This window comes from Devosia sp. 63-57, assembly GCF_001899045.1.
GTDB classification, from domain to species: domain Bacteria; phylum Pseudomonadota; class Alphaproteobacteria; order Rhizobiales; family Devosiaceae; genus Devosia; species Devosia equisanguinis.
Map to the genome: position 1 here is coordinate 169439 of NZ_MKUY01000005.1, position 54635 is coordinate 224073.

At 64.1% G+C, this 54635-nt stretch carries 59 protein-coding genes (1 of these 59 cut by a window edge); 36 read left to right on the forward strand and 23 right to left on the reverse strand.

Annotated elements, in window-relative coordinates:
• Positions 1-31 precede the first annotated feature (31 nt).
• On the reverse strand, positions 32-985 hold the full coding sequence (gene argC / locus BGO80_RS09060; RefSeq protein ID WP_126148935.1) for an N-acetyl-gamma-glutamyl-phosphate reductase: 954 nt from the start codon (positions 983-985) through the stop codon (positions 32-34).
• 136 nt (positions 986-1121) lie between these two features.
• Here argC and deoD point away from each other — a divergent pair, with 136 nt between their 5' ends.
• Positions 1122-1835 (forward strand): purine-nucleoside phosphorylase, encoded by a 714-nt coding sequence (deoD, locus tag BGO80_RS09065; RefSeq protein WP_126148934.1) that lies wholly within the window; start codon positions 1122-1124, stop codon positions 1833-1835.
• Positions 1836-2198: a DUF1304 domain-containing protein gene (locus BGO80_RS09070; RefSeq protein WP_126148933.1), complete on the forward strand. Its 363-nt coding sequence runs from the start codon at positions 1836-1838 to the stop codon at positions 2196-2198. It abuts the gene before it with no gap.
• Between the two features lie 90 nt (positions 2199-2288).
• Here BGO80_RS09070 and BGO80_RS09075 read toward each other — a convergent pair whose 3' ends face one another.
• From BGO80_RS09075 to BGO80_RS09090, 4 genes are all read right to left on the reverse strand, one after another.
• A complete protein-coding gene (locus BGO80_RS09075; RefSeq protein WP_286721008.1) occupies positions 2289-3191 on the reverse strand; it encodes a hypothetical protein in 903 nt (300 codons plus the stop codon).
• Between the two features lie 17 nt (positions 3192-3208).
• The gene (locus BGO80_RS09080) at positions 3209-4108 is read right to left on the reverse strand and encodes a hypothetical protein (RefSeq protein WP_286721010.1); all 900 of its coding nucleotides are present in this window, start codon (positions 4106-4108) and stop codon (positions 3209-3211) included.
• A gap of 76 nt (positions 4109-4184) precedes the next feature.
• Entirely contained in the window at positions 4185-5501 is a 1317-nt protein-coding gene (locus BGO80_RS09085) for an NAD(P)H-dependent oxidoreductase (protein ID WP_286721011.1), read from the reverse strand.
• A 389-nt stretch (positions 5502-5890) separates the two neighbouring features.
• Positions 5891-6355 (reverse strand): Lrp/AsnC family transcriptional regulator, encoded by a 465-nt coding sequence (locus BGO80_RS09090; protein ID WP_286721013.1) that lies wholly within the window; start codon positions 6353-6355, stop codon positions 5891-5893.
• A gap of 128 nt (positions 6356-6483) precedes the next feature.
• Here BGO80_RS09090 and BGO80_RS09095 point away from each other — a divergent pair, with 128 nt between their 5' ends.
• Entirely contained in the window at positions 6484-7707 is a 1224-nt protein-coding gene (locus tag BGO80_RS09095; protein WP_286721015.1) for an argininosuccinate synthase, read from the forward strand.
• A 219-nt stretch (positions 7708-7926) separates the two neighbouring features.
• Here BGO80_RS09095 and BGO80_RS09100 read toward each other — a convergent pair whose 3' ends face one another.
• Positions 7927-8277 carry a DUF2794 domain-containing protein gene (locus BGO80_RS09100; RefSeq protein WP_286722994.1) on the reverse strand — a complete coding sequence of 117 codons (351 nt, stop codon included), beginning with the start codon at positions 8275-8277 and terminating at the stop codon, positions 7927-7929.
• A gap of 371 nt (positions 8278-8648) precedes the next feature.
• On the opposite strand from BGO80_RS09100, the gene BGO80_RS09105 reads away from it, so the two are divergent.
• From BGO80_RS09105 to typA, 6 genes are all read left to right on the forward strand, one after another.
• The gene (locus BGO80_RS09105) at positions 8649-9272 is read left to right on the forward strand and encodes a phosphotransferase-like protein (RefSeq protein WP_286721017.1); all 624 of its coding nucleotides are present in this window, start codon (positions 8649-8651) and stop codon (positions 9270-9272) included.
• 92 nt (positions 9273-9364) lie between these two features.
• The gene (locus BGO80_RS09110) at positions 9365-11491 is read left to right on the forward strand and encodes a sensor domain-containing protein (protein WP_286721019.1); all 2127 of its coding nucleotides are present in this window, start codon (positions 9365-9367) and stop codon (positions 11489-11491) included.
• Positions 11492-11497: 6 nt separating this feature from the next.
• The gene (locus BGO80_RS09115; RefSeq protein ID WP_286721020.1) at positions 11498-12133 is read left to right on the forward strand and encodes an RNA polymerase sigma factor; all 636 of its coding nucleotides are present in this window, start codon (positions 11498-11500) and stop codon (positions 12131-12133) included.
• On the forward strand, positions 12130-12513 hold the full coding sequence (locus BGO80_RS09120; RefSeq protein ID WP_286721021.1) for a VOC family protein: 384 nt from the start codon (positions 12130-12132) through the stop codon (positions 12511-12513). The genes BGO80_RS09115 and BGO80_RS09120 overlap by 4 nt, the downstream gene beginning before the upstream one ends.
• 92 nt (positions 12514-12605) lie before the next feature.
• Positions 12606-13955, forward strand: a complete 1350-nt coding sequence (locus BGO80_RS09125; RefSeq protein WP_286721023.1) for a metallophosphoesterase — start codon at positions 12606-12608, stop codon at positions 13953-13955.
• Between the two features lie 218 nt (positions 13956-14173).
• A complete protein-coding gene (gene typA / locus BGO80_RS09130; protein ID WP_126150961.1) occupies positions 14174-15988 on the forward strand; it encodes a translational GTPase TypA in 1815 nt (604 codons plus the stop codon).
• Positions 15989-16179: 191 nt separating this feature from the next.
• Here typA and BGO80_RS09135 read toward each other — a convergent pair whose 3' ends face one another.
• The 8 genes from BGO80_RS09135 to hemN form a co-directional block, all read right to left on the reverse strand.
• Complete coding sequence (locus tag BGO80_RS09135) at positions 16180-16539, reverse strand: VOC family protein (RefSeq protein ID WP_286721024.1); 360 nt, start codon at positions 16537-16539, stop codon at positions 16180-16182.
• 21 nt (positions 16540-16560) lie between these two features.
• Positions 16561-17118, reverse strand: coding sequence for a dihydrofolate reductase family protein (locus BGO80_RS09140; protein ID WP_286721026.1), 558 nt, complete (start codon positions 17116-17118; stop codon positions 16561-16563).
• Positions 17119-17416: 298 nt separating this feature from the next.
• On the reverse strand, positions 17417-19558 hold the full coding sequence (locus BGO80_RS09145; RefSeq protein WP_126150964.1) for a sodium-translocating pyrophosphatase: 2142 nt from the start codon (positions 19556-19558) through the stop codon (positions 17417-17419).
• Between the two features lie 187 nt (positions 19559-19745).
• The gene (locus BGO80_RS09150; protein ID WP_286721029.1) at positions 19746-20072 is read right to left on the reverse strand and encodes a DUF167 family protein; all 327 of its coding nucleotides are present in this window, start codon (positions 20070-20072) and stop codon (positions 19746-19748) included.
• The gene (locus BGO80_RS09155) at positions 20053-20355 is read right to left on the reverse strand and encodes a YggT family protein (protein WP_126150966.1); all 303 of its coding nucleotides are present in this window, start codon (positions 20353-20355) and stop codon (positions 20053-20055) included. The genes BGO80_RS09150 and BGO80_RS09155 overlap by 20 nt, the downstream gene beginning before the upstream one ends.
• A 516-nt stretch (positions 20356-20871) precedes the next feature.
• Positions 20872-21480, reverse strand: coding sequence for a DedA family protein (locus BGO80_RS09160; protein ID WP_286721030.1), 609 nt, complete (start codon positions 21478-21480; stop codon positions 20872-20874).
• Positions 21481-21565: 85 nt separating this feature from the next.
• Positions 21566-22459, reverse strand: coding sequence for a heme-dependent oxidative N-demethylase family protein (locus tag BGO80_RS09165; protein ID WP_286721032.1), 894 nt, complete (start codon positions 22457-22459; stop codon positions 21566-21568).
• A gap of 51 nt (positions 22460-22510) precedes the next feature.
• Positions 22511-23866, reverse strand: coding sequence for an oxygen-independent coproporphyrinogen III oxidase (gene hemN / locus BGO80_RS09170; protein WP_286721034.1), 1356 nt, complete (start codon positions 23864-23866; stop codon positions 22511-22513).
• Between the two features lie 201 nt (positions 23867-24067).
• On the opposite strand from hemN, the gene panB reads away from it, so the two are divergent.
• The 7 genes from panB (at position 24068) to BGO80_RS09205 (ending at position 30751) form a co-directional block, all read left to right on the forward strand.
• A complete protein-coding gene (gene panB, locus BGO80_RS09175) occupies positions 24068-24886 on the forward strand; it encodes a 3-methyl-2-oxobutanoate hydroxymethyltransferase (RefSeq protein ID WP_286721036.1) in 819 nt (272 codons plus the stop codon).
• Complete coding sequence (gene coaBC, locus BGO80_RS09180; RefSeq protein ID WP_286721038.1) at positions 24886-26094, forward strand: bifunctional phosphopantothenoylcysteine decarboxylase/phosphopantothenate--cysteine ligase CoaBC; 1209 nt, start codon at positions 24886-24888, stop codon at positions 26092-26094. The genes panB and coaBC overlap by 1 nt, the downstream gene beginning before the upstream one ends.
• Positions 26091-26942 (forward strand): pantoate--beta-alanine ligase, encoded by an 852-nt coding sequence (gene panC, locus BGO80_RS09185; protein WP_286721040.1) that lies wholly within the window; start codon positions 26091-26093, stop codon positions 26940-26942. Before coaBC ends, panC begins: the two co-directional genes overlap by 4 nt.
• 217 nt (positions 26943-27159) lie before the next feature.
• Positions 27160-27450, forward strand: a complete 291-nt coding sequence (locus BGO80_RS09190; RefSeq protein WP_126150973.1) for an STAS domain-containing protein — start codon at positions 27160-27162, stop codon at positions 27448-27450.
• Positions 27447-27812: a response regulator gene (locus BGO80_RS09195; protein WP_126150974.1), complete on the forward strand. Its 366-nt coding sequence runs from the start codon at positions 27447-27449 to the stop codon at positions 27810-27812. The genes BGO80_RS09190 and BGO80_RS09195 overlap by 4 nt, the downstream gene beginning before the upstream one ends.
• A 28-nt stretch (positions 27813-27840) precedes the next feature.
• Entirely contained in the window at positions 27841-30177 is a 2337-nt protein-coding gene (locus BGO80_RS09200) for a chemotaxis protein CheA (RefSeq protein ID WP_286721043.1), read from the forward strand.
• 73 nt (positions 30178-30250) lie between these two features.
• Positions 30251-30751, forward strand: coding sequence for a chemotaxis protein CheW (locus BGO80_RS09205; RefSeq protein ID WP_223214213.1), 501 nt, complete (start codon positions 30251-30253; stop codon positions 30749-30751).
• Positions 30752-30942: 191 nt separating this feature from the next.
• On the opposite strand, the gene BGO80_RS09210 is transcribed toward BGO80_RS09205, so the two are convergent.
• The 3 genes from BGO80_RS09210 to BGO80_RS09220 are packed head-to-tail and all read right to left on the reverse strand — an operon-like array spanning position 30943 to position 33771.
• Entirely contained in the window at positions 30943-32034 is a 1092-nt protein-coding gene (locus BGO80_RS09210) for an ATP-dependent DNA helicase (protein ID WP_286721045.1), read from the reverse strand.
• Positions 32034-32717 carry a fumarylacetoacetate hydrolase family protein gene (locus BGO80_RS09215; protein ID WP_286721046.1) on the reverse strand — a complete coding sequence of 228 codons (684 nt, stop codon included), beginning with the start codon at positions 32715-32717 and terminating at the stop codon, positions 32034-32036. Before BGO80_RS09215 ends, BGO80_RS09210 begins: the two co-directional genes overlap by 1 nt.
• Entirely contained in the window at positions 32710-33771 is a 1062-nt protein-coding gene (locus BGO80_RS09220) for an aldo/keto reductase (RefSeq protein WP_286721048.1), read from the reverse strand. The genes BGO80_RS09215 and BGO80_RS09220 overlap by 8 nt, the downstream gene beginning before the upstream one ends.
• A gap of 132 nt (positions 33772-33903) precedes the next feature.
• On the opposite strand from BGO80_RS09220, the gene BGO80_RS09225 reads away from it, so the two are divergent.
• From BGO80_RS09225 to BGO80_RS09250, 6 genes are all read left to right on the forward strand, one after another.
• Positions 33904-34590 (forward strand): AprI/Inh family metalloprotease inhibitor, encoded by a 687-nt coding sequence (locus tag BGO80_RS09225; protein ID WP_126149329.1) that lies wholly within the window; start codon positions 33904-33906, stop codon positions 34588-34590.
• 8 nt (positions 34591-34598) lie between these two features.
• A complete protein-coding gene (locus BGO80_RS09230; protein ID WP_286721051.1) occupies positions 34599-34964 on the forward strand; it encodes a GFA family protein in 366 nt (121 codons plus the stop codon).
• Positions 34965-34988: 24 nt separating this feature from the next.
• Positions 34989-35855: an EamA family transporter gene (locus BGO80_RS09235; protein ID WP_286721053.1), complete on the forward strand. Its 867-nt coding sequence runs from the start codon at positions 34989-34991 to the stop codon at positions 35853-35855.
• Between the two features lie 43 nt (positions 35856-35898).
• The gene (locus BGO80_RS09240; RefSeq protein WP_286721054.1) at positions 35899-36297 is read left to right on the forward strand and encodes a YciI family protein; all 399 of its coding nucleotides are present in this window, start codon (positions 35899-35901) and stop codon (positions 36295-36297) included.
• A gap of 81 nt (positions 36298-36378) precedes the next feature.
• Positions 36379-37026, forward strand: coding sequence for a LysE family translocator (locus BGO80_RS09245; protein ID WP_286721055.1), 648 nt, complete (start codon positions 36379-36381; stop codon positions 37024-37026).
• Positions 37026-37874, forward strand: coding sequence for a 23S rRNA (adenine(2030)-N(6))-methyltransferase RlmJ (locus BGO80_RS09250; protein WP_286721057.1), 849 nt, complete (start codon positions 37026-37028; stop codon positions 37872-37874). The genes BGO80_RS09245 and BGO80_RS09250 overlap by 1 nt, the downstream gene beginning before the upstream one ends.
• A gap of 16 nt (positions 37875-37890) precedes the next feature.
• Here BGO80_RS09250 and murB read toward each other — a convergent pair whose 3' ends face one another.
• A complete protein-coding gene (gene murB, locus BGO80_RS09255; protein ID WP_286721058.1) occupies positions 37891-38904 on the reverse strand; it encodes a UDP-N-acetylmuramate dehydrogenase in 1014 nt (337 codons plus the stop codon).
• Positions 38905-39172: 268 nt separating this feature from the next.
• On the reverse strand, positions 39173-39676 hold the full coding sequence (locus BGO80_RS09260; RefSeq protein WP_502686554.1) for a pseudoazurin: 504 nt from the start codon (positions 39674-39676) through the stop codon (positions 39173-39175).
• A gap of 215 nt (positions 39677-39891) precedes the next feature.
• On the opposite strand from BGO80_RS09260, the gene nirK reads away from it, so the two are divergent.
• The 4 genes from nirK (at position 39892) to BGO80_RS09280 (ending at position 44069) form a co-directional block, all read left to right on the forward strand.
• On the forward strand, positions 39892-41022 hold the full coding sequence (gene nirK / locus BGO80_RS09265) for a copper-containing nitrite reductase (RefSeq protein WP_286721060.1): 1131 nt from the start codon (positions 39892-39894) through the stop codon (positions 41020-41022).
• A 71-nt stretch (positions 41023-41093) separates the two neighbouring features.
• The gene (locus BGO80_RS09270; RefSeq protein ID WP_286721062.1) at positions 41094-41981 is read left to right on the forward strand and encodes an SUMF1/EgtB/PvdO family nonheme iron enzyme; all 888 of its coding nucleotides are present in this window, start codon (positions 41094-41096) and stop codon (positions 41979-41981) included.
• A gap of 148 nt (positions 41982-42129) precedes the next feature.
• A complete protein-coding gene (locus tag BGO80_RS09275) occupies positions 42130-42774 on the forward strand; it encodes a Crp/Fnr family transcriptional regulator (RefSeq protein ID WP_502686568.1) in 645 nt (214 codons plus the stop codon).
• Positions 42775-42866: 92 nt separating this feature from the next.
• Positions 42867-44069, forward strand: a complete 1203-nt coding sequence (locus BGO80_RS09280) for an NnrS family protein (protein WP_286721064.1) — start codon at positions 42867-42869, stop codon at positions 44067-44069.
• Positions 44070-44086: 17 nt separating this feature from the next.
• Here BGO80_RS09280 and BGO80_RS09285 read toward each other — a convergent pair whose 3' ends face one another.
• From BGO80_RS09285 to BGO80_RS09300, 4 genes are read right to left on the reverse strand one after another with little or no spacing between them, the layout of a single operon-like run.
• Positions 44087-44398 carry a metal-sulfur cluster assembly factor gene (locus BGO80_RS09285; RefSeq protein ID WP_286721066.1) on the reverse strand — a complete coding sequence of 104 codons (312 nt, stop codon included), beginning with the start codon at positions 44396-44398 and terminating at the stop codon, positions 44087-44089.
• Positions 44395-44901, reverse strand: a complete 507-nt coding sequence (locus BGO80_RS09290; protein WP_286721067.1) for a DUF2249 domain-containing protein — start codon at positions 44899-44901, stop codon at positions 44395-44397. Before BGO80_RS09290 ends, BGO80_RS09285 begins: the two co-directional genes overlap by 4 nt.
• Positions 44898-46244: a hypothetical protein gene (locus BGO80_RS09295; RefSeq protein ID WP_286721069.1), complete on the reverse strand. Its 1347-nt coding sequence runs from the start codon at positions 46242-46244 to the stop codon at positions 44898-44900. The genes BGO80_RS09290 and BGO80_RS09295 overlap by 4 nt, the downstream gene beginning before the upstream one ends.
• 20 nt (positions 46245-46264) lie before the next feature.
• Entirely contained in the window at positions 46265-46516 is a 252-nt protein-coding gene (locus BGO80_RS09300) for a DUF2249 domain-containing protein (protein WP_126149341.1), read from the reverse strand.
• Positions 46517-46769: 253 nt separating this feature from the next.
• Here BGO80_RS09300 and ccoN point away from each other — a divergent pair, with 253 nt between their 5' ends.
• The 10 genes from ccoN to BGO80_RS09350 form a co-directional block, all read left to right on the forward strand.
• On the forward strand, positions 46770-48413 hold the full coding sequence (ccoN, locus tag BGO80_RS09305) for a cytochrome-c oxidase, cbb3-type subunit I (RefSeq protein ID WP_126149342.1): 1644 nt from the start codon (positions 46770-46772) through the stop codon (positions 48411-48413).
• A 4-nt stretch (positions 48414-48417) separates the two neighbouring features.
• Positions 48418-49149, forward strand: coding sequence for a cytochrome-c oxidase, cbb3-type subunit II (gene ccoO / locus BGO80_RS09310; protein ID WP_286721072.1), 732 nt, complete (start codon positions 48418-48420; stop codon positions 49147-49149).
• Positions 49149-49322 (forward strand): cbb3-type cytochrome c oxidase subunit 3, encoded by a 174-nt coding sequence (locus BGO80_RS09315; RefSeq protein WP_286721073.1) that lies wholly within the window; start codon positions 49149-49151, stop codon positions 49320-49322. Before ccoO ends, BGO80_RS09315 begins: the two co-directional genes overlap by 1 nt.
• A complete protein-coding gene (ccoP, locus tag BGO80_RS09320) occupies positions 49313-50185 on the forward strand; it encodes a cytochrome-c oxidase, cbb3-type subunit III (RefSeq protein WP_286721075.1) in 873 nt (290 codons plus the stop codon). Before BGO80_RS09315 ends, ccoP begins: the two co-directional genes overlap by 10 nt.
• Complete coding sequence (locus BGO80_RS09325; protein WP_286721077.1) at positions 50182-50385, forward strand: hypothetical protein; 204 nt, start codon at positions 50182-50184, stop codon at positions 50383-50385. Before ccoP ends, BGO80_RS09325 begins: the two co-directional genes overlap by 4 nt.
• Before the next feature lie 203 nt (positions 50386-50588).
• Positions 50589-51383: a DUF2189 domain-containing protein gene (locus BGO80_RS09330; RefSeq protein WP_126149347.1), complete on the forward strand. Its 795-nt coding sequence runs from the start codon at positions 50589-50591 to the stop codon at positions 51381-51383.
• Positions 51384-51407: 24 nt separating this feature from the next.
• Positions 51408-53645, forward strand: a complete 2238-nt coding sequence (locus BGO80_RS09335) for a heavy metal translocating P-type ATPase (protein WP_286721079.1) — start codon at positions 51408-51410, stop codon at positions 53643-53645.
• A complete protein-coding gene (ccoS, locus tag BGO80_RS09340) occupies positions 53642-53806 on the forward strand; it encodes a cbb3-type cytochrome oxidase assembly protein CcoS (RefSeq protein ID WP_126149349.1) in 165 nt (54 codons plus the stop codon). Before BGO80_RS09335 ends, ccoS begins: the two co-directional genes overlap by 4 nt.
• A complete protein-coding gene (locus BGO80_RS09345) occupies positions 53803-54270 on the forward strand; it encodes a hemerythrin domain-containing protein (RefSeq protein WP_286721080.1) in 468 nt (155 codons plus the stop codon). The genes ccoS and BGO80_RS09345 overlap by 4 nt, the downstream gene beginning before the upstream one ends.
• Positions 54267-54635, forward strand: the 5' portion of a protein-coding gene (locus BGO80_RS09350; RefSeq protein ID WP_286721081.1) for an NnrU family protein. It continues 315 nt past the right edge of the window; the window shows 369 of its 684 coding nt (coding positions 1-369); the start codon lies at positions 54267-54269; its stop codon lies beyond the right edge, outside the window. Before BGO80_RS09345 ends, BGO80_RS09350 begins: the two co-directional genes overlap by 4 nt.

Sequence of the window (54635 nt, forward strand, 5' to 3'; positions counted from 1 at the left end):
CTGTTTCAGGGGGAGGCCGGGTGGGGGTGTTTCAACCCTCAAGGCTCTCGCGCGGGTCGACGCCGAGCATGATGTTGAGGTTCTGCACGGCGGCGCCAGAAGCGCCCTTGCCCAGATTGTCATAGACCGAGACGATAACCGCCTGGGCGGTCTCATCGTTGGCAAAGACGTGTAGGGTCATGACATTGGTGCCGTTATGGGTCTGAGGGTCGAGTGCGGCGGTCTTGGCGAGACCGGCCTCATAGGGCGCCACACGCACAAAGCCATCGGAGATGGCGGCGTAATAGTCGGCTAGCGCGGCGTGCAAATCCTTGCCGGTCGGAATTTCGGCGACCATGTCGAGATGCAGCGGCACCGAATTGGTCATCCCCTGCGCGAAATTGCCCACTACCGGCTCGAACAGCGGGGCGCGATTGAGGCCGGAATAGGCCTGCATCTCGGGCAGATGCTTGTGCTTGAAGCTGAGGCCATAGGGCATGAACTGGCTGGGCGTCGTGCCCGCGGCCTCATAGTCCTCGATCATCTGCCGTCCGCCGCCGGAATAGCCCGAAATGCCGTGATAGGAGACCGGGTAGTCGCCGGGCAGCAGCCGCGCCTCGATCAGCGGCCGCAGCGAGGCGATCAGCCCCTGCGGCCAGCAGCCGGGATTGGCGACGCGCCGCGCCTTGGCGATGGCCTCGGTCTGACCCGGCTCCATTTCCGCAAAGCCATAAGTCCAATCGGGATCGACGCGATAGGCCGTCGAGGCATCGATGACCTTGGTCGTATCGTTCTCGATCAGCGACACGCTCTGCTTGGCGGCATCGTCGGGCAGGCAGAGGATTGCCACATCGGCGGCGTTGAGCAGCCGCTTGCGCTCGTCGAGATCCTTGCGCTTGTCATGGGCAATGGAGATGACGTCGAGGTCGCGGCGACCGGCGAGACGCTCGCGGATCTGCAGACCCGTGGTTCCGGCTTCGCCATCGATGAAGATTTTCGCGACCATTATGCCTGTCTCCTTGTACAGCGCTGCGTAGATGGGGCCAGCGTGTCCCCGCGTCAAGCACTTCGCGCGCCCGCCATTGTCTTTGTCCGATCTGGATGGCAATGATTTGACCAAATGGACAAAAGGGAAGAATTCGATGACCACGCCGCACAATCATGCCAAGCCGGGTGACTATGCTGAAGCCGTGTTGCTGCCGGGTGACCCGCTTCGTGCCAAATGGATCGCCGAGAATTTTCTGACTGACGCCAGGCTGGTCAATTCTGTGCGCAATTGTCTGGGCTATACCGGGACCTGGAAAGGCAAGCCGGTTTCGGTGCAGGCCACCGGCATGGGCCAGCCCTCGCTCTCGATCTATGTACACGAGCTGATCAATGTCTATGGCCTCAAGACGCTGATCCGCGTTGGCACCTGTGGCGGTCTCAACACCAAGGTCAAGGTGCGCGACGTGGTGCTGGCGCAGGCCGCCTCGACCGATAGCGCCATCGTGCGCGACCGTTTCGGGCCCTATAATTTCGCCCCCATCGCCGATTTCGGCCTGCTGCGGTCTGCCGCCGACAAGGCCGATGCGCGCGGACTGCGCTTCCATGCCGGCAACATGCTGTCTTCCGACATCTTCTACCATGCCGATGGCTTTGCCGGTTACGACAAGCTGCCGGCCCATGGCATTATCGGCGTGGAGATGGAGGCCGCCGCGCTTTACACGCTGGCGGCCAGGTTCGAGGTCAAGGCGCTGACCATCTGCACCATGACCGACTGCCTGATCACCAAGGACGAGATCGACGCCGAGGCCCGCCAGACCTCGCTACGCGACATGGTCGAATTGGCGCTCGACGTGGCCGTGGAGGCTTAAATGGCTGTTGTTGCGATGATCCTGGTGGGGCTGGTTGCGCTGCTCCACCTTTATATCATGCTGCTCGAAGTCTTGTGGTGGGACACGCCGCGCGGGCAGAAGGCGTTCAACCTGACTCCGGAATTTGCTCGACAGACCAAGGTGCTCGCCATCAATCAGGGGGTCTATAACGGTTTCCTGGCCGCTGGCCTGATCTGGGGCCTGGTGCATCCGGACCCGGCCATCGCCTGGCAGATCCAGCTCTTCTTCCTGGCCTGCGTGGCCGTCGCCGGAATCATTGGTGCGGTGACGTCGAGCAGGAAGATCTTGTTCATCCAGACGGTCCCGGCCATGATCGCGATCATTGCAATCTGGCTGGCCTAGAGCGTTTCACGTTCTGCTTGATGCGGCTCCATCACCCCTCCCCTCAATGGGGAGGGCCAACCATACCGCGCCGCCGCGCTCCGGAGGGCGTTAATCCGGTCGATAGTCGGCGGTTGCGGTAATCCTGGCATCACTGGCGAGAAGCGCCGCGAAATCGTCGAGGCTGGAAGCGTCCAGCGCGGAAAGCGGCAACCCCTTCTCGCTTTCGAAATGGAGCGTCCAATTGCCATGGGCCAGCGGAAAAGCCGTGACGAAACGCACCAGGGATTCTGCACTCACCGATGACAACAGGCTTTCGGGCAAGGCGCGAATGGCGGTCGAAACCGCTATCTTTTGCGCCGCAAGCACCGGGCGGGGGTCTTCGTCATAGCTGAAGCCCGAGAGCAGCAATGGCAGCACATAGCTCGCCAGCAGCCCGTTATCCTCGATGGCAAGGCCGAGCTCGTGCAACACGCCCATCTCGTTGCCAAGGCCGGTATAATCAATGTCGGTATTGTCGAAATTGGAGAAGCGGGCAAACAGGGTCAGCCGGCCAATGTCGCCGGCATCGAAGGAAAAGTGCTTGAGCTGCGCCGTCAGCGTTGCGGGATCGGTGTCATAGACCAGCTCGATATTGATCGGCTTGCTATAGTGCGAGGTCAGATAGTCACTCATGGCATTGCCGGTCCTGGGGAGGATGCGCAGGCCCTGGATCGACAGATCGGCGGATTTGAAGACCGCTTCGGTGGGAAAGGTCGCCAAGAGCTGGGGCGTTAGCAACGTCACTGCATCGGCGCGATATTCGATCATGCCCTCGAGAAGATAACCCACCTGAGTGAAGCGGCACCCACCGGGCACCGCTTCCGCCGTGGTTTCGGGCGTGCGGGTAACCTCGCTCTGCACCGCTTTCAGCAGCGCCCGGCAATCGCGCAGGGGGGCGGGATTATCCTCGGCCACAAGCTGAACAGGACCAAGGAGAAAGGCAACGGCAAGGTATGGGGCGAAGCGAAGCATGGGCGTTTCTCCTCGGCTCAGGGCGCGGGGTCGAGGCTGAGCCGGCTGGCGGCCAAGAAGGCGGCGAAATCATCCGCGCTCTCGATGAAGAGGGCTTCGACGGGCAAGGGGTCGTCCAGACCGCTAATTTCAAAGGTGCCGACGGCGCCGTCGAGCCTTGGAAAGCGGCTGATAAGGTCGATCAGCGCGGCCTTGCTGTCGCTGCTGATATTGGCTTCGGGCGCATTTTCGATGGCCTCGACAAAGGCCGCTATTCCAGTCTCGATATGCGGCGCCGGGTCCTGGTCATAGGGCAGCGTATTGAGCACCAGCGGCAGGATATAGCCGAGCACCAGTTCCCGTTCAGCAAAGCTGAGGGTGAGGCTTTCAATGCCGAAATCTGCGGGGGCGGCGCCGGTGCGGGCGAGGCCAAGATCGGGCACGCCGGTGAGGCGAGCGGAGAGGTCCCAGGCGCCAATCACTCGGCCTTCGGCATGGAGGCGGGCAATTTCGAGATCGCCGGTCTCGGCGTCCCAGTGGTAATCGAGATCGAGGTCGAAGGGGCGAACCTGCATTTCGGTAATGTAGCTTTGCAGCGGATAGCCGAAATCGGGAGAGACGCGCGCGCCCTTGATGCTGATCCGCGCCGCTTCGAACGGACGCTGTCCGATGAGGGCGGATTCGAAATCGGAGGCGATGATATCGAGCCTGTCGATGCGCAGGCGCTGATAGAGGCCGAGGCCTGCATAGATGGCTTCGAGGCGGCAGCCGTTTTCGATGTCTGCAATCGTGCTGCCATAGCCGGTCTCGATCAGGCCGGTATTCTCCATCAGCGGGGCGCAGATAGGCGCAGCCTCGTGCAATTCGGGCGGAAACTCCGCCAGGGCGGGAAGGCTAAAGGCTGAGACACATGCAAGACCTATGGAAAGACGCTTCATCGGCGATTGCCCCTGTCGTCGGAAGGTCCTTGATCCCTGCAGGTAAGCGGGGCGAGATTGGGGCAATCGCTGTTTTTTACAGCAGCCCCAGCATTTTATCCTGCGCCTGTCGGAGCGCGAATAGTCGCGTGGTCATGTCCGGTTGGGCATTGGCGCGGGTAATGAGCTCGCCCTTTTTGATCGGCGCCGTGACCGCGCCGCCTTCGAGCAGACCGACCGGAACCGCCCCCCTGGCGCGGGCATCGCCAACGGTCATCGCATAGGAGCGATAGCAGGTCTCCCCGATTGCATCGAGGCTGTCGCCGGGCTTGAGGTCGCGCTTGGCCACCGCGCAGACTTCGGCCACCGGCCGGGGCAGCGGTACCATGTCCGGCTTGCCATACATCATGATGCGGGCGCAGGTCAGCGGCACTTCGAGGCTGGTCAGGTGATAGGGCCGGAAGAAGGCGTAATAGGGCCCGTGGCCGATATGGAGATCGTCCATGCGCTCGATGATGCGGGGATGCTCCGCCTTGACGATGACGAAGACGCCGGGGGCGACACCCTTGCCAATGGTGAAATCAACGACGCCCGAGGAATTGAGGATACCGCCATCGGCTTTGGGGATCAGCACCTTGGCCATGGAATCGCGGTCGGCCGCCGGGCCATGCATTCCGGGCACATCGGGCAACAGGCCGGTTGCATTGGCGATAGCGGTCATCTCGACCGCGGTCTTACTGCCATCGACGAACTCCACCAGCATGCGCGGGTTCATGTTCCGCCGCGCCGCTTCCTCACGATAATCATCGGGGACGGCGTCATGCTTCAATGGATTGTTCTTGCCCTTGCCGGCGGCGACGATGTCAAGCCCGAGCGCAGAGACGAATTCGATCAGCTCCATGCAGGAGGAGGGCTCGTCCCCGGCGCCGACCGAATAGACCACGCCGAGCCGGTCGGCCTGGGCTTTCAGATAGGGGCCGATGGTGACGTCGGCCTCCACATTCATCATCACCACATGCTTGCCATGCTCCATGGCGGTGAGATCATAATCGGCGGCGACGCCCGGCTTGCCGGTGGCGTCGATGACGACGTCGATACCCTCGGTAGTGACCAGGGTTTCGGCCGAGGTGATGGCGATCTTGCCGGCCTCGATGGCGGCGCGGGCCTGGGCGGGGCTGTCTGCCACCTTGCCGCGACTGTCCTCGCCATAGGCGATGGTCATGGCATCGAGCGCGGTATGGGGCCGGCGGGTGGCGATAGCCGCCATTTCTACGCCCTGCATCAGGCTCATCTGGGTGACCAGATCGGTGCCCATTTCGCCCGAGCCGATAACCCCGACGCGAATGGTCTTGCCCGCTTCGGCACGGGCGGCGAGGTCGCGGGCAATGCCTGTCAGGGCGATTTTAGCGGGCATGAAACGGTCCGATCAGTTGCTGGTCCTGCGATAGCCCCATGAGGCGGCCGGGGCAAGGGGTGCGGGGTTTTGGGGCGGCAGCTAGTTCATTTCAAATTGAGGCGGACTCTGCCCCCCCACCCCGGCCCTCCCCCTCAAGGGCGGGGCTATCGCATATGGGTTTGAGCGTGCTGCACACCCCCTCCCAACCTCCCCCTGAAGAAGGGGGCGGAGCTGGATCGCGTCGTGGGCAAAGTCTAGCCAAATGCACGGACCGGGCTCCCTCCCCCTTTTTCAGGGGGAGGGTTGGGGTGGGGGATGAGAGCCCGGTGCCAATTCGCCATCTGCGATAGCCCTGCCTTGAGGGAGAAGGGGGAAATAGAGCTGCATCAACAAGACCGTGAAATGCTCTAAAGCGGCAATTGCTGGCCGGCCTTGATGGTTTCCATCGGCACGTCGGTCTTGACCGACTGCACGGAGGGGATGCGCATGAGATGGTCGGACTGGAAGCGCCAATAGGCATGCAGATCCGTGGTGACCACGCGCATGATCGCATCGCACTCCCCGGTGGTGAGATAACACTCGGCCACTTCGGGATAGTTGCGCACCGTCTCGGCAAACTGATTGGTCGTTTCCGCATCCTGGGTCTTGAACCAGATGCGGGCAAAGACCGTGAGGCCTAGGCCCAGTTTCGGCCCGTTGAGTACGGCGACATAGCCGTCGATGACGCCCTTTTCCTCGAGCAGTTTCACCCGCCGCAGACACGGCGAGGGCGACAGGCCCACCGCATTGGCCAGTTCGACATTGGACATGCGGCCATTGCGCTGCAATTCGCGCAGGATGCGACGATCGATGGCATCGAGATTTTCTGACATGAAATGCGCCCCATCGACCCGAAATTGGCAGATCATGCCAAACTTTGCGCCATGCTTGCGATATTGGCAAGTTTGTTGCGATAGAACTGGATTATCCTGTCATCATCATTTTTCGCGGGGACCAACCAATGGCGAACGAAATCAAGAAGGTCGTGCTGGCCTATTCCGGGGGCCTGGACACCTCCATCATCCTCAAATGGCTCAAGGAAACCTATGACTGCGAGGTGGTGACCTTCACCGCCGATCTCGGCCAGGGCGAGGAGCTGGAGCCGGCGCGCAAGAAAGCCGAGATGTTCGGCATCAAGGATATCTATATCGAGGACCTGCGCGAGGAATTCGTCAGGGATTTCGTCTTCCCGATGTTCCGCGCCAATACCGTTTATGAAGGCCAGTATCTCCTCGGCACATCAATCGCCCGCCCGCTGATCGCCAAGCGGCTGGTCGAAATCGCCCATGAAACCGGCGCCGATGCCATTTCCCATGGCGCCACCGGCAAGGGCAATGACCAGGTGCGGTTCGAGCTGACCGCCAATGCGCTTGACCCCGCCATCAAGGTCATCGCGCCGTGGCGCGAATGGGACCTGCGCTCGCGCACCGCGCTTCTGGCCTATGCCGAAGCCAACCAGATCCCGATTGCCAAGGACAAGCGCGGCGAGGCTCCGTTCTCGGTCGACGCCAATCTCCTGCACACTTCGTCCGAAGGCATGGTGCTGGAAGACCCCGCCGTGCCCTATCCCGATTACGTGCCACAGCGCACCGTCGATCCGGAAAAGGCCCCCAACGAGCCCGAAATCGTCACCATCGGCTATGAAAAGGGCGACCCGGTCTCGGTCAATGGCGAACGCCTGTCGCCGGCGGCGCTGCTGACCAAGCTGAACGAACTGGGCGGCAAGCATGGCGTCGGCCGGCTCGACCTCGTCGAAAACCGCTTTGTCGGCATGAAGTCGCGCGGCCTCTACGAGACCCCCGGCGGTACAATCATGCTGGTGGCCCATCGCGGGATCGAATCGATCACCCTGGACCGTGGCGAAGCTCACCTCAAGGACGAGCTGATGCCCAAATATGCCGAGCTGATCTATAACGGCTTCTGGTATGCGCCCGAGCGCGAAATGTTGCAGGCGCTGATCGACAAGAGCCAGGAATATGTCGCCGGCGAAGTGACGGTGAAGCTCTACAAGGGCTCCGCCTCGGTCATCGCCCGCACCTCGCCCTATAGCCTCTACTCGATGGATCTCGTGACCTTCGAGGAAGGCGCCGTGGCCTATGACCATAAGGACGCCGCCGGCTTCATCCGCCTCAACGGCCTGCGCCTCAAGACCTATGCCGCGCGCAACAAGAAGGCCCAGGGCTAGACCGGGCTCGGGGACCTGGAGCATTCAGAGCCCCCAATCCCACCCTTTTGAGGAGGCCGCAAATTTCAGTTGGCACGCGGCGTCCCGCCCACCAGACCGCCCCCGGGTCTTCGCCCGAGGGTGACGGCTGGTAGGTGGGGGGAACCATGGGCGCCTGGGCTCTCACCCCACCCCAGCCCTGCCCGCAGGGGGATGGCCAGCCAGCGGCAAAACAAAAAATCAACCGACGACGATGAGGTCCGGGTCGAGGACGCGCAGGACCTGAGCAAGGTCCTGGCCGCGTTTGAGGATGCGGCCCTGTTGATTGGTGACCATGTACTGGCCCTGCTTGGCGCGCAGTTTGGGGTTTTTCTCAATGACGAAGAGCGGGCGCTCGGAAACGCGGGCATAGATGGAGAACAGCGCCCGGTCGCGCAGGAAGTCCATGGCATAGTCGCGCCATTCGCCGGCCCCGACCTTGCGACCATAGACCGACAGGATCTGCATCAGTTCGCGGCGATCAAAGGCCACGACGGGCTGCACGGGACGCTGGGTCTGGCCTTGCGGTTCACCCACATGCACCAGAGCCAGCCGGTTCTGCACTTCATCGGACGGACCCTGCACGCGGCCCTCAACCTCTTGTCATTTCAACGTCATGATTGACCCATTCGCGGGGGAAGGCAAGGGCCGCAAATACCCCATTTCGGCCACGATTCATCCTTTCTGACGCCCTATTGCGCTGTCAGCTTGCAACCATTGCCTCCAGTGGCTGGCAGGGGTGCCGACCGAGCCCCCAAACTGAGACGCGCTCCTGCCAGCCGCCCCTGAATAGAATTGACCTGTCAGTCATGCCCGTTCCTGCCCCCAGGAGCGGGCTTCTTTTTGTCTGGTTCTGCGCCGGGCATGGGTTGACGCCGGCGGACAAAATGGAGCCCATGCGCGCAACAGGCAGAGGAGCGCACATGGCCGGCCGGATCGTTATTCTCAATGGGGCGCCACGTGCGGGAAAATCCAGCCTCGCCGCGGCCATCCGAACCCGCGTGTCCGGCAGCTGGCTCATCTGGGGCGTCGATGCCTTCAACGCCACCCTGCCCCCTGAGCTTCTACCCGGCATCGGCCTCAGGCCCGGCGGCGAGCGGCCCGATCTCGAGGCCAACCTGCCTGAACTGTTCGGCCGCTATCTCGGGGTTTTGAGCGGCATGGCGACATCGGGGCTCGACGTGGTAGCGGATCTGGGCCTTCACACCGACTATGCCACCGGCTTCGACCCGCTACCGATGCTGGCCGAGGCGCTGGCCGGCTTTGCGGTCTATTTCATCGGCATCGACTGCGATGTCGACACCATCATGGCGCGGCGCAATGCCGATACGCAGAACGGGCTTTATGCAGCGGGCCCGGGCATACCGGCGCCGGTGGCGCGCTGGCAGCAGGTGGTGCATGACAGCAAACGCTATGATTTGCGGCTCGATATGGGTAAACTGACCGCAGAACAGGGCGCCAACCATGTGCAAGCCCTGCTGATGTCGCCGCCCACCACGACAGTTCTTGGACGTTCGAGCATAGACGCCCGGTCCCGGCAGTCGTAACGGCTTTTCCGGGCCCGTTTAATTCGCCGTTAAGTGGCGAGGACTAGCCTGCCGGCCAGCGTCGGATCGTGGCTTTGGACTGTGGGGGGCCAATGGGGTCGAAGGATACCGGCAATGTTGCGGATGTCGCCGAGACCTTATTGCTCGACGCGGCACTCGAAAGCATTCCCTATGGCTTTTGCGTATGGTCACCGCAGTTCCGCCTGCAGATGTGGAACAAGCACTATCGCGATTTCTATGGCTTTTCCGAAGACGCCATCCACAAGGGCATGACGCTCGAGGATATCGTGCACCTGTCGGTGCGCCTGGGCAACCATGCCGGGCAGAGCCCCGATGCCTTCTACGAAGCCTATACCGCAGAACTCCTCGCCAATCGCAGCGGCTCGCGTCACAAGAGCCAGGAAATGGTATCAGGCGGCCGTATCATCGAAACCGCCCATGTCTATTCCGAGAGGCTGGGCTGGGTGGTGACCCACGAGGATATCACCGACGAGATCGCCCGCTCGGAAAGCCAGCAGAAACGCAAGCTGGAGTTGGAGCGGCAGAATATCCGGCTCGACGCGGCGGTGAACAATATCTCCATCGGCCTGTGCATGATGGACGCGCGCGGCCGGCTGGTGATCTGCAACGAGCCCTATGCCCGCATCTACAACCTGCCGGTGAACTATCTCAAGCCCGGCACGCAGCTCGAGGATATCCTCGGTCACCTGTTCGACATGGGCATGAGCGCCGGCGGCACGCGCGAGGACTATATCGCCTGGCGCCGTGACGTCATCGCCCGGCGCGAATATGGCAAGAATATCCATGAGCTCAATGGCCGCACCATTCTGATGCAGCACCATCCGATGAAGGATGGCGGCTGGGTTTCGACCCATGAGGACATTACCGAGCAGCGCCAGGCCGAAGCCCGCATCCAACATCTGGCGCGGCACGATGCCCTGACCGACCTGCCCAACCGCATCGAATTCCTCGAGCAGATGGCCAAGACCGAAGCGGCCTTCCAGCGCGGGGAAATGGCGGCGGTGCTCTATATCGACCTCGACCATTTCAAGGCGGTCAACGACACGCTGGGCCATGCGGTGGGCGACGAGGTGATCAAGCAGGCGGCAGTGCGCCTCTGGGGCACGACGCGCGAAACCGACCTCCTGGCGCGGCTGGGCGGCGACGAATTCGCCATGCTCCTGCGCCCGATCGACAGCATAGACGCAGCGGCAAGGGTCGCAGACCGTATCGTTCGGGCCATGCGCAGCCCGATGAACATTGCCGGCCAGCAGATCGAGATCGGCGCCAGCGTCGGCATCGCCGTGGGCCCGGGAGACGGCATCACCACCGACCAATTGGTCAAGAACGCCGATCTGGCGCTCTACAAGGCCAAGTCCGAAGGCCGCTCGACCTATCATTTCTTCGAAACCGGCATGGATGCCGAGCTGCAGCAACGCCGCTCCATCGAGGCGGGATTGCGCCTCGCTTTGCAGCGCCAGGAATTGCGGCTGATGTTCCAGCCATTGCTCGGCCTTCATGAAAACCGGGTGACCTGCGTCGAGGCCCTGCTGCGCTGGGACCATGACGATCGCACCATCTCGCCCGTGGAGTTCATCCCGGTGGCCGAGGAAACCGGGCTGATCGTATCGATCGGGGAATGGGTGCTGCACGAGGCATGCAAGGCTGCTGCCAGCTGGCCGGGCGATGTGCGCGTCGCCATAAATCTCTCGCCAGTGCAGTTCCGGAACAAGGATCTGGTGGGTCAGGTGCGCGCCGCACTGGCCGAAGCCAAACTCGATCCCACCCGGCTCGAGCTCGAGATCACCGAGAGCCTGCTCCTGACCGACAATGAGAGCACCATCAAGGCGCTGCACGAATTGCGCGCGATGGGCGTGCGCATTTCCATGGACGATTTCGGGACCGGCTATTCCTCTCTGTCCTACCTGCGCAGCTTCCCTTTCGACAAGATCAAGATCGACCGCTCCTTCATGCGCGACCTGACCACCCGGCATGACAGCCAGGCCATTATTCGCGCCGTCATCGGGCTCGGACAATCGCTGGGCATGTCGACCACCGCCGAGGGGGTGGAAACCGAAGAGCAATTGGCAATGGTGCGCGAACAGGGCGTTTCCGAAGTGCAGGGCTTCCTGTTCTCCCCGCCGCTGCAACCGGCTTCGCTCGCCAACCTCCTGCACTCGGAAGCCAGCAAGGCTCTGGCCAGCAAGAAGGCCTCCTGATCCGGCATGGTCTCGCGCCCTCTTGCGCAGCTGCTCGCCAGCGCCCGCCGGGCCGGGGCGCGACACGATGCTGAAGACATCGTCCAGGAAGCCTTGATGGCGGCCTTTGCCGCTGGCCGGTTCGATCTCGAAGATAACAAGACGCTGTTCTGGCTGCGCGGTGTGGTGCGCAACCGCGCCCGCATGCATGTGCGGACCGCCACGCGCCGGCGAGCGCGCGAAAATGCTTGGGCGGGAGTGGCCGTCCCGCCGCAAACCGACTGCGAAACCGCGCCGCCCGCCGACATCCTCAAGGACCTGCCACCCGCCTTGCATACATTGGCGGCTTTGGTCCTGACCGGACACAATCGCCGTGAAATCGCCTATCTCCTGCGTCTTCCCGACACAGCCTTGCGCCAGCGCGTGGTAAGCCTCAGGCGGCTTCTGGCGGCCAGGGGGTTGGCGGCGCCCGAGGAAATGGTCGGGCTCAATCTCGATCTCGCCTATGGCCGCATGCGCATCGCTCTGCGCCAGGCGCTGTCCCGCCATGGCGGCATATTTGCCAGCCACGATCCCGATGGCCATATTTTTGTGGTCCGCCGCTCACAAAACCAGCCGGCGCGGCAACTGGTTGCTGCCAATCCAATGGAGAAGAAAACATGAGTTTCAAACCTAGCGCCGTCAGCATCGTCTTTTATGTCGCCGATATCGCCCGCACCGAAGCCTTCTATACCAGCACGCTGGGTATCGCGCTCGAGCGCATGGAAGGGGCTGAGCCGTTCTGGCTGCAGGGCCGGATCGGCGCCGGCCCCGACCTCATTTTCTTCCAGCAGGAGGGCCGGCGCGGCGACACGCCGGCCATTGTCTTCGAACTCGACGAGGGTGGCATTGACGACGTCGTGGCCGAGCTGGCCGGCAAGGGCGTGACCATCGTCACCCCGGTTTCCGAAGCTCCGGGCGGCTGGAGCGCCGACTTTCTGGACCCCGATGGCTTTGGCCTGGGGCTGTGGCAGTCGGGCGACCTGCCGCGTTCGCTGCGCTAGCCGGCTGCTGGCGGGCCATGCCCGCCTGTCACAAGATTGTGCCATGCGGCGGGTAAGAGCCAGAGCGTTTCGACGTAAAGGTATGACACGACATGTTTTTATCGACGCTTTCCCGCCGCCGCCTGATCCAGCTCATGGCGGCCAGTGCCGCCCTGCCGCTGGCCGGCACGGTGAGCTTCGCCCAGCAGGCCGCGGTCCGCGCCGTGGTGCTCTCCGACCTGCATTCAGCCTATGACCGGCTGCCTCAGGTGCTGGCGGCCGTCGCCGCCGAGATCGCAGGCGGCGCCAATCTGATCCTGATCAACGGTGACATTTTCGAGTTCGGCAACGTCGCTGCAGCCCGCTCGGCCGGTCGGGCCGATTGGCAGTTTCTTGAAAAGCTGGCAGCGCTGGCCCCGGTGGTCGTCAATATCGGCAATCATGAGCCCGATTTCGACAATGACCTTGCCCAGTTCGTCAGCCAGGCCAATGCGCTTGGGATTTCGGTGATCTCGAACATCCTCGATTCCCGCACCGGCGCCGAATACGCCCCCAGCCACGCCATGCTGGAGATCGGCGGCGCACAGGTGGTGGTGGTCGGCATCGCCACCGACGCGCTCAATACCTATCCGAAAGCCAGCCGCGAGCACTTGATCCTCCCCGCCCCGGTCGAATGGGCCAAGGCCAATGTCGTCGATCTTCTCGCCATGGGCACGGTCGGCATCGTGCTCAGCCATGCCGGCGTGGTCGCCGATCGCGATATCCTGCCCTTGTTGCCGGCCGGAACCCTGTTGGTGGGCGGGCATGACCATCTGGTGCTCACTCATGCCGAAGGCGATGTGGGCTATGTCCATACCGGCTCCTGGTCGAGCCTGATGACGCTGGCAAGCCTTGCCGCCGGCACCGCCCCGGTGCTGCAGCAGGTGGTGATCGACCGCGACGGCGCTGGCGATGCCGAGCTTGCCGCGACTATTGCCGCAGTGCTGGATGAGCATTTGACCGATGAGGAAAAAGCCAGCATCGGATCGGCACCCGAGGCCATGAGCCTGGGTGAAACCGGGCGCTATGTGGCGCAGGTACTGGCGAAGGCGGCAGGCGCCGATATCGGCTTTGTCGGCCACACCTCGTTCGGCACCGGCTTTCCCGCGGCACCCATCAGCCTTTACGAATACAATTCTATCCTGCGCTTCGAAGGCAAGATCGTTACCGCCACGGTGGATGCGGCCACGCTCCGCGACATTCTTGCCCGCGTCAATCAGGACGGCGACATTGCCCTGGACGCTCGCACCGGCGACTTCCTCTATGCCGCCCCTGAGGACCTGGCGGACAAGGACAGCTATGTGATTGCCTGCAATGACTGGAGCGGCATCAACCAGAAGGCCTATTTCGGCCGCGAAGACCTGGTGTTCACCGAAGTGCCGGGCCTGATGCTGAAGCCGACCGTGCGCGACACGCTGCAATAATTCCACCGTGGAGCGGGTTCGGCCCGCTCCGCACACCCGCCCTGCATATTGAAACCTTGTGAAATCGAGCCTCTTGCTATATGCAGCGCCCGACCCTGCCGGACCTCCGCCATGAGCGAGCCCGGCAACATCATATTGCATGGTTTGTACTGGCCAGCCCACCAGAGGTTTCCTCCCGTGGGGCGGTTTCGCGGATCGTGCCAACAAGGCGGACCCTAATGGCCCTGCGAAATATCGCCATCATCGCCCACGTCGACCATGGCAAGACCACGCTGATCGACGTGCTGCTCAAGCAATCCGGCTCCTTCCGCGAGAACGAGCGCGTCGAAGAGCGCGCCATGGACAGCAACGACATCGAACGCGAGCGTGGCATCACCATTCTCGCCAAGGTGACCTCGCTGATGTGGAACGACACCCGCATCAATATCGTCGACACCCCCGGCCACGCCGACTTTGGCGGTGAAGTCGAGCGCATCCTCTCCATGGTCGATGGCGTGGTGCTGCTGGTGGACGCGGCCGAAGGCCCGATGCCGCAGACCAAATTCGTGCTCGGCAAGGCGCTGGCCCAGGGCCTGCGCCCGATCGTCGCCATCAACAAGATCGACAAGTCCGACGAGCGCCACATGGAAGTGCTCGAGGAAATCTTCGACCTGTTCGTCGCCCTCGACGCCACGTCCGAACAGCTCGACTTCCCGGTGCTCTATGGCGCCGCCAAGCTCGGCTGGATGGCCAATGAGCCCGATGGCGCCCGCGACAGCCTGGCGCCGCTGCTCGACAAGGTCATCGAACACGTGCCCGAGCCCAAGGTGGAAGAAGGCCCGTTCCGCATGCTGGTCACCACCATCGAGCGCAACCCGTTCCTCGGCCGCATCCTGACCGGCCGCATCGCCTCGGGTTCGGTCAAGGCCGGTGACGCCGTGCACACCTTGAACCGCGACGGCAAGATCGTCGAAAAGGGCCGCATCTCCAAGGTCCTGGCCTTCCGTGGCCTCGAGCGCAATCCCATCGAAGTCGGCGAAGCCGGCGACATCGTCGCCATTGCCGGTCTCGAGACCTCGACCGTGGCCGACACCATTGCCGTGCCCTCGGTCAGCGAGCCGATTGCCGCCAAGCCGATCGACCCCCCGACCCTGTCGGTCACCTTCCGCATCAATGACGGCCCGCTGGCCGGCCGCGAAGGCGACAAGGTGCAGTCCCGTGTCATCCGCGAGCGCCTGATGCGCGAAGCCGAAGGCAATGTGGCCATCCGCGTCACCCCCGGCGACGACAATGACAGTTTTGACGTGGCCGGCCGTGGCGAACTTCAGCTCGCCGTGCTGATCGAAAACATGCGCCGCGAAGGCTTTGAGCTGACCATTGGTCGCCCGAAAGTGCTGTTCAAGGAAGAGAACGGCGTGCGCATGGAGCCGGTCGAGGAAGTCATCATCGACGTCGATGACGAACATACCGGCGCCGTGGTGCAGAAGCTGACCGAGCGCAAGGGTGAGTTGACCGACATGCGCCCCTCGGGCGTTGGCCGCACCCGTATCCGCCTGCTCGTGCCGACCCGTTCGCTGATCGGCTACCAGGCCGAACTGCTCTCGGACACCCGCGGCACCGCCATCTTCAACCGCCTGTTCCACTCCTTCGTGCCCTATAAGGGCGATCTCTCGGGTCGTCGTACCGGCGTTCTGATCTCCAACGGCACCGGCCAGTCGGTGGCCTATGCCCTGTGGAACCTCGAAGAGCGCGGCCCGATCATGATCGATGCCGGCGTGGACATCTATGAAGGCATGATCGTGGGCGAGCATTCCCGCGAAAACGACCTGGAAGTGAACGCGCTCAAGGGCAAGCAGCTCACCAATATCCGCACCACCTCCAAGGACGAAGCGGTGCGCCTGACCACGCCCAAGAAGCTGACGCTCGAACAGTCGCTCGGCTATATCGCCGACGACGAATATGTCGAGGTGACACCCAAGTCGATCCGCCTGCGCAAGATCTGGCTCGACCCGAACGACCGCAAGCGCATGAGCCGCGCCTCCAAGTCGGCCTGATTCTTTTAGGCTTTTGATTACACGGGCCCCGGTGGAGACACCGGGGCCTTTTTGCGTTTGGGGGCGGGGAGAGGGGAAGCACCCTAAAGAGCCCTCGGGTCAGGCCCGAGGGCGACGGCTGGTGATTGTGACGCGATCAATTACCGCGCTGAGATCGTCACCCTCGGCCTTGAGCCCTTCACGCTCGACCGCTAGTCCACAAACCCCTTGGGCGGTTCGGCCAGGGTGATCTGGTTGCCATCGGCATCGGCGATCTGGGCGACAATGCCCCAATCGCCGACCGCATCCGGGCCGAGCGCGATGCCCGCCGCCGCGAGCCGCTGCCGTTCGGTGTGCATAGCATGGACGACAATGGTGCTGCAGCTGTGTCCGGCATGGGCGGGATCGTGCCAGATTTGCAGCCCACCATCGCGCCGCCACTGCACCATGCCGGGCATGGGACGGTCATCGGGCTCACGCCCCATCAGGCGAGTGTAGAAATCGACACCGGCCTCGAAATCGGACACGGCAATGCAGGCATAGATGCCCTTGATGCGCATAGGGTCTGACATGGTTTGTCTCCTCGGCTGCATCTAGTCGGCGCGCTTGCGATAGACTTGGACCACATTGCCCTTGTCGGTGACCTCGCAACGCACGAGCTCGAGCCTTGTGGTGGGATCGCCGGGCTCGAACAGGTGTCTGCCCGCGCCCGCCACAACCGGATGGGTAATGAGGCTCAACTCATCCATCAGTCCGGCAAACAGCAATTGACGCACCAGCGAAATGCCGCCCATGGCCGCAATGGTGCCGCCCTTCTGCGCCTTGAGGTCGCGCACGACGTCGACGAGTTCACCCGTCATAAGCTGCGAATTGGACCAGGCCGCCATATCGGCCGCAGACAGGGTATGCGAGGCCACATGTTTGGGCACCGCATTGATGAAATCAGCAAAATCCCCGTCCTGGGTGGCATTGGGCCAATAGCCCGCCCAGTCCTGCCAGCCGACCCGACCCATCAGCACCGTATCGGTCTCCGCCTGGATGGAGGTGAGCATCCGGCCCAGCCCGTCATCAAAACTGTCGAACTGGAATTTATAGGGGTCCTGCACCACCCCATCGACCGAATGAAACAGGCCGGCAATCAGCTTCCGCATGGTTTGTCTCCCACAGCACGGACACCCATCATGCGCCCGTTTCAGCTACACGACGAGTGAGGGTGGGGGCGTTCGACATTTTCGAGGTGACGTTCAACACACGCACCGCGCGGTGAGCGAAACCAGATCAAGCTATCGAACTGAAATTTGCAGGCTTGGCCCCGCGCCATCGGGTGAACGAACGCCTGCATATCCTTGAGTCACCCACCTTGACCGGCATAAGTCGAGAGTTCTTTAATGAACAAAAGCCCGGAGCTTACGCCCCGGGCTTTCTTCATTCAGCCCAGACGACGTCTGGTCACCCCAGATGCGCCAGGACTGCCAGCAGCAGGAGCGCCACAATATTCGTGATCTTGATCATCGGGTTGACGGCCGGGCCCGCCGTGTCCTTGTAGGGGTCGCCGACGGTGTCGCCGGTGACGGAGGCCTTGTGGGCGTCGCTGCCCTTGTGATGGGTGACGCCGTGGCTGTCGGTAAAGCCGTCCTCAAAGCTCTTCTTGGCATTGTCCCAGGCGCCGCCGCCCGCCGTCATCGAGATGGCGACGAAGAGCCCGGTGACGATGACGCCCATGAGCATGGCGCCGAGAGCCGAGAAGCCGGCGGCAGGGCCGGCGATCCAGTTGATGAGGAAGAAGACGACGATGGGGCTGAGCACCGGCAGCAGCGAAGGAATGATCATTTCCTTGATCGCCGCCTTGGTCAGCATGTCGACGGCCCGCGCATAATCAGGCTTTGACGTGCCGGCCATGATGCCTGGATCGGCCTTGAACTGGCGGCGCACTTCCACCACCACCGATTGCGCGGCGCGGCCCACCGCCGTCATCGACATGCCGCCGAAAAGGAAGGGCAGAAGCCCGCCAAACAACAGGCCCACCACCACATAGGGATCGGCCAGCGAGAAGCTGAGCGTGCCCATGCCCTGGAAGATCGCCGGCGCATCGGGCAGGCCGGAGAAATAGATGAGGTCCTGAGTATAGGCGGCGAACAGCACCAGGGCCCCGAGACCAGCCGAACCGATGGCATAGCCCTTGGTGACGGCCTTGGTGGTATTGCCGACGGCGTCGAGCGCATCGGTATTGTGGCGCACCGAAGCATCGAGCCCGGCCATTTCCGCGATACCGCCGGCATTGTCGGTGACCGGGCCGAAGGCGTCGAGCGCCACGATCATGCCGGCAATGGCCAGCATGGTCGCCACCGCAAAGGCGATGCCGAACAGGCCCGCCAGTGAATAGGTGACGATGATACCGGCAATAATGGTGAGCGCCGGCAGGGCGGTGGATTCGAGCGAAACCGCCAGGCCCTGGATGACATTGGTGCCATGGCCGGTGACCGAGGCCTCGGCGATGGAATTGACCGGGCGGCGATTGGTGCCGGTATAATATTCGGTGATGACGATGATCAGCCCGGTAATGACGAGGCCGACCACGCCGCACCAGAACAGGTGCCAGGGGGTAAAGGTCTTGTCATTGGCGGCGATGGCAACGTTCATGTCGCCGAACATCAGCCATAGCACCGGTAACAGCGCCACCAGCGACAGAACGCCCGAGGCGATGACGCCCTTGTAGAGCGCACCCATGATATTGTTGTCGGCGCCGAGCTTGACGAAATAGGTACCAATGATCGAGGTCACGACGCAGGCGCCGCCAATGGCCAGCGGCAGCACCATGCCGATGAGCCGGAACGGCTCGGGCAGGATGATGGCGGCCAGCACCATGGTGGCGACGATGGTGACCACATAGGTTTCGAAGAGGTCCGCCGCCATGCCGGCGCAATCGCCGACATTGTCGCCCACATTGTCGGCAATGGTGGCGGGGTTACGCGGATCGTCCTCGGGAATGCCGGCTTCGACCTTGCCCACCATGTCGCCACCGACATCGGCGCCCTTGGTGAAGATACCACCGCCGAGACGCGCGAAGATGGAGATCAGCGAGGCACCAAAGCTGAGGGCCACCAGCGCATCGATGACGGTGCGGCTGGTCGCCTCAAAACCCATGCCGCGCAGCACGAGGAAATAGAGCGTGACACCGAGGAGGCCAAGGCCGGCCACCAGCATGCCGGTGACGGCGCCGGACTTGAAGGCCAGATCAAGGCCCTTGGCCAGCGAGCCGACGGCCGCCTGGGCGACGCGCACATTGGCGCGCACCGACACATTCATGCCGATAAAGCCGGCAGCGCCCGAAAGCACCGCGCCGATCAGAAAGCCAATGGCCGCATAGGGCCCGAGCAAGAGCCAGGCGGCGACGAGGATGACGACGCCGACAATGCCGATCGTGGTGTATTGCCGCTTGAGATAGGCCGAAGCGCCTTCGCGCACCGCGGCCGAAATCTCCTGCATGCGCGCCGAGCCCGCATCGGCGGCCAACAGGCCTTGGGTAGTGACTATGCCGTATACGATAGACAGACCGCCACAGGCGACGATCAGCCAGAGTGCCAAATCCATAAGTCCAGTCCCTCGAATGTGTCCTCCGAGGAGCCCGCACCGGCTGGGTTCGGATCGTGACGCCCGCGCCCCCGCCAGTCCTCCGTCGAGCCCCTTCCAAGCAAGGAGCTTACCGGGATTGCTGGGTTAAGCAATTGGAAAGTGTGACGGTTTGTCGCGGGGGTTTTGGGGGGAGGCCCGAGCCCGTTCAACCGCCTGCGACGGCCATGGCGCGTTCGGCGAGGACCGTGGCATCGCCGGAGACGACGAGCGTTTTCTGCCGGCTGGTGTCGCCGCTTACCAGGCTGATGGTGGATTTGGCAGTGCCAAGCGCCTTGGCCATCAGGACGATGACGGCGGCATTGGCCTTGCCCTTGTCGGGCACGGCACTGACGCGGACCCGCAGCACGCAGCTGCCGTCGTCACGGATTTCTGCGCCATCTATGGCGTCGCGCCCGGCATTGGGCGTTACGCGCAGATGGAGGACGAGGCCGGTCGGCGTTGGCCGGAACCAGCTAGATGCCGGCGCGGACAACGGCAGGATAGATGTAATAACCGATGATCGACTGGATGAAGAACAGCAGCAGGAAGGCGATCAGCGGGCTCAAGTCGAGGCCCGAGAGATTGGGCATGAAGCGCCGGATGGGGTTGAGCACCGGCTCGGTCAACTGATTGACCACGCGCCAGACGGCGGCGACGAACTGGTTGCGCGTATTGATGACGTTGAACGAGATCAGCCAGCTCATAATGATCATGATGAGCAGCACCCACCAGTAGAGCTGGAGGAGGATGAGGATGATATCGAGAACGGCGCGCATGGGCGTCTCCGGAAAAAAGCTGGGACTTATCTAGTCGCTGGGTCCGCTGGCGACAAGACCTTGCGGCTTGCGCTGGCGACAAGACCCGCTGTCTTGCGCGGGCTGAAGGCTGCCAGCCCGCGGACATGTCAGGGCCCTGCATCGAGGTCAATGTATGCAGGGCCCGAATGACTGACGCCCGGTACGCAGCACTACTCTTCCGGACGCTCCCCCAATTGCACGAACCGTGCCAGTTCGACGGGCGCGGCAAACCGGGCGGCAAATGTTAAGCCCTTATGAAGTTTCGCATTTTGCGCACCGCTTTGCCTTGCAGAATGCAAGAGGCCTCGCAAATTGCAAGGGACTGCTAGAGCGTTTCACGTTCTGGTTGATGCGGCTCCATCGCCCCCTCCCCCTTCAGGGGAGGGTCGGGGAGGGGGTCGTTCAGTGACATGCTGATGGACCCCCGCCCTCATTCCCTCCCCTCAAGGGGGAGGGAGGCGAAAGAGTTGAGAGTCCACCTCAGTTTGAAATGATCTAATCGCGCGGCTTGCTCGGTTTCCAGGTGATGACCCGGTAGAGATAGATGAGCACGACCAGACCCAGCACCACATAGCTCAGCGGATCGAGCACCACTTCGATGACGTGGTAATGCTCATGCAGGATAAAGCCGGCCATGGTCAGGAAGGTATTCCAGATCAGCGCGCCAAGCGTCGAGGCGACAACAAAGATCCAGAGCGGCATGCGCGACAGGCCGGCGGGGATGGAGATCAGCGTGCGAATGAGCGGGATCAGCCGGCCGAACAGCACGATGATCGGCCCATAGCGCTTGAACCAGGTGACGGCAATGTCGATCTCGTCGGCATTGAAGGCCATGAAGCGGCCGAACTTGTCGGCCAGCCAGCGCACCCGATCGAGCCCGAAAAAGCGACCGGCGAAATACCAGGGCAGCATGCCCACCACCGCGCCGACCGTCGCCGTCGCCAGAACGCCGAACAGGTTGAGATCGCCATTGGCCGCCGCAAAGCCGGCAAAGGGGATGATCAGCTCGGACGGAATCGGGGGAAACAACGATTCGGCCAGCATGACGAGGAAAATCCCGACATAGCCAAGCTCTGAAATGGTCTGGATGATCCAATCGGTCATGAATACCTTCGCGCGTTCGGGAAATGATCGGGCCGGGATAGCCGCTGCCTGCGCCGAGGTCTATCCCGCGCGGGTCAATATAGGGTTAGGACCCGCCGAGCTCCGTCAAACGAGCGAGGAGACGGTCTTTTTCCAGCGTCAGGCCCTTGTAATCGAGCTGTTCGGGCGTCAGCGCGCGCACCTGGTCGATGAGCGCCGCCGCGATGGCGGGGGCGTTAGGGCGGCTGGCGAGCTGGTCGAGGCTTTCGGTAGAGATGCGGATGGAAAAGGCCATGGCGCCGGTCTCGGGCAGCTTGCGCAGGGTCTGCCGCTCGACGCGCAGGATGACCGGATCGGCGCGGTCCCCATGGCCAAAGCGCCGGATACCGGGGCCGAGGCTGTCGGGATGATGCAACCGGTCATCGCCATAAAGGGAAAAATTCCAGCGGATCATCGGCGTTTCCGGACGGGTGGCGTCGAACATGCGCGCCATGATCTGGGCGGAACGGGTGCCCGGCCCGAAGCCGGGAACCGGATCGTGAATGGCGTCGAGCTGCCTGCCGAGCTTTTCGGCCAAAACCCAGGACGAGGGAAAGGCGAGACTGCCCGCAGTCAGCCGCCAGCCTTCGTCACCGCGTTGCAGCAGCAGCAGATCGTCCTGCACCAGTTTTGCCGCCACGGCGAGCGGGGCGTCTTCGGCCTCGGTGGCGACCACCTGATCGAGCGGCAGGATGCGCAGACCGGTGCCGGTGGCCTGCCACAGATGCGGAAAGCGGGCGGGCAGATAGTCGACCAACAGGGCCAAAAGTTCGGCCTGCGCCGCTCGGCTCTCCGGCAATTCGGCGAAGATATCAGGCGTCCCCAGTGCCTGCAGCCGGGCCTTTTCGCGCAGCTGCTCGGCAAGGCACGCATCCGGCTCGAGCCAATCCTCAAGCGGCAGCGGCCTGGTGCCGATCTGGAACAGGCGCGAGGAACCATCATAGGGCGTGGCATGCATCATCGCCGAGCTATGGCGCCTGCCCGGACGGCTGGCAACCCCCCGCCCCGCCGCCTAGACGGCGATGGAGTGGCGGGCGGTGCCGAGATCGAGATAGGCGTCGAGCCGGGCGGCGATGGTGCGGATGAAGGGGCGGCCGGCATCGGTGACGATGACAGTCTCGCCATCGAGCACCAGCAACCCATCCTTGTCGACCCGCGCCATGGCCAGGAGCTCCTCGTGCAGCGCCGCTCCGGCCGCGCCGAAGGTGGCGAGATCGGCGGGGCCGATGGCAAAATGGCAGAGCAGGGTTTCGATGGCATGGCCGCGCAGCCGGTCGTCCTGGGTCAGGGCGACACCCCGAGCAATGGCGCCGGAGCCGGCATCGACGGCCTTGCGGTATTCCCCGGTGGCGGTGATGTTCTGCACATAGCCCTGCGGCAATTGCCCGATGGCCGAGGCGCCCAGCCCGATCAGCGCATTGGCGGCATCATCCGTATAGCCCTGGAAATTGCGGCGCAGCTGTCCAGTGGCGGCGGCACGGGCCAGACTGTCACCGGGCAGCGCGAAATGGTCGAAGCCGATCGGCGCCATGCCGCCCGCCACCAGCATCTTGGCGGCCAGCTGCGCCTGCGCAAAGCGGGCATGGCGACCCGGCAGGTTGGCATCGTGGATCAGCTTCTGATGCGGCTTCATCCAGGGCACATGGGCATAGCCGAACAGCGCCGCCCGATCCGGCTGCAGCGACAGCGCCTGTTCGATGGTGCGGGCAATGCCCGCCTCGGTCTGGAACGGCAGGCCATAGAGCAGGTCGAGATTGACCGAGCGCACGCCGCGGCTGCGCATGGCCTCGACCACGGCCGCCGTCTGCTCGAAGGTCTGGATGCGGTTGATGGCCTTTTGCACCACGGGATCGAAATCCTGCACGCCCAGGCTCGCCCGCGTCAGGCCGAATTCGGCCATGGCATCATAACGGCCATCGTCGAGATCATTGGGATCGATCTCGATGCTGATCTCGGCATCGGGGGCGATAGTGAAGCGCTCGGCGAGCAGCGCCTTCAGCGCCAGGAGATCGGCGGGAGTGAGCAGGGTAGGCGAGCCACCGCCCAGGTGAATGGCGGTGACCCGACCGCGTCCGGCCAGTTGCCGGGACACCCAGTCGATTTCCCGATGCAGCGACTTGAGGTAATCGGCGACCGGTTCATAGCGCAAAGTGTGCTTGGTGTGGCAGCCGCAGAACCAGCAGAGCCGGTCGCAATAGGGAATGTGCAGGTAAAGCGAGAGCGTTGCGTCCTCGGGCAGCGCGGCGAGCCAGTTGGCATAGGTCGCGGTATCGATCCCGGCATGGAAATGCGGCGCGGTGGGATAGCTGGTATAGCGCGGCACCGCGGTCGAATAGCGGTCGATCAATTGCGCAGTGGTCGGGGACATGGCGGTTCCGGGGCTCGGGATCATGCCACAGGTGTACCGGCTCGAGGCCGGAATGCCTTTGATCGGGATCAAGCTCTCCCGCTTTTGTTGCCCCCATGGCGCATAGCACCAATGAAGGGCTTTAACCGGGTTGCACAATGCCCTATCTCGACACCCACAAGGCCGGGCGATTGCCGACCCGGTCGAGATGGAGGACTTGCCATGTCGGCCCAGACCCCCACGAAGCGCCTCACCCTTCGCGACATCGCCGCGATGCGCCGGCGCGGCGAGCCGATCGCCATGCTCACCGCCTATGACGCCACCATGGCGGCCCTGGTCGATCGCGCCGGGGTCGACATGATCCTGGTGGGCGACAGCCTGGGCAATGTGGTGCTGGGGCACGAAACCACCCTGCCGGTGACACTGGACGACATGATCCGCCATGCTGGCGCGGTCAAGCGCGGCTCGGCCCGGGCGCTGCTGGTCTGCGACATGCCCTTCGGCTCGGTCACCGACCCCACGACGGCACTCGATAATGCGGTGCGGGTGATGAAGGAGACCGGGGTCGAGGCGGTCAAGATCGAGGGCGGAATTGCCATGGTGCCCACGGTCGAAAAGCTGGTGGCCCATGGCATTGCGGTCATGGCCCATATCGGGCTGACGCCGCAATCGGTGCACCAGATGGGCGGCTATTACATGCATGGTAAGGACGAGGCCTCGGCCAATCGGCTGCGCGAAGAGGCCCGGGCGCTGGAAGCCGCCGGCGCCTTTGCCATCGTTCTCGAATGCGTCACCCCGGTGCTGGCGGCCGAGATTTCCCGGTCCCTCACCATTCCCACCATCGGCATAGGCTCCGGGCAGGATTGCGCAGGGCAGGTGCTGGTGATCAACGACCTGATCGGGCTCAATACCAGTCCGCCACCCAGCTTTGCCAAGCCGCGGGCCGATGTCGCCGCGGTGATCCGAGCGGCTGTGGGCGAATACATTGCCGACACCAAGGCCGAGCGCGGCCCCATCCCCCTGCCCCGGCGGGCCGAATAATGGCCAATATCCTCATCGCCGTGTCCGGCTCGATCTCGGCCTACAAGATTGCCGATGTGGTCTCCGAACTGGGCAAGGCGGGCCACCAGGTGCAGTGCCTGCTGACCCAAAGCGCCACCGAATTCGTGAGCCCACTGGTGCTGGAAACCCTGAGCGGGCGGCCGGCCCGTTCAGCGGTGTTCGGGCCCGATGTCTCGGGCACCGAACATATCGACCTGGCGCGTTGGGCCGACCTCATGGTCTTTGCCCCGGCCAGCGCCAATATGCTGGCGCGGCTGGCTTTGGGCTTGGCCGACGATCTGCCCTCGACCGTGGCGCTGGCCACCGATGCGCCACTGCTTATCGCGCCGGCGATGAACACGGTGATGTGGGACAAGCCCATCGTACAGCAGCATCTGGCAACGCTGGTCGCGCGCGGCGCGCAAGTGATCGAACCGGCCTCGGGGCTTTTGGCCTGTGGCGAGGTCGGCGTCGGCAAGCTGGCTCCCGTCGCCGCCATCGTCGCCGCCATCGAGGCCGCCGTCCTGCCGCAACGCACGGACCTTTCCGGGAAAACCATTCTGATCACTGCCGGTCCGACCACCACGGCCATCGATGCGGTGCGCTACATCACCAATCATTCCACCGGGCGCATGGGCGCGGCCATGGCCGAGGAAGCCCTGCGGCGCGGCGCGGTGGTAGATTATGTGCTGGGCGTGGACAAGGGCGTGGTGCGGCCAGTGGCGCCGCGCGGCGCCGAAAGCCGCCTCAACATCATCGAAGTGCGCACTGCTGAGGAAATGGCGGCGGCGGCGCTGGAGCACCTGCCCCGCGCCCATGGCGTGGTGGCGAGCGCCGCCGTCATGGACTATGCGGTCGCAGATCCCGCCACCAGCAAGCTTAAACGCGCCTCGGAGGCCATTGCCCTAGATCTCGTGCCATCCGTCGATGTGCTGGGCACGCTCAGCCAGGCGGCGACCGGAAAATGGTTCATGGGCTTTGCCGCCGAGACCGACAATGTCGAGGCCCATGGCCAGGGCAAGCTCAGAGCCAAGGGGCTCGATTTCCTCTTCGCCAATGCCGTGGCCAAGCTGGGTGAAACCGGCCAGACCGGCTTCGGCGTCGGCACCAATGCCGGGATATTGCTGGGCAAGGACGGCTCGCGCCACGAACTGGCGCTGGGGAGCAAGACCGATATCGCCCGCCAGATCTGGGATATCATCGCATGACCATCATCCTGCGCGACAAGGCGGCCCTCAGCGCCTGGCGCTCTGCCGTGCCTTCCGACCAGCGCGTCGGCTTCGTGCCCACCATGGGCGCGCTGCATCAAGGCCATGTCAGCCTGATGCAGCAGGCCCGCGAAGCCGCCGACATCGTCATCGTCTCGATCTTCGTCAATCCGCTGCAATTCGGCCCCAACGAGGACCTCTCCCGCTATCCCCGCCCCATCGAGGCCGATATCGCAAAGCTCGAGGCCGCTGGAATCGATGCCCTGTTCCTGCCCTCGGTTGAGGACATGTATCCGCAAGGGGCCTCGACCATGGTGGTCGAGAACCTCGTTTCCGGCCCACTCTGCGGCGCCATGCGGCCAGGCCATTTCAACGGCGTCACCACTGTGGTGCTGAAACTCTTCAACCTGGTGCAGCCGCATCTGGCCATTTTCGGGCAGAAGGATGCCCAGCAATGCGCCGTGATCGAGCGCATGGTGCGCGATCTCGACGTGCCGGTCGAAATCCGGCGCGGCCCCATCGTGCGCGAGGCCGACGGGCTGGCGCTGAGTTCGCGCAATGTCTATCTCGCCCCCGAGGACCGCGCCGCCGCACCGCTGATCCACCAGAGCCTGCTTGCCGTCGAAGTCGCCTATCGCGCCGGCGAGACCGATGCGCAGGCGCTCGCCGCCATCGGCATGGGTATACTTGCGCAATCCCCCCGCATCGCGCCGCAATATTGGGACGTCCGCGATCCCGAAAGCCTCGGCGCCATCGCCCGCGTCGGATCGCGCGGCGCCCTGCTGGCCGTCGCCGCGCATCTGGGGACCACGCGGCTCATCGACAATATGCTGATTGGTGGGGACTAGTTCGTTTCGCCGTGAACCCGCGAGGCTGAGGGCGCTGGCGCGCTCAGCCCCTTCGGGTACGTCAAGCCCTGCGAGCATAGCTCTGCGGGCCTATGCCCTTCCAGTCGCGCCACCGGCGCGTCTGGCCGCTTTGCGGACAGGGCATAGTTAGCACTTCTTAAACCGTTGGGGGAGAATATGCCGCGAGGAGAAATACTCCGGGGGCACGCCAACAATTATGGCACAACAAATCAATCAAGCAGTGGACTTGCCGGGCATTATCGATCTGGACGCGATCGATGCCATTCGTGACCGGCTGATCGACGCTCTTGAACTTGGATCCGTGGTCGTCAAGGCCGACGCGGTCGAGCGGGTGTCGACCAATGCGCTCCTGCTCCTGGTCAGCGCCGCCGAGACTGCGCGGCGGAACCATTTCGATTTTGCCATTGAAGCGCCGAGCGCCGCCATGACAACGGCGATCGAGCGGCTGGGGCTGGGCTCCCAGTTTTCGGGGATGATGAAACAATGACTTTGCGCGTACTGACGGTGGACGATTCTCGGACCATTCTGGCCATGCTGCACCACACCCTGTCCAATGCGGGGTTCGAGGTGCTGCAGGCCGAGGATGGCAAGCAGGGGCTCGACGTCCTCAAATCGGAAACGGTTGATGTGGTGATCACCGACATCAACATGCCGGTGATGGACGGGATCGAGTTCATCAAGAATGTGCGCGCCACTGGCCAGCACAATTCGCTCCCCATTCTCATCCTCACCACCGAAACCAGCCAGGACAAGCGCGACCAGGGCAAGGCCGCCGGCGGCACGGGCTGGATCGTCAAGCCGTTCGATCCTGAAAAGCTGATTTCGGTCATCCATCGCGTCGTGCACTAACCATCAAGCCAGGGCTGGACGAGCCGCAATGAGCGATCTCGACGATTTCAAGGCAACCTATTTCGACGAGTGCTCCGAGCTCCTGACCGAGCTTGAGGAGCAGTTTGCCGCGATCGAGGCAGGCGAGCGCGACAGCGATCGTCTCAATGCCGTGTTCCGCGCCATCCACTCGATCAAGGGCGGCGCCGGTGCCTTCGGTTTTTCGGCGCTGGTGGGCTTTGCCCATGCCTATGAAACCCTGCTCGACTATGTGCGCGACGGCCGCGTGGAACTGACCGACGACGTGGTCACTCTGTGCATCCGCGCCAACGACATTGTCGCCGACTACGTCAATGCTGCCCAGACCGGGGAAGACCTGCCCTCCGATTACGGCCAGGAAGAAAAGGCCCGCTTCGACGCCATCGCCCGCGGCGACAAGGGCGACGACGATCTCGACGGCGAGATCATGGAAGAATTCGACATCGACTTCACCCCCGTCGCGGTCAAGCTCGACCTGGGCGGCGACGCTGGCGAAGCTCCGGTGGAAGACGCCTTCGAGGCCGCGCCCATGGCCGCCGTGCCCGGGCAGTGGGAAATCCGCTTCACCCCGCACCGCGCCCTTTATGCCCGCGCCAACGATCCGCTGCTGCTGTTCCGCGAACTGGCTCTGCTCGGCAAGATGAGCGTACGCGCCGTCATGGGCAATGTACCGCTTCTAACCGATTTCGACCCCTTCTCGGTCTATTGCTCTTGGGAAATTACCCTGGTTTCGCCCGAATTGAGTGAAGCCGCGATCCGGGAAGTGTTCGAATTCGTCGATGGCGACTGCGATATCGTCGTGGCCCAGGCCGGCTCGGTCGAACTTGCCGAGATCGAGGACACCCCCAGCCCGGCCGGAGCCGGCATCGAGGACATGTCGCTGAGCCTGATGGCGCTGACAGAGGACGAAGTCGCCCCTTCCGTTCCCGACATCATCGACCTGCTCGACGCCGCGGAAGCAGCCATGCCGCCAGCGGCAACAGCGGCTCCCGAAGCCCCTGCGGCCGACACGTTCGAAGAGGCCCCGGCCCTGAGCTTTGCCGCGCTGGCCGAGGAAATTCGCCCCACCCCCGTGGTGGCGCCCCCGCCGCCGAAACCCGCTGCCCCGCCAGTGGCCAAGGCCGCCCCCGCATCGGGTGATGCCGAGGAGAGCAATGGCCGCGGCGCCGGCGTACAGTCGATCCGCGTCGATCTCGACAAGGTGGACCGCGTCGTCAACATGGTGGGCGAACTGGTCATCACCCAGTCCATGCTGACCCAGCAGATGGATGAGACGCTGCGTGCCCGCTATACCGAACTGGTGCGCGGCCTAGAAGTTTTGGCCCAGACCACCCGCGGATTGCAGGATTCGGTGATGGCCATCCGCGCCCAGCCGGTCAAATCGGTGTTCTCCAGAATGCCGCGCCTCGCGCGTGAGCTGGCGACCAAGACCGGTAAGAAGATCAAGCTCGAGACCATTGGCGAGAATACCGAAATCGACAAGACGGTGATCGAGCAATTGTCCGATCCGCTGACCCACATGATCCGCAATTCGGCCGACCACGGCATCGAAACCCCGGACAAGCGCCTGGCGGCGGGCAAGAACGAGACCGGCACCATCCGGCTCAGCGCCGAACAGGCCGGTGGCAATATTCTCATCATCGTCGAGGATGACGGCGCCGGCATCAATCGCGAACGCGTGCTGAAACTGGCCCGCGACAAGGGGATCGTCGCTCCGGACATAACCCCGACCGACGAGCAGATCGACCAGCTGATCTTTGCCCCCGGCTTCTCCACCGCCGAGGCGGTGAGCGACATTTCCGGCCGTGGCGTCGGCATGGACGTGGTTCTGTCCAACATCAAGAAGATCGGCGGCTCGGTGCATGTGCGGTCCTGGACCGGCAAGGGCACGCGCATGACGCTGCGCCTGCCGCTGACCCTGGCCGTGCTCGACGTCATGCTGGTCAAGGTCGGGGAGTCCCCCTATGTGGTGCCGCTCTCCTCGATCGTGGAAACCATGCAATGCTCGCGCGCCAATTTCGAGCGCGTCCCTTCGGGCGGCAAGGTTTTGCAGGTGCGCGGGGAATATGTGCAGGTCATCGACCTGGCGCAGCGGTTCTCCATGGCCACCGCGACCGAGCCGGACGAGCGTTTCGTGGTGCTGTGCGAAACCGAAGGCAGTCAGAAGGTGGCGTTGGTGGTGGACGATATCATCGGCCAGCAGCAGGTGGTCATCAAGAGCCTCGAGGAGAACTTCGAGCGCGTCGAGGGCATTGCCGGCGGCACCATTCTGGGCGACGGCAATGTGGCGCTGATCGTGGATGTGCAGGGCCTGCGCACCAATCACCTGCACCAGAACGCCGCCTGACGAGTTTTACGGGCACCCGCGAAGCCGGTGCCCTGCGTAGTTTGAGTTGAGTTGCCCAGAAGGGCAGAAAGGCATGTACTCGAAAATGGAAGCGCTGAGTCTTCGGGACGACATGGGCGACAAGACCGCTATTGCCGGTCAAAATACCCTGCAGCTGATCGCCTTTTCCATCGGTGAACAGACCTATGGCGTGGAGATCACCACGGTGCGCGAAATCCGCGCCTGGAACGGGGCGACGCCCCTGCCCAATACCCGCGAATTCGTGCGCGGCGTGATCAATCTGCGCGGCACCATCGTGCCGATCTTCGACCTGCGCGCCCGCTTCGGCGACGGCCAGACCTCGCCCACCAAGAACCATGTCGTGGTGGTGATGAGCGTCGGCGACAAATGGGTCGGCATTCTCGTCGACGCCGTCAGCGACATCCTGACCGTCAGCCGCGACGACATCCACAATGTGCCAGAAGGCAATTCCATCGACACCGAACTGCTCAACGGCATCGTCACCCATGACAGCCGCATGGTGGGCCTCATCGACCTGCACGCCGTGGTCGTCGGCGCCAAGATGGACGGCTGATTCTTGGTTTTTGGTGCGCTCGCACGAGGTGCCGGCGCTCCGGATTCTTTCAAGCTGAGCTGAACTCCGGGCTCTTTCGCCTCCCTCCACCTTGAGGGGAGGGAATGAGGGTGGGGGTCCATCAGTGTGTCACGGAACCACCCCCCACCCCGGCCCTCCCCCTCAAGGGGCGAGGGCGCGACAAGGCCGGATCAGCTCACGATCGTGATCTTTTCCGCCGCCCGCGTAATCCCCGTATAGAGCCAGCGCGCCCGCTCCTCGCGGAAGACGAAACTTTCGTCGAACAGGTAGACATTGTCCCATTGGCTGCCCTGCGCCTTGTGGACGGTGAGGCAATAGCCGAAGGTGAACTCGTCGAAGGCCCGCCGCTCGGTCCAGCTCATGGCGTCTTCCTCGCCCGAGAAGAAGGCCTTGTGCGTCAACACCTTGACCTCACCCTTGCCCTCGTCGTCGGCCAGCATCAGGCTCCATTTGCCATTGGTGCGCCGGGTCGCATCGGTCACGATCCAGATCTGCCCGTTGAGCAGGCGTTTGCGCGGATTGTTCCTCAAACACACCATGCGGTCGCCCACCACCGGCTCGTGGAAGGGCAGGCCCTTCAATTCGCGTAAGCGGTCATTATAGGTTAGCCGGGTCTTGTTGCGGCCCACCAGCACCTGGTCGGCCTCGAGCACCGCATCGCGATCCACCTTGTCGCGCCCCACCACGACGCTTTCGCCATAGCGGCCATGCTCGAGAAAGCCGCCCTCCCGAACCGCCATGGAGAGCTGGATGATCGGATTATCCGCCGCCTGGCGATGGATTTCGGTCAGCATGACATCGGGCTCCTCATTGATGAAGAACCCGGCGCCCTGCACCGGCGGCAGCTGGAACGGATCGCCCAGCACCAGGATCTTGACCCCGAAGGACAGAAGGTCGGCGCCCAATTGCTCGTCGACCATCGACACCTCGTCGATGACGATGAGATCAGCATCCGCCGCCGGGCTTTCCGGATCGAGCACGAAGCGCGGCTCGCCATCGCCCTCGCTGACCAGCGTGTAGATGAGGCTATGGATGGTCTGGGCGCCCTTGCAGCCGCGCTTGCGCATCACCAGCGCCGCCTTGCCGGTAAAGGCGGCATATTTGACGTTGCGGATATCCTGCGCCAGATGCACGGCCAGGGTCGACTTACCGGTCCCGGCCCAGCCGAACAGACGAAAAACCTGCGGCGCGTTGCGATCCTTGAGCCAGGCCGAAACCGCCACGAGGGCCGCATCCTGCTGGCTCGACCAGACCGGCGCCATCAGACGATCTCCGTCCGCACGCTGCCCACGCCCTCGATCCTGCCCTCCAGCACATCGCCAGGGCCCACCGCGCCGATCCCGGCGGGCGTGCCGGTCATGATCAGGTCACCGGCCCTCAGCGTCACGAAACGGCTGAGAAAGGCCACGGTCTCGCTGACGCTCCAGATCTGCTGGGAGAGGTCGCCCCGCTGCCGCTCGACGCCATTGACCGCGAGGGTGATGGCGCCGTGATCGGGATGGCCGATGGCGCTGGCCGGCTCGATGGTGCCGATGGGCGCGGAATGATCGAACCCCTTGGCCATGTCCCAGGGCCGGCCGGCTGTCTTGGCCGCGGCCTGCAGGTCGCGCCGGGTCATGTCGAGCCCCACCGCATAGCCATAGACATGCTCGAGCGCATCGCTCTCGGCGATATCTGCGCCGTCTTTGCCGATGGCCACGACCAATTCGATCTCGTGATGAAGGTCGCTGGTTTGGGGCGGATAGGGCATGGGCGCGCCGCCGATCACCAGTGCATCGGCGGGCTTGGAAAAGAAGAAGGGCGGATCGCGCGTGTCATTGCCCATTTCGCGCACATGCTCTTCGTAATTGCGGCCCACGCAATAGACCCGGCGCACCGCAAAGAGGCCGCCACGCGCGATGGGGACGCTGACCGGGGCATGGGGCTCGAACAGGAAATCAGCCACGCTTGAACTCCTCGGCATAGGGGCCGATCAGGTCCATGTCCACCGGGCTCAGCCGATCCTGCGACGAGAACGACTGGTGCCAGTAGGGATAGAGCAGCGGCGGACGACTGACCTTGTCGAGCCGGGCACGTTCCTCGGCGCTCAGCTTGAAATCGGCCGCCGCGATATTGTCGGCGAACTGCTTTTCATTGCGGCCGCCAATGATCAGCGAGGTGACGCCAGGCCGCCCCAGGAGCCAGGCCAGCGCCACCTGTGCACCCGACACCCCGCGATCCTCCGCAATAGCGACAATCTCCTCGATCACATCGTACAGTTTTTCCTGGTCATAGACCGGCGGCTCGCGGAAACCCCCGACATGGCGGCCGGTTTCGGGCCCACCGCTGCGGCGATATTTGCCCGAAAGCAGCCCGCCGGCCAAAGGCGACCAGACCAGGATACCCAGCCCCTGGTCCTGGGAAATCGGCACCAGCTCATATTCGGCCTCGCGGCTATGGAGGGAATAGTGAATCTGCTGGGACACGAAGCGCGCATTGTGCCGCTGGTCGGCAGAGGCCAGCGCCTTCATGATGTGCCAGCCCGAATAGTTCGAGCAGCCGATATAGCGCACATGGCCATGGCGCACGAGCGTGTCGAGCGCTTCCATGGTCTCCTCGATTGGCGTGCGGCCATCCCATTCATGCACCTGGTAGAGATCGATGACATCGGTCTTGAGGCGTTTGAGGCTGGCCTTGCACTGTTCAATGATGTGATGGCGGGAAAGGCCGGCCTCATTGGGGCCATCGCCCATTTTGAACCGCACCTTGGTGGCGATCAGAGCCTTCTGGCGGCGGCCGTTCTCGGCCAGGATGGCCCCCAGGATTTCCTCGGATACGCCGGCATTGTAGACATTTGCGGTGTCGTAGAGATTGATCCCGGCATCGAGGCACATATCCACCTGCCGCGCGGCGTCTGCCGGGCTGGTATTGCCGATCTTTTCGCTGCCGCCAAAGGTCATGGTCCCCATGGTCAGGACCGAGACCCTGAGGCCCGAGCGCCCGAGATAGCGATACTCCATGGGATTCCTCCTTTGTTCCGGGTAATGAAGGGCTAAAGCGTTCGCGGGGCCGGGTCAATGCCGGTGCACTTGCCCATCGCAGAATCGTCCCGCCTGGGGCACATTCGGCCGGTCCGACGGAGGAGATAGGTCATGCGCATGCGCTTGCTGGTGGTAACGATCCTGGCCCTGCTCGCGGCGCCGGTTCTGGCGCAGGATGCCAGCCGCTATGCCGGCGACTGGCAGGTGACGACCGGCGAGGGGACCGGCATGTGCCGCATCAACCTCGCCACCACCTCGAGCACATCCGGCCTCTGGGCCACGAGCCTCGGATGCCTGGGCCCACTGGCCATGGTCAATGGCTGGCGGACCGAAGGGGGCAATGTCCATCTCCTCGGCTATGACGGCAGGCCCGTGGCCACCTTCTCGCCCAATGGCCGGGCGCTGGACGGGCGTTTCGCCGATGGCGCGCCGGCCCTGCTCGCCCCGCTCAGCGGCCAGAACGTCGCCTCCAACCAGCCCGCCCCGGCGCAGAACTGCATCCGCCACCCGGCGAGCGGCTATTGCGCCGACGCCGCCGATATCGCCGTGCCCACCGCCTTTCCGCTCTGGGTACGCGGCCTGCACCCACTTGTGATCCGCCAGCAGCCAACCATGGCCAGCGCCAAGCTGGGCGAGACCACGGCCAACCAGTGTTTCATGATCGACAGCTGCCAGGCGACGCAAGAGGGCTATCGCTGCCATATCGCCCCGGGCCAGAACGGGCTGCCCACCGGCTATGTGCTCAAGCACTTTACCCAGCCAGAAGGCATTTTCATCGGCTTCCAGAATTTTTGCTGAGCACGGCCATGGACCAGCACACATCTCTCACCGCCACCTGCCATTGTGGCGCCATCAGCATCACGCTCAAAAGCGCCCCCGCCGAGATCACCCATTGCAATTGCAGCCTCTGCCGCCGCTATGGCGTGCTCTGGGCCTATTATCCAATCGCCGAAGTGGTGGTGGAGGCGCGCCAGCCGACCGACACCTACGCCTGGAACGGCAAGAACGTCGATTTCCACCGCTGCGGCACCTGCGGCTGCATCACCCATTGGCTGCCGCGCAAACCGACGCGCACCAGCATGGGCATCAATGCGCGCCTCATTGAACCCGGCACCCTCAAAAGCGCTGAAATCAACTACAAGGACGCAGCGGGCACCGGTCTGTTCTTTTAGCAAGCCCCACAGAAAGCCTCTCGCGTGCGGCCCAATTCCGTCGTTCTTCCCGTTCTGCTCGTTACCCTCGGCATGGTCTTTACCCAGACCGGGGCAAGCTTTGCCAAGATGTTGTTTCCCCTGGTCGGTCCGGCTGGCGCCACCGCCATGCGCCTGACGCTGGCGGCTTTGGTCTTGATCACGGTGTTCCGGCCCTGGCGCCAGCGACTCGATGGGCGGCAATGGCGGGCCGTGCTGCTCTATGGCGGCGCCATGGGGGCGATGAACCTCTTCTTTTACGCCGCGCTCGAGCACATTCCCCTCGGCATTGCCGTGGCGCTCGAATTCACCGGCCCGCTCGCGGTCGCCCTGTTCGGCGCGCGCAAACCGCTCGATTTCTTCTGGATCGGGCTGGCGGTGGCAGGTTTTGCGCTCTTGCTGCCCTGGGGCGAGGCCTCGGACCATATTTCTCCCATCGGCATCGTCCTGGCGCTCTGCGCCGGGGCCTGCTGGGCCGGCTATATCATTTTCGGCCAGCGCGCCGGCACCGGCGGAGGCCCCCATATCGCCGCGCTCGGCGTCGGCACGGCGGCGGTGATCGCCCTGCCTTTCGGCCTTGCCACCGCCGGAACGGTGCTGTTCGATCCCGCGCTTTTGCCGCTGGGTCTTGCCATTGCGCTGCTCTCGAGCGCCATTCCCTATGCGCTCGACATGGTGGCCCTGCCACATATTCCGGCCCGCCTCTTCGGCATCTTGATGAGCGGCCAGCCGGCCTTTGCCGCCCTGTCCGGGCTGGTGCTGCTGCACGAAACGCTGGCCGCCCCCCAGATCGCCGGCATTGCTGCCATCATGGCGGCCTCGATCGGCGCCACGCTGACCATTGCCCGGCGCAGCAAGCCCAAGATTGCCTGAAAGCGCGTCCGGGGGCATAATCTGCTGCCCCGAGGAGGTCCCCATGCTCTATGCCATCCTGTGTTACAACGAAGAAAATGCCGTCTCGCAATGGACCAAGGAAGAAGACGCGGCCTGCATGGCCCGGCTCGGCGACGTCCAGGCCAGGATGAGCGCCAAGGGCAAGCTCGGCCCGGTTGTGCGGCTATGGAACACCGACGAGGCCAAGACCCTGCGCAAGGCCTCGGGCGAAGCCGTCGTATTCGATGGCCCCTTTGCCGAGACCAAGGAGCAGTTTCTGGGCTTCTACGTCGCCGATTGCGAGACCATGGACGAGGCGCTCGACTTTGCCCGCCAGCTCTCCATCGCCAATCCGGGCCTCGGCGCCTATGAAATCCGCCCGCTCCGCTATTTTGGGGACAATCGCCTCGCCAGCGAACCGCAGGTCCAGGCCGCCGAATAGGGTTCAGTCGGGCATGGCTCGCCCCTACCGCCGGACGGCGAATAGTGGCAGTGTCGCGGCTGCATCCAATCCGAGCCACCCATGCCCGCTTTCGTCCCCGACCTGCCCGTCATCCTTGCCTTTGCACTGGCCGCCTTCGTCCTGGCGGTCACGCCCGGACCCGACATGGCGCTGTTCATCTCGCGCACCATGAACTGGGGCCGCAGCCATGGCTTTGCCACCGTGCTCGGCGCGACCACGGGCATTGCCGTGCACACCATGCTGGTGGCCTTTGGCATTTCCGTGCTGATCGTGACCGCCCCGGCCGCCTTCTGGGCCCTCAAGATCGTCGGCGCGCTTTATCTCATCTGGCTCGCCATCCAGGCCATTCGCGATGGCGGAGGCCTTTTGGTGCCGCGCGCCGCCGGCAAGCGCCCCAGCTGGGGCCAGTCCTATCTCACCGGGCTCGGCATCAATCTCACCAATCCCAAGGTGGCGCTGTTCTTCGTGACCTTCCTGCCGCAATTCGTCTCGGCCTCCGATCCGGCGGCATCGAGCAAGCTGCTGTTTCTGGGGCTCGAATTCGTCATCGTCTCGCTGCCGGTGGTGATCGCCATCGTGCTCTTCGCCGAATGGCTGACGCGGACGCTCAAGGAAAATGCCTGGGTCGGCAAGGCACTCAACTGGAGCTTCGCCGCCGTGTTCATGGCCTTTGCCGCCACCATCCTTCTGGCGGAAGGCCGCAAATAATGAACTATCGTCACGCCTTTCACGCCGGCAATTTCGCCGATGTGGTCAAGCACGTCATCCTCACCCGCATCCTTGCCTATCTCATGCGCAAGCAGGCCCCCTTCCGCGTCATCGACACCCATGCCGGGCTCGGAATCTATGACCTCATGGGCGGACAAGCGGAAAAAACCGGCGAGTGGCAGGACGGCATCGGCCGGGTGCTGGATGCGAGCCTCCCCGCCGATACCGCCGAGCTACTGTCCCCCTATCTCGCTGCCGTGCGGGCGCAGAACCCGGATGGCGGCTTGCGTTACTATCCCGGCTCGCCCTTTATCACCCGCCACATGCTGCGGGCGCAGGACCGGCTGATGGGGTTCGAGCTGCATCCCATCGATGCCGAACGGCTCAAGGAGAATTTCGCCGGCGATTTCCAGACCCGCATCACCGCGCTCGACGCCTGGAAGATTTTCGGCACCCATCTGCCGCCCAAGGAAAAGCGCGGACTGGTGCTGGTCGACCCGCCCTTCGAGGAGAAGGGCGAGTTCGAGCGGATGACGAGATCGCTGGTCCAGGGCCATCAGCGCTGGCCCGGCGGCATCTATGCCTATTGGTATCCGATCAAGGAGCCCGGCGAGGTCGAGGCCTATATCAAGGCGCTGAAAGCGACCGGCATTCCCAAGATCCTGCGGCTGGAGCTCACCATGCGCGCCCCCTCCACGCCGCCGCGCCTCCATGGCACCGGCATGGTGGTCGTCAACCCGCCCTTCGTGCTGGAAGCCGAGATGCGTACGGCATTGCCGACCCTTGCGCGCCTGCTCGGCGACGACAATAGCGGCACGACGCGCGTCGAATGGGTGGCCGGGGAATAGCGGGGAGCCGCTGCCCTCAGAAAAACACCGGCTCTTCCTGGAGGCGGACGCCAAAGCGATCGAAAACCGTAGCCTTGATATGGGCGGCCAGCGCCGCGATGTCCTCGGCTGTGCCGCCGCCGTGATTGACCACGACCAGAGCATGGCGAGGCGAGGTGCCCACCGGCCCCAGGCGAAAACCCTTGAGGCCGCTTTGCTCGATCAACCAGCCGGCCGAAAGTTTGACCCGACCATCGGGCTGCGGATAATTGGGGGCACTGGCGAGCTCCGCCACAACCGCAGCGGCTAGTTCGGGCGCGACGATGGGATTGTGGAAGAACGAGCCCGCATTGGGCTCGACATGCCAATCAGGCAGTTTTGACTGCCGCAGCGCCACCACCCGCTGCATCACCGCCTCCGGCGTCGCCCCCTCGCCCAGTTCGGCCAGCCCCGCAAATCCGAGATTGGCCCGCCACGGGCGCGGCAGGCTGAGCCGCAGCGACAGAACGACATAGCGGCCCGGCTCGCGCTTGAAGCGGCTGTCGCGATAGGCGAAGGCACATGCGTCGCGGCCAAAACGCTGTTCGCGCTGCTCCATCCGGTCATAGACGAGGACACTGTCGAGAAAATCGGCCACTTCGGCACCATAGGCCCCGATATTCTGCACCGGCGCCGCGCCCACCGTACCGGGAATCAGCGCCAGGTTTTCGAGCCCGCCAAAGCCCTGTCCCACCGACCAGGCGACGAGATCGTGCCAGTTCTCGCCCGCCGCCACCTCGAGCAGCACCGCATCACTGCGCTCTTCGAGCACGGTACGGCCGGAGATCGCCATGAGCGCGGTAATGCCCTCGAAGCGCGGCGCCAGCACCACATTGCTGCCCCCGCCCAGGAGGCGCACCGGCAGGCCCATGGCCTCGGCCTCTGCAAACAGTGCTGGCAGCTGCGCCGGGCTTTCGACAAAGGCGCCGAAACGCGAAACGGCCCGCAGCGCCAGGGTGTTGCGGGCCGAAAGATCGAAATCGGGAATCAATTGGGGAGCTATGGCGTTCATGGCCGGCAAAATGCGCCGCCCGGCGGCAGAGCACAATCGGCTGTTTTGCCCTTGCCGACAAAACAGCCGAGATCGCCGGGCTGGTTATGCCCAGGACGTCCTGGATCATTTCAACTTGAGGTGGACTCTTGGCTCTTTCGCCTCCCTCCCCCTTGAGGGGAGAGATTGAGGGGGGGGCCATCAGTGGATTCCTAAACGACCCCCACCCCGGCCCTCCCCTCAAGGGGGAGGGGGCGATGAGGCCGGATCAACCAGAACGTGAAACGCTCTAGAGGCCGAGTTCGGCATAGGCAGCGGCAAAGCGCTCGCCCACCTTGTTGGGCACTTTGAAGGCCTTGACCGCATCGAGGTTTTCCAGCCCGTCGCCGACCACGACCAGCGCCACCATGCCCATTGCATAGTGCGGCGTGCATTTGAGGCCATAGACGCCGGGCACGTCGAAGGTGACCGTATAATTTTCGCTGACCTTGCTTTTAAAGATCGCGGCGCCCTCCGGGATCATTTCCTTGATGGTCTCGACATTGTGGCCCTTGTCGGTGGGAACGAAGGTGATGCTGTCGCCAACCGCGATCTTGATGGCGGCCGGCTCAAACACCATGGCGCCTGCAGCGCCCTTGTTGAGCATATGCACCTCATGGGTCACGCCCTGCGCGAAGGCCTGGTCGACATGCACGAAAGGGGCGGCAGCCGCCAGGGCCAGCATGCCCAGCAGGACGGCGCGGCGCGCGGTGGTGGTCTGGCTCAGCACTGCAATATCGGGGAAACGGCGCATGTTCATTCTCCATGGAAAACCGGGTCGGGGACGGCCCGTCGCCACAGTCCTATCAATGCCGGGACAAGGCGGACTTTGACCCCGAACAAACAGCAGCAGAAAAGATGCACACCGAATGCATCATTATTTGTTCCGGCTCAATGTGGCGCGCCCCAGAAGGCATAGCTTGCCCCTTGAACGGAGCGGGACCACCCCGCGACACGATGGAGAGCAAAATGGCTGACAAGAACACGGTCTCGCGGAGAGCTTTGCTGGCCGGCGTCGCCGCTATAGGTGCGGCCACGCAGTTGGCCGCAATATTGCCGGCCGCAGCACAAGAAACGGGCAATGCCATGGCGGCACCGGTCGACCTCAACACTCTGGAACGCATCAAGGTCGACCTTGTCGCTCCGCCTTTCGTCCATGCCCACGAACAGGTCGCCACCGGTGGACCGAAAATCGTCGAGTTCACCATGACGATCGAGGAAAAACGGCACGAGGTCGATGACGGCGTCGAAATCTGGGGCATGACCTTCAATGGCTCGATCCCCGGCCCGATGATGGTCGTGCATGAAGGCGACTATGTCGAGCTGACGCTGATCAACCCCGACACCAACCTGATGATGCACAATATAGACTTCCACGCCGCAACGGGCGCGCTGGGCGGCGCGGCGCTGACCCATGTCAATCCCGGCGAAAAGGCGGTACTGCGCTTCAAGGCCAGCAAGGCCGGTGTGTTCGTCTATCACTGCGCTCCCGAGGGCATGGTGCCCTGGCACGTCACCTCGGGGATGAATGGGGCCATAACCGTGCTGCCGCGCGATGGCCTCAAGGACCCCGCCGGCAATCGCCTGACCTATGACCGGGTCTACTATGTCGGCGAGCAGGACTTCTATGTGCCCAAGGATGCCGACGGCAACTACATGGCCTTCGAGAGCATCGGCGACGGCTATGCCGATACGCTCGAGGTGATGCGCAGGCTGATCCCCAGCCATGTGGTGTTCAATGGCAAGGTCGGCGCACTGACGGGCGACAATGCGCTCAAGGCCAAGGTTGGCGAAAAAGTGCTGATCCTGCATTCGCAGGCCAACCGCGATACGCGGCCGCATCTGATCGGCGGGCATGGCGATTTCGTCTGGCCCACGGGCAAGTTCCACACCCCGCCCGATGTCGACCAGGAAACCTGGTTCATCCCCGGCGGTGCAGCGGGCGCAGCCCTCTATACGTTCCTGCAGCCGGGCGTCTACGCCTATGTGAACCACAACCTGATCGAGGCCTTCGAACTCGGCGCTGCCGGCCACTTCGTGGTGGAAGGCGACTGGAACGACGACCTGATGACCAGCGTGCTGCCCCCCACGGCGATCTAGGGACGCCTCTTCTGCCCCAAGCAAGCGACCGGCGCGACCCCTTGCGCCGGTAACCCCTCCGAGAGGCTTTCATGACTGCCGCCACCACCCATGCCAAACATCCCCACCACCTGGCCCTCCCCGCCAGCCTGCTGGTTCTGGCGCTCGGGGCCATGGCGGTGCAGGTCGCCCCGTTGCCCCTAGTGTTCCAGACCGCTGACGTTCTGGCGCCCCCGACCGTCACCCTGCCGGCAGGAAACCTCAACTACCGCGCCCCCGGCGTCTATATGCGCAATGGCGCTCAGGTGGATGCGCCGCTCATCGACGCCGTGTTCGACGCGCCGGTGGTGATCATGCAGAACCAGGTCAGCGCCGCCGATTACGGATTGTGCGTCGCCGACGGCGCCTGCCAGCGGGCCGAGCCGGTCAATATCGGCAGAGGCAATGTGCCGGTGACCGGGGTAAACTATAATGATGCGGTGGCCTATGCCGGCTGGCTCTCGGCCCGGACCGGGCAGAGCTGGACCCTGCCCACCGACGCCGAATGGGCCTATGCCGCCGGCGAGCGCTTTACCGATGACGCGCTGGGACTGGATGACGGCGCCAACCCGGCCCTGCGCTGGCTTGCCGACTACAACAAGGAAGCCGCACGCAACCGCGCCGCCGATCCGCCTCCCCGGGCTTTGGGCAGTTTTGGTGCCAATAGCCATGGCGTCATCGATATGGCTGGCAATGTCTGGGAATGGACCGACAGCTGCTATAGCAAGACCCATATCGATGCGGCCGGCACCGTGCTCGGCAGCACCGAGGCCTGCACCATCCGCATGCTCAACGGCCAGCACCGCGCGCCGATGAGCACCTTTGTGCGCGACGCCAAGAGCGGTGGCTGCTCGGTCGGCACCCCGCCCGACAATCTGGGCTTCCGCCTGGTGCGTCGGCCGGCCTGGTACGAGCCCTGGCTCGCCCGCCTGGGCATCTGAGCCATTGACTGGTACCAGGGGGTGCGACCCGCGTGCAGGTATCGCCATTCCCACTTTTGATGTATTTCAAGTGCATCAAAAGCCGGAGACCCGCGAATTGGCTGATATCGACCGGAGCCTGGTGCGGTCCCTGCCGCTCTTCGCCAATATGAGCGATGCCGATATCGACCGGCTTTTGGCACGGGCCAGCCTGCGGCGCCTGTTGATCGGCGAGGCCGTGTTCGAGCAGGGCCAGAAGGCTACTCAATTCTTCCTATTGCTGCATGGCCGCCTGAAGGTGATGCAGGTCACCTCCGAAGGCCAGCAGATCATTGTGCGGGTCGTCCACCCCGGCGACCTCTTCGGTTTCGCCCAGGCGCTGCAGCGCGACGATTATCCCGGCACCCCGCTGGCGGCGGCCGAAAGCCTGGTGCTGTGCTGGCCCAACGAGGTTTGGGGCCATTTCGTCGAACAGAACCCGCTTATGGCCGTCAACGCCATGCGCACCATCGGCCAGCGCCTGCAGGAGGCCCATACCCGCATTCGCGAAATGGCCACCGAAGAAGTGGAACGCCGCGTCGCCCATGCGGTACTGCGCCTGATGGACCAGGCCGGCAAGCGCGAGGAGGACGGCGTGCGCATCGATTTCCCCCTCACCCGCCAGGACGTGGCCGAAATGACCGGTACGACGCTGCATACCGTGTCGCGCATTTTCAGTGCCTGGGAAGGCCAGGGAATCGTGAGGGGTGGACGACAAAAACTGCTGGTGCGCGATCGCGCCCGGCTTGCCGCTCTGGCCGAGGGTGAAGGCTGACCCCGCCGCCGGCAAGTTTGCGCCACGACAAGGACGCCGGCACCGAGGCCCGCTAGCGCTCGGATAGCGATATCCCGAAGTTCGAGCTTTCCATGACCCCCACACCCCGCAAACCCGTGCCGCGCGGCCTCGCCCGGAGCGGACCCATCCTGCTTGCCTATGGCTTCCGGCCGTTCTTCCTGGCCGCCGGCATCTGGGCCATCCTGGCCATGGGTCTGTGGATCGCCGCCCTCGCCACAGGCTTTGATATTGGCGGGTCCTATGGCGGGCCGGCCTGGCATGCGCACGAAATGCTGTTCGGCTATTCGAGCGCGGCCCTGGCCGGGTTCCTGCTCACCGCCATTCCGAACTGGACCGGTCGCCTGCCGGTCTCGGGTGGACCGCTGGCACTGTTATTCGTCGTGTGGCTGGCAGGGCGGCTGGTGCTGGTCGCCCCCGATCTGCTGGGCCTGCCGCTCTCCATCCTCATCGACAGCGCCTTCCTGGTGCTGCTGTTCGGCATTTGCTTGCGCGAGATCGTCGCCGGGGAAAAATGGCGCGATCTCAAGGTACTGGCCGCCGTGGCCGCCTTGGCGCTGGCCAATATCGGCTTTCACGCGCTGATCGTCTCCAACGATGACCCGACCTTGGCGAGCCGCCTCGCCGTTGCCGCCTATATCATGCTGATCGCCATTATCGGCGGCCGCATCGTACCCAGCTTCACCCGCAACTGGCTGACCAAGCGCCATGCCACCGCCTTGCCGACGCCCTATAACGGGCTCGACACCACCGCCCTGCTGTTCAGTCTCGGCGCCCTGGCCTGCTGGGTCATCGCGCCCGAATGGATCGGCACCGCCGTCGCGGCGGTGATTGCCGGGCTATTGCAGGCCTGGCGGCTGGGCCGCTGGCAGGGCTGGCAGACCAACGCGGAGGCCCTGGTGGTGGTGCTGCACCTGGCCTATGGCTTCGTGCCGCTGGGCTTTTTCGCCATTGCCCTGGTGCCCTTTGGGCTTCTCGACGCGGCCTCGGCGCTGCATGTGTTCACCGTGGGCGGCATCGGACTCATGACCTTGGCGGTGATGAGCCGGGCGACACGCGGGCATACCGGGCTGCCGCTGCTAGCCAGCCGCCGGACCGCTGTCAGCTATATACTGCTGGGGCTGGCGGCGCTGTTGCGCCCGGCCGCCATGCTGGCGCCGGACCTGACCATGATGGTGCTGGAACTGACGGCGCTGTGCTGGATGGCAGCCTTTGCGCTCTATGTCGTCGAATATGCACCGCCCATTCTCGGGCGTCGCAAGCCGCGGGCCGAATAGGCCCGCTTGCTGCGCTGTCAGAACTGGGCCGAAACCTCGGGCGACATCATCTCGGGTCCCCAGGGCGGATCGTAGCAAAGCTCTACCGTCACCGCGGTGACGCCCGGCACCGCGCCGGCCCGCTCGGTCACAGCATCCTGGAGGAAGCCGCTGGCGGGGCAGAAGCGCGTGGTGGTGGTCATGACAATGGCCGCCGCGCCCTCATCATCGACCCCGATATCATAGACCATGCCGAGATCGACGATGTTGAAGCCAAGCTCGGGATCGATCACTGCATGCAGGGCCGCGCGGATATCGGCCTCGATCTGCATGCGGGCGGGAAAGCTCATGGCCGCCGCCCCGCCCGCACCATCAGCCGGTAATGCTCGCCCGCAGCGTCGAAATCGCCGGCCCAGGCATGGCCGCGGGCACTGAGCTCGGGAAACAGCAGCAGCGGCTCGCGACCCAGCAGCGCGAACAGCACCTGGCCCTCGCTCATGGTTTCGAGCTGGGTGAGGATGCGCACCATCGGCTCGGGCGGATCGAGATCGGAGAGCTCGAGATAATGGAAGGGATCGTCCCAGCTATCCGGATCTTCGGGTATGGAGGCGCCGGTGAGGACACTTTCGGCCTGGGGCGTGAACACCACCTGCCACTCGCCATGATCGAGCAGGGTCGCGTCATAGCCGAAACCCTTGGCCTGCATCACCGAAAACAGCGGCTCCGGCCGGAAGGTGGCGAAGAGCTTGAGCCTTTGCCCGGGTTCGAGACGATTGACTGCATCCATGATGGCGCCAAACGGTTCGCCGCCATCGCGCAAGAGGGGGCGGACGTCCAGCTCGAGATCGTTCATAGAAAACTCCTTTGTCGGGGCACCAACAGCCGGGGTCGGGGGTGATCGTGCCAGGGGGCGGGCAGATCAGCGAGGCGCCGCGCCCGGTAAAATTGCAGGATGAGCCAGGAGACGGCGAGCAGCTGGCACAGCGCCGCCGCCCGGAACACCAGGGGCAGGCCGCATTGCAGCGCCAGAGCCGCGCCGAGAACGGCGGCGAAATAGGCGAGGAAGGCGAGCCGGGCACGGGGCTCGGCCACCAGGTCCTGCACCCGCGGCGTCGGCTTGCGGCCCATCAACGGGGCAAAGCACTCGAGCCAGGTGAGGAAGGGAACGATCTTGTAGAGCATGGCCAGACCCAGACCGCCGAGCCAGCCGAGGGCCAGGAGATAGACGGCGGCCGCGATCCCGGCTTCATTGCCGGCCCAGCTGGCACCGACCAGCCACAGCCCGCCCACCGGTAGCGCCGCAAAGGCCACCATGGCGGCGGCCATGTGCAATTCGAGTTCGCGCCGGCGCCGGCTGCGATAGAGCGCGACGATATCGCCGGCATAGGCAGCAAGGGCGCCGAGCCCGGCCAGCCCCGCAACGCCCAGGGCCAGCGGCCAGTCGGCATTGACGGCCAGCAGCATACCCAGGGCCAGGGCCAGGCCGGCCACCGCCACCAGCGCGCACCAGAAGACCAGGCGCGACAGCAAGCCCTTGCGCTCCGGCGCCACGAGGAACATCGACACCAGCCGATAGCTCACCCCCATGGCGGCAAGAGTCAGCCAGCCGCCCAGTCCGAAGCCGGCATGCAGCGGCACGCCATGGGTGATGATGGCAGCCGCGAAATCGCCGCCGAACAGGCCGGCAATGGCGCTGGCCAGCGTCTCTCCGAGCAGCGCCGTGACCAGCACGCTCATCAGCGCGATCGCCACGAATCCGGCCGGCAACGGCAGGCTCTTGGCGTTCAGCAGCGTCGAAAACAGGATAACGGCGGCAAGGCTGAGACCGGTGAGCAGCAGCAGGCCGCCCAGCGGCAGCGTTTCAGGCGGCACCTGCGCCCAGCCATCCATGACAGCAAAGCCCATCGGCAGGAGAATGAGCCCGGAAACGATCAACCCCAGCACGATGGGCGCAAGGCCGGCGAAACGCAGCGCACCGCCCACCAGCACTGGCAGGAATTGCAGCAGCGCCCCGGTCATCAGCAGCGTCAGCCAGCCCAGCACCACCAGATGCACCACGATCAGGGTCTGCGGCGCCAGCAGCGCCGCTTCGGGATAGCCGATACCGGCCGCCATCAGGCCCAGGGCGCAGACGAGAAAGCCCAGCGCCGCGCCGAAAAAGGCAAGGGTCCAGCGAGAGATGGCGGCCATCAGCATGGTGGTGTCTCGGTTTGAGCTCAGGCGGCCTTTTCGCGGCCCAGCGCCACGCGCCAAACCTCGTGACCGGCCTCGAGATAGGTCCAGGAGAACTGGCCCGGATATTCGGCCTGCAACTGATAGTGCAGCGGACGCGGATCGTGGTCATTGACGATGACGAAGCTTTCGCCCACTGCCAGCGCATTGGCCTTGGCGAAAATCTGCGGGTGCCGCGCACGCGGGGGAATGGTGCGCACGTCGATGAGATCGGCTTCCGCATTGGCTTGAGACATTGAATCCATCCTGGCCGCACCTGGCATCATGCGCCCGGCGGCGGCCGGACGCCGGGACGATGGCGAGGTTAGCGCGCCGCGGCTGCCCGCACTTTGTCGCGGCGCAAACTGCGCAACGGCCACGCCCCCTAAAAAAACATGCACATCAGAAGCATCTTTGATCTGGATCAAAGAAGCCCAGCCACTTTGCTCTACGGCTTGCTCCCATAAGTGGACTTTCTGCGACCGCAGAACCGGATTGGGGGCATTTGAGATGGTGGCTGATTTCACGCGCAGCGAGAGGGTAACGTCCCTCGTCCTGCTCGGAGGGCTGATCGTCGTGGGCTTGGCCATGGCGATCGGCGGGCGCAACGACCTGATGGGCGTGCATGGCTGGATCGTGGTAGCGGCGAGCCTGTGGGGCACTGTGACCCTGATCCGCGGCTTCGACCTGCCCGAACCCTCCGCCGAGCGACTGGCTCAATATTACGACGCGCCCACCCGCGTCGGCCTCATCCTCACTTTGCTCTGGGGCGTGGTGGGCATGGCCGCCGGCTTCTGGGTGGCGCTGCTTCTGGCCTATCCCGATTTCACCTTAGACCTCGCCTGGCTGAGCTGGGGCCGGCTGCGGCCGGTGCACACTTCGGGCGTGATCTTCGGCTTCGGCGGCAATGCGCTGATCGCCACCTCCTTCCATGTGCTGCAGCGCACCACCCGCGCCCGCCTGCCCGACGCCATCAGCCCCTGGTTCGTGTTGCTCGGCTACAACCTGTTCTGCGTGCTGGCGGCCAGCGGCTACCTCATGGGCATGACCCAGTCCAAGGAATATGCCGAGCCCGAATGGTATGCCGATATCTGGCTGGTCGTGGTCTGGGTGGTCTATTTCGCCATCTATATGCGCACTCTGGCCCGCCGCAAGGAACCGCATATCTACGTGGCCAACTGGTACTACATGGCCTTCATCCTGGTCGTGGCCATCCTGCACATCGTCAACAACCTGGCCGTGCCGATCTCGTTCGGCTCGTCGAAATCCTATTCGCTGTTCGCCGGCGTCCAGGATGCCATGACCCAGTGGTGGTACGGCCATAACGCCGTGGCCTTCTTCCTCACCGCCGGCTTCCTGGGCATGATGTATTACTACCTGCCCAAGCGCGCCGGCCGACCGATCTTCTCCTATCGCCTGTCGATCGTCTCGTTCTGGGGCATCACCTTCATGTATATGTGGGCCGGGTCGCACCACCTGCACTACACCGCCCTTCCCCATTGGGTGCAGACCCTTGGCATGGCCTTTTCGGTGGTGCTGCTGGTCCCCAGCTGGGCCTCGGCCGGCAATGCGCTGCTGACGCTGAATGGCGCCTGGCACAAGGTGCGCGACGACGCCGTGCTGCGCTTCATGGCGCTGGCGGCGATCTTTTACGGCATAACCACTTTCGAAGGCTCGTTCATGGCCATCCGCGCCGTGAATTCGCTCAGCCACTATACCGACTGGACCATCGGCCACGTGCATGCCGGGGCTCTGGGCTGGGTGGCGATGATCTCCTTCGGCGCGCTCTATGCGCTGGTCCCCTCGATGTTCAAGCGCGAGCGCATCTATTCGACGAAGCTGATCGAAGTGCACTTCTGGCTCGCCCTCTCGGGCACCGTTATCTACGTCTTCGCCATGTGGAATTCGGGCGTCATCCAGGGCCTGATGTGGCGCACCTATGACGAGAGCGGCGCGCTCAGCTACTCGTTCATCGAGACCGTCGAGGCCATGCACCCCTACTATATCGCCCGCGCCTTCGGGGGCCTCCTGTTCCTGCTCGGCGCCCTCACCGCTCTCTACAACACCATCATGACCATCCGCATGCCGGCTATCGGCACCGCGCCGGACGCCCAGGGCGACCTGCCGGCCGCCGCCATGCAGGCTGGAGAATAGCCCGATGTTTGGATTTCACTATCGCCTGGAACGCAGCGCCATCGGCCTCGTCGCCTTCATCGTCCTCGTGGCTTCCATTGGCGGCCTGATCGAGATCGCGCCGCTCTTCACCATCGACGAGACCGTGGAAAAGGCCGAGGACATGCGGGTCTATACCCCGCTCGAAGTGGCCGGCCGCAATATCTACATCCGCGAAGGGTGCTATGCCTGCCACAGCCAGATGATCCGCACCCTGCGCGACGAGGTCGATCGCTACGGCCCCTATTCGCTGGCGGTGGAGAGTAGCTACGACCATCCCCAGCTCTGGGGCTCAAAGCGCACCGGGCCGGATCTGGCGCGGCTGGGCAACAAATATTCGGATGACTGGCACGTCACCCATCTCAACAACCCGCGCGATCTGGTGCCGCAATCGGTCATGCCCGCCTATCGCTGGCTGTTGCGCGACCAACTGCGGACCGACGATCTCGGCGACCACCTGAGGGCCCTGCGCGCCGTGGGCGTACCCTATAGCGACGACCAGATCGCCAATGCCACCCGCGACGCCTATGGCCAGGCCAATCCGGACAGTCCGGAAGCCAGCGGCGTCGCCGAGCGCTATGGCGCCGACACCAATATCCGTGCCTTCGACGGCAAGCAGGGACCGCTCACCGACATGGATGCGCTGGTCGCCTATCTGCAGGTGCTCGGCAATCTCACCCAAGTCGCCCACACCACCCAGCAGGCGGAGGTTGAATAATGCCTTTTGATCATGAAGCAGTCGTCGGTTTCGCCAAGTCCTTCGGCCTGTTCTACCTGCTCGGCCTCAGCGCCATCTGCCTCGCCTGGACCTATTGGCCGTCCAACAAGAAGGGCTTCGATGAAGCTGCCAAAATGCCCCTGCTCGAAGAGGATGATCGGCCATGGCGCTGAAGGAACGCGATGAATTCACCGGCCAGGTCACCACTGGCCATGAGTGGAACGGCATCAAGGAACTGAACACCCCCATTCCGCGCCTGGTGTGGATCTTCCTCATCTCCATGGTGCTGTTCGGACTGGTCTGGACCGTGCTCATGCCGTCCTGGCCGGGCGTCAACGGCTATTTCCGCGGGCTTCTCGGCGTCGACCAGCATCAGGCGGTCAAGCAGAGTCTCGCCGAAGCCAATGCGCAGCGTGCCGCCTGGATGGATCGCCTCGCCACCGAGGACTTTTCCAGCCTGGCCGCCGACAAGGACATCATGACCGTGGTGCGCCAGGCCGGTCCCGCCATCTTCGCGGACAATTGCGCCGCCTGCCATGGTGCCGAAGGCAAGGGCAATCCCGGCTATCCCAATATTGCCCAATCGCCGATGATGTGGGGCGATGATACCGACGCCATCGCCGAAACCATCCGCGTCGGCATCAATTCTGCGCATCCCGAAACCCGCTACGGCCAGATGCTGGCCTTCGGGCGCGACCAGATGCTGTCGGGCGAACAGATCAACCAGCTCGCCGATTATCTCGTCGCCCTGCATGACGGCCCGGCCATTGCCCCCGAAACACGCAGCGAAGCCGAAACGCTGTTTGCCGAGAATTGCGCCGCCTGCCATGGCGAGGACGGGCTGGGGTCGACCGATACCGGCGCGCCCAATCTGATGGACGATTTCTGGATCTATGGCGGCACCCGCTCGGTGATCCGGCAGTCGATCTACAATGGCCGCCAGGGCACCATGCCCACTTGGGAAGGCCGCCTGTCGCCCGCCCAGATCCGCATGATGGCGCTCTACGTGCAGGACCTGCGAGGCAAGACGCCATGAGCGAAACGGGCCAAACCCCTCCCATCCGCCGCACCTGGCGGGTGGGCTGGATGATCGGGCTCGGCATCGTTGCCGTGTTGCTGCTCGCCAATGCCCATCTCGTCTATGTCGCCTTCTCCTCGCAGCCCGCCTGCGTCGATCACCTCAAGCTGCCCGATGGCAGTCCCGACCATTTCCGCGCCGCCAAGTCGGGGTGTTGAGAAACCAGATGCTGACCGCGGCGCTCAGATCCCCCACCCCAACCCTCCCCCTGCAGAAGGGGGAGGGAGTCCGGGCGCCGGGTATGGACCACCCAGCCGCCGCCTCCTCTGCTCCTCCCCCTTCTTCAGGGGGAGGCCGGGTGGGGGTTCTCCGCTCTCGACCCGCAGCCCATCGGACGCTCAACCCAACTCACGGAATCGCCATGACCCAAGCCGCCGACGTCATTCCGCCCTATGAACCTGCCGCACCGCGGGCGGTCGATCACAATCGCCATCTGCCCCTGTCAGCGCCTTTTGCCTGGCTCGCCGCCGGCTGGCGCGACCTCTGGTCGAACCCCATGCCAAGCCTCGCCTATGGCTCTGGGGTCGTTCTCGTCTCCTGGGGCATCATCTCTTTGATGTTCACCTATGGCTGGGCCCAGATCCTGTTTCCGGCACTGGCCGGCTTCCTCGTGGTCGGTCCGCTTCTCGCCACCGGCCTATATGAAAAGAGCCGGCGCCTCGCCGCCCGCAAGAAGGTAACGCTCTGGGACATGCTGTTCCCGCGCGGCGGCATGCATCTGTTCTTCGTCGGCGCCGTCTTGATGACGCTGATGCTGGTCTGGGTGCGCGCTGCCGTGCTGCTCTATGCCCTGTTCTTCGGCTGGCGCGCTTTTCCCGGCTTTGACCAGATCATCCAGACGCTGCTGACCACGCCCGAGGGCATTGGCCTCCTCGCTGTCGGCACGGCGGTAGGCGGGCTCTTTGCCGCCTTCTCCTTTGCCATTGGCGCCTTCTCCATTCCCATGGTGCTGGACCAGAAGCTCGATGCCTTCTCGGCTATGGGCATGTCGCTGTCGCTGGTCACCAACAATCTCGGCCCGGCCCTGATCTGGGCCGCTCTGGTGGTGGGCCTCGTGATCGTCAGCCTGCTCACCGGGTTTTTGGGACTGATCATCATCTTCCCGCTGCTCGGCCACGCCACCTGGCACGCCTATCTGGCGGTGCGCGAGGAATAGAGCAACACCTGCGGATTTCGGACCATGACCTGCTGCGCACCACCGCCTGCCTTTGTCGAAGCCCTTGCCGGGGGGCCCAATCGGGGCCCTTCGGACAATGAGGTGCGCCTGGCCAGCCGGGCGCTCGAGGCCGATCTCCGGCAGTCCGAATTCGCTGCCCCGGCCATCCATTGCGGCGGCTGCATCCGCACCATCGAAGCGGCGCTCGATGCACTGCCCGGCGTGGTCTCGAGCCGGGTGAACCTTTCCAGCAAGCGCGTCACCGTGCGCTGGCGCGACGCGGGCACGGTGCCGCCCATGGTCCACCGCATGGTCGAATTGGGCTATGAACCCAACCTCTTCTCGCTCGAGGACGCCGGCAAGGATGCCGGACTTTCGGCGATGATCCGAGCGCTTGCCGTTGCCGCCTTCTGCTCGATGAACATCATGATGTTCTCCGGCTCGGTCTGGGCCGGCGCCGACGGAGCGACGCGCGATATCCTGCACTGGATCTGTGCCGCACTGACCCTGCCGGCACTGCTCTATTCGGGCCGGGTTTTCTACCAGTCGGCCTGGACGGCGCTGCGTGCGGGCCACACCAATATGGACGTGCCGATCACCATCGGCATCCTCATGGCCTTCGCGCTCAGCCTCTACGACACCGTGTTTTCCGGCACCGAAGTCTATTACGATGCCGTCGCCTCGCTGATCTTCTTCCTGCTCATCGGCCGGGCACTCGACCATGCCATGCGCGAACGCGCCCGCACCGCCGTCAAGGGCCTGGCACGCCTGGCGCCGGCAGGCGCGCTGGTGCTGGAGGGCGAGGGCGGCCCCGCCTTCCTGCCGCTGGCCGAGATTCGCCCCGGCATGGTGATCGCCGTCGGCCCCGGCGAGCGCATTCCCGTCGATGGCGACGTGGTGACCGGCCAGAGCGAGATCGACAAGAGCCTGCTCACCGGCGAAAGCCTGCCCGAAACCGCCGGCCCCGGACAGGCCGTACCGGCCGGCGCGCTCAATCTCAGCGCCGCCATCGCCATTCGCGCCACTGCCGACGAGAAGAATTCCACTCTCAACCAATTGGTGCAGCTGCTCGACGATGCCGAATCCAGCCGCAACCGCTATCGCCGCATTGCCGATCGCGCCGCCACCTTCTATTCGCCCGTCGTGCATCTGGCCGCTTTCCTGGCCTTTATCGGCTGGACGGTGTTCAACGGCGACCTGCACAATGCCACCACCATCGCCATTGCCGTCCTGATCATCACCTGCCCCTGTGCTCTCGGCCTGGCCGTGCCCATGGTGCAGGTGGTGGCGGCCAAGCGCCTGTTCGAAGCCGGGATCATGGTCAAGGACGGGGCGGCGCTGGAGCGATTGGCCGAGGTCGACACCGTCGTCTTCGACAAGACCGGCACGCTGACCACCGGCCTCGCCCGCCCCCTTGCCAGCCTCGCCGAGCCGGGCAGTCTCGGCATTGCCGCCAGCCTTGCCGCCCGCTCGCGCCATCCCTATTCGATCGCCATCGCCCATGCCTTTGCCGCGACGCCCGACCTCGACTGGCAGGATGTGACCGAGCATCCCGGCCTCGGCGTCGAAGCGCGGCTCGATGGGCGGCTCTATCGCCTCGGCCGCATGGGCTGGTCGGGCCCCAAGGACGGGAGCGAAGCCGGCACCGTCCTGTCCCGAAACGGCGAACTCTGCGCCGCCTTTGCCTTCGAAGACCAGTTGCGACCTCAGGCGGCGACCTCTGCCGAGCGCCTGCATCGGCTGGGCTACCAGACGCTGGTGCTGTCCGGCGATCGCCCGGCTTTGGTGTCGCAGTTGGCAGCCAAACTGGGCATAAACAGCGAAGGCGGGCTGTTGCCCGAGGAAAAACTGGCGCGCATCACTGCCCTCGAACAGTGCGGCCGTGTCGTGCTCATGGTGGGCGACGGGCTCAACGACACCCCGGCCATGGCCCGCGCCCATGTGTCCATGGCCCCGGCCAGCGCCATCGATATCGGCCGCAACGCCGCGGATTTCGTATTCCTGCGCAACGATCTCACCGCCATCCCCACCGCCCTTGCCGTGGCCCGCGAGGCGCGCCAACTGGTGCGGCAGAACCTTGTCCTCGCCTTGCTCTACAATGCCATTGCCCTGCCCATCGCCATTGCCGGGCTGGTCAATCCCTTCATGGCCGCCATCGCCATGTCGGCATCCTCGGTGGTCGTGGTGGTCAATGCCCTGCGCCTGGGATGGCACCCCTTCGGCAACCGGGTCAGGGCCCCCAGAGAGGCGGCTACAGCATGAACGATTTCTTCTATCTCATTCCCATCTCGATCATTCTGGGCTTTATCGGCCTCGTCGTCTTTCTCTGGACCCTGCGGGCCGGGCAATATGAGGACCTCGACGGCGCCTCCGAACGCATCCTCTATGACGAGGATGTGCCGCGCCCCGACAAACCTTCATGATCGCGCTCCAGCCAACCGAACCCGGCCGCTGGGCGGCGTTGCAGCGCTGTTATGGCCAGCTGCTGCAACTTTGCGATCAGCTTGAGGACATTGCCGATCGCCTGCCCGGCAGGGTCACCGCCGCCGAAACCAAGGCCCTGGCAAAGGCGATCCTGGCCAGCTTGGCCGACACACATGCCGAAGAAGAACTGGCGCTGCTGCCTGCGCTCGCCATGTCCCCCAAGCCGGAATTGCGTCGCCTCGCTCAGCGCCTGCGCCAGGAGCACGATGCCGATACCCAATCGGCGCTCGAACTGGCCGAAGTGCTTGTCTCTCTCAACGGACGACAGCCGCTGCTGTCGCCCGATGCCACCGGCTATCTCCTGCGCGCCTTCTTCGAGAGCGTGCGACGGCATGTGCGCAGCGAACAGGATCTGCTTATCCTGCTCGATGCGATTCCCCCCGCGAGCGGAGCCCCGAATTGACCCAGTTCCTCCTGGCCTTGGCCGTGTTTCTCGCTCTGCATTCGGTGCCGGCCATTCCCGCCATCCGCACGGTTCTGGTCGAGCGCCTGGGCCGCCGCGCCTATCTCGTGCTCTACTCACTTGTCTCGCTGACCACATTGGGCTGGGTGTTCCACGCCGCCTTCCGGCTCGACTATGTGCCGCTCTGGGACCCGGCGCCCTGGCAGGCCTGGCTGGCGCTCATGGCCTCGCCCATCGCCCTGTTCCTGCTGGTCACCGGGCTGGTCAGCCCCAATCCGGCTTCCATCACCTTCCGGCGCGGCGACGCGGCCTATGGCGCCATAACCACGGTGACCCGCCACCCCGTGCTCTGGGGCTTCCTGTTC

What these genes read in the sequence shown, in the direction of transcription:
- argC (WP_126148935.1), bottom strand. Translation starts at nt 985, where the DNA reads ATGGTCGCGAAAATCTTCATCGATGGCGAAGCCGGAACCACGGGTCTG.
- deoD (WP_126148934.1), top strand. Translation starts at nt 1,122, where the DNA reads ATGACCACGCCGCACAATCATGCCAAGCCGGGTGACTATGCTGAAGCC.
- BGO80_RS09070 (WP_126148933.1), top strand. Translation starts at nt 1,836, where the DNA reads ATGGCTGTTGTTGCGATGATCCTGGTGGGGCTGGTTGCGCTGCTCCAC.
- BGO80_RS09075 (WP_286721008.1), bottom strand. Translation starts at nt 3,191, where the DNA reads ATGCTTCGCTTCGCCCCATACCTTGCCGTTGCCTTTCTCCTTGGTCCT.
- BGO80_RS09080 (WP_286721010.1), bottom strand. Translation starts at nt 4,108, where the DNA reads ATGAAGCGTCTTTCCATAGGTCTTGCATGTGTCTCAGCCTTTAGCCTT.
- BGO80_RS09085 (WP_286721011.1), bottom strand. Translation starts at nt 5,501, where the DNA reads ATGCCCGCTAAAATCGCCCTGACAGGCATTGCCCGCGACCTCGCCGCC.
- BGO80_RS09090 (WP_286721013.1), bottom strand. Translation starts at nt 6,355, where the DNA reads ATGTCAGAAAATCTCGATGCCATCGATCGTCGCATCCTGCGCGAATTG.
- BGO80_RS09095 (WP_286721015.1), top strand. Translation starts at nt 6,484, where the DNA reads ATGGCGAACGAAATCAAGAAGGTCGTGCTGGCCTATTCCGGGGGCCTG.
- BGO80_RS09105 (WP_286721017.1), top strand. Translation starts at nt 8,649, where the DNA reads ATGGCCGGCCGGATCGTTATTCTCAATGGGGCGCCACGTGCGGGAAAA.
- BGO80_RS09110 (WP_286721019.1), top strand. Translation starts at nt 9,365, where the DNA reads ATGGGGTCGAAGGATACCGGCAATGTTGCGGATGTCGCCGAGACCTTA.
- BGO80_RS09115 (WP_286721020.1), top strand. Translation starts at nt 11,498, where the DNA reads ATGGTCTCGCGCCCTCTTGCGCAGCTGCTCGCCAGCGCCCGCCGGGCC.
- BGO80_RS09120 (WP_286721021.1), top strand. Translation starts at nt 12,130, where the DNA reads ATGAGTTTCAAACCTAGCGCCGTCAGCATCGTCTTTTATGTCGCCGAT.
- BGO80_RS09125 (WP_286721023.1), top strand. Translation starts at nt 12,606, where the DNA reads ATGTTTTTATCGACGCTTTCCCGCCGCCGCCTGATCCAGCTCATGGCG.
- typA (WP_126150961.1), top strand. Translation starts at nt 14,174, where the DNA reads ATGGCCCTGCGAAATATCGCCATCATCGCCCACGTCGACCATGGCAAG.
- BGO80_RS09135 (WP_286721024.1), bottom strand. Translation starts at nt 16,539, where the DNA reads ATGTCAGACCCTATGCGCATCAAGGGCATCTATGCCTGCATTGCCGTG.
- BGO80_RS09140 (WP_286721026.1), bottom strand. Translation starts at nt 17,118, where the DNA reads ATGCGGAAGCTGATTGCCGGCCTGTTTCATTCGGTCGATGGGGTGGTG.
- BGO80_RS09145 (WP_126150964.1), bottom strand. Translation starts at nt 19,558, where the DNA reads ATGGATTTGGCACTCTGGCTGATCGTCGCCTGTGGCGGTCTGTCTATC.
- BGO80_RS09155 (WP_126150966.1), bottom strand. Translation starts at nt 20,355, where the DNA reads ATGCGCGCCGTTCTCGATATCATCCTCATCCTCCTCCAGCTCTACTGG.
- BGO80_RS09160 (WP_286721030.1), bottom strand. Translation starts at nt 21,480, where the DNA reads ATGACCGATTGGATCATCCAGACCATTTCAGAGCTTGGCTATGTCGGG.
- BGO80_RS09165 (WP_286721032.1), bottom strand. Translation starts at nt 22,459, where the DNA reads ATGATGCATGCCACGCCCTATGATGGTTCCTCGCGCCTGTTCCAGATC.
- hemN (WP_286721034.1), bottom strand. Translation starts at nt 23,866, where the DNA reads ATGTCCCCGACCACTGCGCAATTGATCGACCGCTATTCGACCGCGGTG.
- panB (WP_286721036.1), top strand. Translation starts at nt 24,068, where the DNA reads ATGTCGGCCCAGACCCCCACGAAGCGCCTCACCCTTCGCGACATCGCC.
- coaBC (WP_286721038.1), top strand. Translation starts at nt 24,886, where the DNA reads ATGGCCAATATCCTCATCGCCGTGTCCGGCTCGATCTCGGCCTACAAG.
- panC (WP_286721040.1), top strand. Translation starts at nt 26,091, where the DNA reads ATGACCATCATCCTGCGCGACAAGGCGGCCCTCAGCGCCTGGCGCTCT.
- BGO80_RS09190 (WP_126150973.1), top strand. Translation starts at nt 27,160, where the DNA reads ATGGCACAACAAATCAATCAAGCAGTGGACTTGCCGGGCATTATCGAT.
- BGO80_RS09195 (WP_126150974.1), top strand. Translation starts at nt 27,447, where the DNA reads ATGACTTTGCGCGTACTGACGGTGGACGATTCTCGGACCATTCTGGCC.
- BGO80_RS09200 (WP_286721043.1), top strand. Translation starts at nt 27,841, where the DNA reads ATGAGCGATCTCGACGATTTCAAGGCAACCTATTTCGACGAGTGCTCC.
- BGO80_RS09205 (WP_223214213.1), top strand. Translation starts at nt 30,251, where the DNA reads ATGTACTCGAAAATGGAAGCGCTGAGTCTTCGGGACGACATGGGCGAC.
- BGO80_RS09210 (WP_286721045.1), bottom strand. Translation starts at nt 32,034, where the DNA reads ATGGCGCCGGTCTGGTCGAGCCAGCAGGATGCGGCCCTCGTGGCGGTT.
- BGO80_RS09220 (WP_286721048.1), bottom strand. Translation starts at nt 33,771, where the DNA reads ATGGAGTATCGCTATCTCGGGCGCTCGGGCCTCAGGGTCTCGGTCCTG.
- BGO80_RS09225 (WP_126149329.1), top strand. Translation starts at nt 33,904, where the DNA reads ATGCGCATGCGCTTGCTGGTGGTAACGATCCTGGCCCTGCTCGCGGCG.
- BGO80_RS09230 (WP_286721051.1), top strand. Translation starts at nt 34,599, where the DNA reads ATGGACCAGCACACATCTCTCACCGCCACCTGCCATTGTGGCGCCATC.
- BGO80_RS09240 (WP_286721054.1), top strand. Translation starts at nt 35,899, where the DNA reads ATGCTCTATGCCATCCTGTGTTACAACGAAGAAAATGCCGTCTCGCAA.
- BGO80_RS09245 (WP_286721055.1), top strand. Translation starts at nt 36,379, where the DNA reads ATGCCCGCTTTCGTCCCCGACCTGCCCGTCATCCTTGCCTTTGCACTG.
- BGO80_RS09250 (WP_286721057.1), top strand. Translation starts at nt 37,026, where the DNA reads ATGAACTATCGTCACGCCTTTCACGCCGGCAATTTCGCCGATGTGGTC.
- murB (WP_286721058.1), bottom strand. Translation starts at nt 38,904, where the DNA reads ATGAACGCCATAGCTCCCCAATTGATTCCCGATTTCGATCTTTCGGCC.
- BGO80_RS09260 (WP_502686554.1), bottom strand. Translation starts at nt 39,676, where the DNA reads ATGCGCCGTTTCCCCGATATTGCAGTGCTGAGCCAGACCACCACCGCG.
- nirK (WP_286721060.1), top strand. Translation starts at nt 39,892, where the DNA reads ATGGCTGACAAGAACACGGTCTCGCGGAGAGCTTTGCTGGCCGGCGTC.
- BGO80_RS09270 (WP_286721062.1), top strand. Translation starts at nt 41,094, where the DNA reads ATGACTGCCGCCACCACCCATGCCAAACATCCCCACCACCTGGCCCTC.
- BGO80_RS09275 (WP_502686568.1), top strand. Translation starts at nt 42,130, where the DNA reads ATGAGCGATGCCGATATCGACCGGCTTTTGGCACGGGCCAGCCTGCGG.
- BGO80_RS09280 (WP_286721064.1), top strand. Translation starts at nt 42,867, where the DNA reads ATGACCCCCACACCCCGCAAACCCGTGCCGCGCGGCCTCGCCCGGAGC.
- BGO80_RS09285 (WP_286721066.1), bottom strand. Translation starts at nt 44,398, where the DNA reads ATGAGCTTTCCCGCCCGCATGCAGATCGAGGCCGATATCCGCGCGGCC.
- BGO80_RS09290 (WP_286721067.1), bottom strand. Translation starts at nt 44,901, where the DNA reads ATGAACGATCTCGAGCTGGACGTCCGCCCCCTCTTGCGCGATGGCGGC.
- BGO80_RS09295 (WP_286721069.1), bottom strand. Translation starts at nt 46,244, where the DNA reads ATGCTGATGGCCGCCATCTCTCGCTGGACCCTTGCCTTTTTCGGCGCG.
- BGO80_RS09300 (WP_126149341.1), bottom strand. Translation starts at nt 46,516, where the DNA reads ATGTCTCAAGCCAATGCGGAAGCCGATCTCATCGACGTGCGCACCATT.
- ccoN (WP_126149342.1), top strand. Translation starts at nt 46,770, where the DNA reads ATGGTGGCTGATTTCACGCGCAGCGAGAGGGTAACGTCCCTCGTCCTG.
- ccoO (WP_286721072.1), top strand. Translation starts at nt 48,418, where the DNA reads ATGTTTGGATTTCACTATCGCCTGGAACGCAGCGCCATCGGCCTCGTC.
- BGO80_RS09315 (WP_286721073.1), top strand. Translation starts at nt 49,149, where the DNA reads ATGCCTTTTGATCATGAAGCAGTCGTCGGTTTCGCCAAGTCCTTCGGC.
- ccoP (WP_286721075.1), top strand. Translation starts at nt 49,313, where the DNA reads ATGGCGCTGAAGGAACGCGATGAATTCACCGGCCAGGTCACCACTGGC.
- BGO80_RS09325 (WP_286721077.1), top strand. Translation starts at nt 50,182, where the DNA reads ATGAGCGAAACGGGCCAAACCCCTCCCATCCGCCGCACCTGGCGGGTG.
- BGO80_RS09330 (WP_126149347.1), top strand. Translation starts at nt 50,589, where the DNA reads ATGACCCAAGCCGCCGACGTCATTCCGCCCTATGAACCTGCCGCACCG.
- BGO80_RS09335 (WP_286721079.1), top strand. Translation starts at nt 51,408, where the DNA reads ATGACCTGCTGCGCACCACCGCCTGCCTTTGTCGAAGCCCTTGCCGGG.
- ccoS (WP_126149349.1), top strand. Translation starts at nt 53,642, where the DNA reads ATGAACGATTTCTTCTATCTCATTCCCATCTCGATCATTCTGGGCTTT.
- BGO80_RS09345 (WP_286721080.1), top strand. Translation starts at nt 53,803, where the DNA reads ATGATCGCGCTCCAGCCAACCGAACCCGGCCGCTGGGCGGCGTTGCAG.